The organism is Variovorax sp. PDC80 (assembly GCF_900115375.1).
Taxonomy (GTDB): Bacteria; Pseudomonadota; Gammaproteobacteria; order Burkholderiales; family Burkholderiaceae_C; genus Variovorax.
The window spans coordinates 220870-276387 of sequence record NZ_FOWG01000012.1 but is presented as its reverse complement, the minus strand read 5'-3'; the positions used below and the strand labels follow the sequence as shown (position 1 = coordinate 276387).

Below are 55518 nucleotides of genomic sequence, written 5' to 3'. Positions count from 1 at the left end.
GGTGCCGAGCGCCGCCGCCACGCCGATGGCGACGAACACCGCGCCGATGCCTTCGGGGCCGATGCCCACCGTGCGCGAGAGGAACAGTGCGATGTAGGTGTAGAAGCTGAAGCCACCCGTGGTCCAGAGCACGCTGACGCCGAGCCCGGCCAGCACGCCCGGCGCGCGCAGCACGGCGAAGGCCGCGCCGCCCGATGCGGCGGGCGCCGCCGCCGCGAGCCGGCGTGGTAGCCCGGCCGCCAGTCCCACGGTCGCGACCAGGCCCAGCGCGGCGATCAGCAGGTAGGCCGTGCGCCAGCCGCCCCAGCCCGCGATCCAGGCGCCCAGCGGCACGCCGAGCGCCACCGCCAGCGTGCCGCCGCCGGTCACGATCGCCAGTGCTCGGCCGCGCAGCGCGGGCGACACCAGCGAGGCCGCCACCGCGCTCGCGGTCGGCACGAACACGCCCGCCACCAGGCCCAGCGCCAGCCGCGCCAGCGCGAGCTGGCCGAAGCCCTGCGCCATCGACGCCAGCAGCGTGAGGCCGCTGAAGGCCGCGAGGCTCGCGACCAGCAGCGGCCGACGGCCGAAGCGCGCGCAGGCCGCGGCCATCAGCGGCGAGCCGATCGCATAGCTGAGCGCGAACAGCAGCACGAGCTGGCCCGCGTGCGTGGGGCTGATTTGCAGGTCGGCTGCGAGCACGGGCAGCAGGCCGGCGACGATGAAGCTCTCGGTGCCGATCGCGAAGGCGCCGAGCGCGAGCCAGGCCAGGCTCAGCGGCAGGCGCTCGGGCGCGGTGGAAGAAGAGGGGGCGGGGTGCATGGCGTTTCTCCGTCGAGCATTCGATGGGGTCCAGCGTAGGCTTGCGATTGGTTCCTCAAAAGAACCACAATCGGCCAATTCCATGGAGCCACTTTTCGAGCTGTCCCTGCAGCTGCCCGCGGCCGGCTCGCGCGAACTGCTGCGCGAGCTGCACCGGCAGCTGCACGCCGCCATCCTCGACGGCCGGCTGCGGCCGGGCGCCCGCCTGCCCGCCACGCGTGCGCTCGCGCAGCGCCTGGGCGTGTCGCGCAACACCATGCTGGCCGCCTACGACCTGCTGCTCAGCGAGGGCTACCTGGTCGCCCGCCCCGGGGCCGGGACCTACGTGGCCGACACCTTGCCGGCGTCGCGCCGCGGCCGGGCGCCGCGCGCCGAGGCCGGCACGCCGCGCCGCGATCCCCGCCTGGCCCCGCCGCGCGTGCCCGGCGCCGACCTGCCGCCCACGCTGCAGCAGCGCTCGGCGCGCGACGATTTCCGCATCGGCCTGCCCGATGCGAGCGCGCTGCCCTTCGACATCTGGCGCCGGTTGTCCGACCGCGCGCTGCGCCGCATCGCGCGCGGCGGCGGCGAAGCGGCGCAGTACGCCGACCCGCGCGGCCAGCCGGCGCTGCGCGAGGCGATCGCGCGCCACGTGTCCTTCACGCGCGCGGTCGGTTGCAGTGTCGACGACATCGTCGTCACCGCCGGCGCGCAGCAGGCCTTCGGGCTGCTCGCGCGCATCCTCGTCGTGCCGGGGCGCACGGTGGTGGCGGTCGAGCAGCTGTCCTATCCCTCGCTGCGCGAGGCCCTGGCGGCCGCCGGCGCGAAGGTGGTGCCCGTGCCCACCGACGCCGAGGGCCTGTGCGTCGACCGGCTGCCGGTCGAGGCGCGCGTGGTCTGCGTGACGCCCTCGCACCAGTTTCCCACCGGCGTCGCCATGTCGACGCCGCGGCGCGCCGCGCTGCTGGCCTTCGCGCGCGAGCGCCATGCGGTGGTGATCGAGGACGACTACGACAGCGAATTCCGCTTCGCCGGCCGCCCGCTCGACGCGCTGCAGACGCTGGACCGCGCCGACTCGGTTTGCTACGTGGGCACCTTCTCGAAGAGCCTCTTTCCCGCGCTGCGCCTGGGCTTCGTAGTGGCGCCGCCATGGGCGCGCGCGGCGCTGGTGCGCATGCGCGAGCTGGCCGACTGGCACAGCCCGGTGCTGGGCCAGGACGCGCTGGCCGACTTCATCGCCGAGGGCCACCTGGCGCGCCACATCCGCAAGATGCGCAAGGTCTACGGCGAGCGCCGCCGCGCGCTGCTCGAGGCGCTGGTGCGCCACGGCCCGGACCTGTTCGAGGCCATTCCCTCGCAGGCCGGCCTGCATCTGTCGGCCCGGCTGCATGCGCCGCTGCGCGCCGACCTGCTCGCCCGGCGCGCGGCCGAGGCCGGCATCACGCTGGCGCCGCTGTCGCGCTATGCGCTCGATCCGCATGCGGCCGACGTGCCCGAAGGCCTGGCCTTCGGCTACGGGCTGATCGAGGCCGCGCGCATCGACGACGCGATCCGGCGCGTGGCGCAGCTCGCGCGCGCCGGCTGACGCGGCCTCCCGTGCAGGCGGTCGAGCGCAGCCACGGGAGCCGACGGCCTACACCGCGCGCCGGGGGCGCCACGCTCAATGGCCCGACCCAGGATGCCAAAGGAGCCTCGACCATGAACGACACCGCCACGCATGCCCGCACTCCGGTGCGCTTCGATCCCTCCGTGGAGACCGAGCGCGAGGACGAGGCCCAGACCCAGATCGAGCTGGTGGCCACCTTGCGCGAGATGGCGCAGACCATGGCCGAGCACACCGGCCACGCCATGCGCGCCGTGCACGCCAAGAGCCACGGCCTGCTGCATGCCGAACTCGTCGTGCCCGAAGGCCTGCCGCCTGAGTACGCGCAGGGCCTGTTCGCCAGGCCGGGGCGCCATCGCGCGGCGATGCGGCTGTCGACGCCGCCGGCCGAGGTGCTCGACGACCGCATCTCGCTGCCGCGCGGCATGGCGCTCAAAGTGTTCGATGTCGAGGGCGAGCGCGTCGAGGGCTCCGAGGGCCACACCACGCAGGACTTCCTGTTCGTCGACGGCCCGGTGTTCGTCGCGCCCGACGCGCGCGGCTTCCTGCGCAGTCTCAAGCTGCTCGCGGCCACCACCGATCGCGCGCCGACCGGCAAGCTGCTGCTGTCGGGCGTGCTGCAGAGCATCGAGAAGCTGATCGAGGTCGCGGGCGGCTCGAGCGCGAAGCTGGTCGCGCTGGGCGCGCATCCGCTGACCCATCCGCTGGGGGCCACCTTCTTCACCCAGGTGCCGATCCGCTTCGGCGATCACATCGCCAAGCTGCAGCTCGCGCCGGTGTCCGAGGCGCTCGTCGCGCTCGAGAAGGCCGAGCTGCATCTGGACGGCAAGCCCGACGGCACGCGCGAGGCGGTGATGGACTTCCTGCGCACGCACGGCGGCGAGTGGGAGCTGCGGGCTCAGCTCTGCGTCGACCTCGAGCGCATGCCGGTCGAGGACGCCTCGGTCGAATGGCCGCAGGAACTCAGTCCCTTCGTGACGGTCGCGCGCGTGCTGGCGGCGCCGCAGCCGGGCTGGAGCGAGGAGCTGTCGCGCGAGATGGACGACGGCATGGCCTTCAGCCCCTGGCAGGCGCTCGCGGCGCACCGGCCGCTGGGCGGCGTGATGCGCGCGCGCAAGGCGGCCTATGCGGCCTCGTCGGAATTTCGCAGCGAGCGCAACGGCTGCCCACTGCACCGCTGAGCGACTGCGTCAGTCGAGTCCGAGCACGCGCCGGTTGGCCGCCACGTCGACACCGCCGGCCGCGAAGTCGTCGAAGGCCCGGTCGGCCACGCGGATGATGTGGTCGGCGATGAACTTCGCGCCCTCGCGCGCGCCGTCCTCCGGGTGCTTGATGCAGCACTCCCACTCGAGCACCGCCCAGCCCGGGAAGTCGTACTGCGCCATCTTCGAGAAGATGGCCTTGAAGTCGACCTGCCCGTCGCCCAGCGAGCGGAAGCGCCCGGCGCGGTCGATCCACTTCTGGAAGCCGCCGTACACGCCCTGCTTGCCGGTCGGGTTGAACTCGGCGTCCTTCACGTGAAAGATCTTGATGCGCTCGTGGAAGTGGTCGATGTAGGCCAGGTAGTCGAGCTGCTGCAGCACAAAGTGGCTCGGGTCGTAGAGCAGGCAGGCGCGCGGATGGTTGTTCACGCGCTCGAGGAACATCTCGTAGCTCACGCCGTCGTGCAGGTCCTCGCCCGGATGGATCTCGTAGCCCACGTCCACGCCCACCGCGTCGAAGGCATCGAGGATCGGGCGCCAGCGGCGCGCGAGCTCGTCGAAGGCCTCCTCGATCAGTCCCGGCGGGCGCGGCGGCCACGAGTACAGGTAGGGCCAGGCCAGCGCGCCCGAGAAGGTCGCGTGCGCCGTGAGGCCGAGGTTCGCCGAGGCCTTCGCCGCGTAGTGCAGCTGCTGCACCGCCCATTGCTGGCGCGCCGCCGGATTGCCGCGCACCTCGGGCGCCGCGAAGCCGTCGAAGCCCGCGTCGTAGGCCGGGTGCACCGCGACCAGCTGGCCCTGCAGATGGGTCGAGAGCTCGGTGATCGAGAGGCCGTGCGCGGCGAGCGTGCCCTGGATCTCCTGGCAGTAGGTCCTGCTCTCGGCGGCCTTCTTCAGGTCGATCAGCCGCGCGTCCCAGCTCGGGATCTGCACGCCCTTGTAGCCCAGGCCCGCGGCCCAGCCGGCGATCGCGTCGAGCGAGTGGAAGGGCGCGGTGTCGCCCGCGAACTGGGCCAGGAAGATGGCGGGCCCCTTGATCGTCTGCATGCGGTGTCTCCTTGTGGGCTCGACAGGATACTTCGCGGGTTCGGCTGACACACGACCGAAGTTCGGTGGGCGCAGAATGAATTTCGCTCACAGGGAACCCAACGAGATGCCCCAGCCCGTCTCCGCCCGACTCAAGATCGGTTTGTCCGCCTGCTTCTCGCACGCCGATCCGGCGCGCTCGCTGTTCACCAACAAGACCCTGCAGTACGTCGAGCAGTCGATCGCCCACTGGCTGATGTCGGCCGGCGCGATGGTGGTGATGGTGCCCTGCCCCACGGGCGAGACCGCGCGCGGCGACACCAAGCTGTCGCACTACGCCGAGTGGCTCGACGGCGTGGTGATGCACGGCGGGGCCGACGTCTGGCCCGGCAGCTATGGCGAGGTGCCGCTCAAGGACGCCTGGATCGGCGACCGCATCCGCGACCTCTACGACCTCGCGCTGGTCGAGGCCTTCGAGCAGGCCGGCAAGCCGATCTTCGGCGTGTGCCGCGGGCTGCAGCTCATCAACGTGGCCTTCGGCGGCACGCTCTACCAGGACATCGAGGAGCAGCACGGCCATCCCGAGACGCTGCGCCACCGCGACCCGGTGACCTACGACCAGAACTTCCACCAGATCGGGATCGTGCCGGGCACGCGGCTCGCGAAGCTCTATCCCGAGGTGCAGACCGCGCGCGTCAACAGCATCCACCACCAGGGCGTGAAGGACCTCGCGCCCGGTTTCGAGGTCGAGGCCTGGAGCCTGCCCGACCGGGTGGCCGAGGCGATCCGCCGCCGGCCCGAGCGCGGCCGCAGCTACATCGCTGCCACGCAGTGGCACCCCGAATTCCACAAGTACGGCAGCACCGAGACCGTGGACGACACGCCGATCCTGCACGACTTTCTGTGGGCTTGCGCCACCGCCAAGGTGGCGCCGAAGACCACGCTGCGCGGCGCGCCCGGCAAAATCCGCGACCGCGCGGCGCGCGTGCTGCAGCAGGCGCTGCTGCGGCGCCGCCGCTGAGCGCCGCGCCGGTTCAGCGGCGCTCGGACTTGGTCGAGTAGCCGCTGACGCCGGCGTCGACGGTGCCGAACACCGTCACGCCGCTGCCCGAGGAGGCGGTGCTGCCGGCATCGGCGGTGCGCGAGGACGAGGCACAGCCCGCGAGCGAGAAGCCCATGGCAAGGGCGAAGGCGGTGGCAATCAATGACTTCATGGAATCTATCCCCAGGGGTGGATCGAACGACTATAGGCCGCGCGTCATGGCGCGCATGTAACAAGACCCCGCGCGCGGGGTCTTGTCGTTGGTGCCGCCGCGGCACGCCGGGTTCCCGCCGCGCGCGATCTTGAAGAAAAACTGCAAGCCGCTTCGTTCGCCGGGCGGCTTATCAAAGGCGGAAGCCGGGCGCACATTCAGGGCACACAACACCCAGAGGACACCGCCATGACATCCGCTCCTTCTTCACCCCAGCGCACCTGGTTCATCACCGGCGTGAGCACCGGCTTCGGCCGCGCGCTCGCGCAGGAGGCGCTGGCCGCCGGCCACCGCGTGGTCGGCACCCTGCGCGACGAGGCCGCGTGCGCCGCCTTCGACGCGCTGCAGCCCGGCCGCTCCTTCGGCCGCCTGCTCGACGTGACGCGCCACGACGAGGTCGAGCGCGTGGTGGCCGAGGTCGAGGCCGGCGTCGGCGCCATCGACGTGCTGGTCAACAACGCCGGCTACGGCCACGAAGGCACGCTCGAGGAATCCTCGCTCGACGAGGTGCGCCGGCAGTTCGAGGTCAACGTGTTCGGCGCGGTCGCCGTCGCCAAGGCCGTGCTGCCCTTCATGCGTGCGCGCCGCCGCGGCCACATCCTCAACATCACCTCGATGGGCGGCATCGTCACCTTCCCGGGGCTCGGCATCTACCACGGCAGCAAGTTCGCGCTCGAGGGCCTGTCGGAGGCGCTCGGCAAGGAGGTGGCGAGCTTCGGCATCCGCGTCACGGCCGTGGAGCCGGGCGGCTTTCGCACCGACTGGGCCGGTCGCTCGATGGTGCGCGCACCGCAGACCATCGCCGACTACGCACCGGTGCTGGGCCCGGTGCGCGAGGCGCGGCTGGCGCGCAGCGGCAAGCAGGCGGGCGATCCGGTGAAGGCGGCGCGCGCCATGCTGCGCATCGTCGAAGCGCCGACGCCGCCCGCGCACCTGCTGCTGGGCAGCGACGCGGTGAAGGCGGTACGCGAGAAGCTGGCCGCGCTGCAGGAAGAACTGAGCGCGTGGGAATCGCTGTCGCTGTCGACCGACTTCACGCCGGCCTGACGCAACGGGCTATTCGGGCTTCGCGCCCGAGGCCTTGACGGCCGCGCCCCAGAGCCCGATCTCGCTCGCGACGAAGCGGTCGAACTCGGGCCCGGTCGTGGGCGCCGGCTCCGAGCCGCGCTCGCGGATGAAGCGCGCCATCTGCTCGCTCTTGAGGATCTCGGTCACCTCGCGGTTCAGGCGCGCCAGCACCTCGGGCGGCGTGCCGCGCGGCGCCATCAGGCCGAGCCAGCCCACGGCCTCGAAGTCGCGCGTGCCGGCCACGCCGCTCTCGCGCACGGTGGGCACCTCGGGCAGCTGCGAGGAGCGCGTGGCCGAGGTCACGGCCAGCGGGATCGCCTTGCCGGCCTTGATGTGCGGCAGCGCGGCGGTCACCGAATCGATCATCAGCGGCACCTGGTTGCCGAGGAAGTCGGCCTGCGCGGGCCCGCTGCCCCGGTACGGAATGTGCGTGACGAACACATGCGCCGCCGACTTGTACATCTCTCCCGACAGATGCTGCGTGCCGCCGATGCCGGCGCTCGCGTAGCTGAGCCGGCCGGGCTCGGCCTTGGCGCGCGCTGTGAGCTCGCCCAGCGTGCGGATGCCGCTCTCGGGCGTGGCGAGGAACACCAGCGGCACCTTGGCGATCAGCGAGATGCCCACGAGATCCTTGCGCGGGTCGAAGCCGGGCTTGGCGTAGAGCGTCTGGTTGACCGCCATCGCGCTGCCGGCCACCACCAGCGTGTAGCCGTCGGGCGCCGAACGCACCACGAACTCGGTGCCGATGTTGCTGCCGGCCCCGGCCTTGTTGTCGACGATCACCGGCTGGCCCAGCCGCCGGCCGAGCTGTTCGGCGAGCGCGCGCGCGAAGATGTCGGTGGCCTGCCCGGGCGGGAAGGGCACCACCAGCTTGACGGGCTTGTCGGGCCAGTCGGCGGCCTGGGCCGGGGCCCAGGCGGAAAGCAGCGCCAGCGCGAGGCCGGCGGCCGTGCCTGCGAAGCTTCTGCGCCGCATGGCTCAGAGCGCCGTGAGGTGCTTGCCCACGATGCCCGCGAGCTCGAACATCGTCACCTGGTCCTTGCCGAACACCGGCTTGAGCTTGGCGTCGGCATTGATCGAGCGCTTGTCCTTCGCGTCCTGCAGGCCATTGGCCTTGATGTAGTCCCAGAGCTTCTTGACCACCTCGGTGCGCGCCACCGGCTCGTTGCCGATCACCGCGGCGAGCGCGTCGCTGGGCTTGAGGCCGGCGCCGGTCTTGCGCGGCGCCTTCTTCTCGGCCGGTGCCTTCTTGGCCGCGGGCGCCTTCTTCGCCGCCACCTTCTTGGCGGCGGCGGTCTTGCCGGCCGGCGCGGCCTTGCCGAAGGTCTTGCGCGGCGGGAATTTGCTGCCGCCCTCGCGCGGCGCGAACTCGAAGGTCACCTTGCCTTCTTCCGCGTTCCAGGTCAGGAAGGCCTTGAAGGCGCGGCGCGTGCGCATCGAGACGAACTTGTCGAGCAGGTCGGTCTTGCCGGTGGCCAGCAGCTTCTCCATCTGCGCGCGCTCCACCGGCTGCTGCAGGATGATCTTGCCGGTCTTGAAGGTGCAGCTCGGCGTGGGCTGGGCGTTGGTGGGCACCGACTTCTCGCAGATGTAGTTGCTGCCGTGCTCGAACACGGGCGCGCCGCAGATCGGGCACGGGCCTACCGTGTCCTGCTCGCTGAAGTCGACGATCTCGCCGCTGTCCTCGTTCTTGTCGTCGCCGAAGTCGAACTCCAGCTTCCAGTTCTTCGCCTCCTCGTCGTACTTGAGCACGATCTCGGAGGTGAAGGGCCAGCCGGCCTTGGAGCGGAAGCCCTCGAGCGGGCCGATGTGCTTGTCGCGCAAGAGCGCCTCGGCCTCGGCGACCTCGAAGGTGCGCCCGGCCGGCGACTTGCCGAACGAGAAGCCGCAGGCGTCCTCGCCCGTGCCGCTCTTGCCGGTGCAGCCGTAGCGGCGGTAGTTCTCCTTCACCACGCCGCCGCAGTTGGGGCAGGGCGTGGCCAGCGTCGTGTAGTCGCCGGGCACGGTGTCGCGGTCGTACTCCTTGGCCTTCTTGACGATGTGCTCGGTCATCGCCGCGATCTCGCGCATGAAGGCGTCGCGGCTCAGCGAGCCCTTCTCCATCTGCGCGAGCTTGTATTCCCACTCGCCGGTGAGCTCGGCCTTGGAGAGTTCCTCCACGCCGAGGCCGCGCAGCAGCGTCATGAGCTGGAACGCCTTGGCGGTCGGGATCAACTCGCGGCCCTCGCGCAGCATGTACTTCTCGGCGATCAGGCCTTCGATGGTGGCCGCGCGCGTGGCTGGCGTGCCCAGGCCCTTCTCCTGCATGGCCTCGCGCAGTTCCTCGTCGTCGATGGTCTTGCCCGCGCCTTCCATGGCGCCGAGCAGCGTGGCTTCGGAGTAGCGCGCCGGCGGGCGCGTCTTCAGGCCCTTGGTGTCGACGGTCTCGGCCAGCACCATCTCGCCGGGCTTCACCGGCACCAGGTTCTTGCCGTCCTTCTCGTCGTCGTCGCTGACGGCTTCCTTGCCGTAGATCGCGAGCCAGCCCGGCTTGACCAGCACCTTGCCGTCGGAGCGGAAGGCGTAGTTCCTGCCGGCCTGCGCCACCGTGCTGATGCGGGTCGTGACCTGGTATTCGGCGCTCGGGAAGAACACCGACAGGAAGCGGCGCACCACGAAGTCGTAGAGGCGCTGCTCGGCTTCCGACAGGCCGCTGGGCGCCTGCAGGGTCGGGATGATCGCGAAGTGATCCGACACCTTCGCGTTGTCGAAGATGCGCTTGCTCGGCTTCACGTAGTTCTGGTCGATCGCCTGCTGCGCGAACGGCGCGAGGTGGCGCATGCCGCTGGTGGCGAGCATGCCCATGGTCTGCTTGACCACCGGCAGGTAGTCCTCGGGCAGGGCGCGCGAGTCGGTCCGCGGGTAGGTCAGCGCCTTGTGGCGTTCGTACAGGCTCTGGGCCAGCGCCAGCGTGGTCTTGGCCGAGAAGCCGAAGCGGCTGTTGGCCTCGCGCTGCAGCGAGGTCAGGTCGAACAGCTGCGGCGAGGCCTGGGTGGTGGGCTTGCTCTCCTCGGTGACGCTGGCGGGCTTGCCGCGCGCGGCCTGCGCGATGGCGAGCGCGTCGCGCTCGTTCCAGATCCGGTCGGCGCGCTGCTCGGGGTCGGGCTCGCCGCTGGGCAGCAGCGGGGCGCTGGCCTTCTTCCAGGCCGGGTCGAACCACTTGCCCGGATAGTGGCCGGCTTCGGCGAGAAAGCTGGCGTGCACTTCCCAGTAGTCGCGCGAGACGAACTTGCGGATCTGCTCCTCGCGCTCGACCACCACCGACAGCGTGGGCGTCTGCACCCGGCCCACGGTGGTGAGGAAGAAGCCGCCGTCGCGCGAGTTGAAGGCCGTCATCGCGCGCGTGCCGTTGATGCCCACCAGCCAGTCGGCCTCGGAGCGCGAGCGCGCGGCGTCGGCCAGGCCCTGCATCTGCTTCTCGGTGCGCAGCGAGTCGAAGCCGTCGCGGATCGCCTGCGGCGTCATCGACTGCAGCCACAGCCGCCGCACCGGCTTGTTCAGGCCCGTCTTGCCGCCGGCGTACTGCTCGATCAGGCGGAAGATCAGTTCGCCCTCGCGGCCCGCGTCGCAGGCGTTCACGAGCTGGGTCACGTCCTTGCGCTTGGCCTGCTTGACCACCGCGTTGAGGCGGGTCTTGGTCTTGTCCACCGGCTTGAGGTCGAAGTGCGGCGGGATCACCGGCAGGTTGGCGAAGCTCCACTTGCCGCGCTTGACGTCGAACTCCTCGGGCGCCTGGATTTCCACCAGGTGGCCGACGGCGCTGGTCACGACGTACTGGTCGTTCTCGAAGTGCTCGTCGTGTTTGTCGAACTTGCCGGCCACCGGCGTGAGCGCACGCACGATGTCCTGCGCCACCGACGGTTTTTCTGCAATAACCAATGTCTTCGTCATCTGTGCTCTCTCAACTGTTTCGCCAAGCCGGCTCGCGGGCCATGCGCGCAGTGCCATGGGCTCTCTCTATACTCGGCGGCTTCTCGCGTGCGCACACGCGCACGCGCATGTGTGCATATTCAAACTAACAGACTTCGGCGATGCCTTCCAAATCCCCACTTTCCAACGCCCGCCGAATTCAGACGCGGCGTTCCTCCGTCCATGGCAACGGCGTGTTCGCGGTGCAGGACCTGGCCGAAGGCGAGCGGATCATCGAGTACAAGGGCGAGATCATCACGTGGAAGGAGGCACTGCGCCGCCATCCGCACGATCCGGCCCAGCCGAATCACACTTTCTACTTCCATATCGATGACGGGCGCGTGATCGACGGCAACGTCGACGGCAATGCGGCCCGCTGGATCAACCACTCGTGCGAGCCCAACTGCGAGGCCGACGAGGTCGATGGGCGCGTCTATATCAAGGCGCTGCGCAACATCGCGGCCGGCGAGGAACTCAACTACGACTACGGCCTGATCATCGACGAGCCGTACACCGAGAAGCTGCTGTCCGAGTTCCCGTGCTACTGCGGCTCCGAGCAATGCCGCGGCACGCTGCTCACGCCGAAGGACGACGAGGAAGAGGACAAGAAGAAAAAGAAGAAGGCGAAGAAGAAGGAAGCGAAAAAGGCCGAGAAGGAGAAGGCCGAGAAGAAGGCTGACAAGAAGGCCGAGAAAAAGTCCGAAAAGAAGGCCGAGAAGAAGTCGGAAAAGAAGGACGGCAAGAAGAAGGACAAGGCGCCGAAAGCCGACAAGCCGGCCAAGGCGAAGAAGGCCGAGACGGTCGCCGAGGCGGCCCCGGCCGCGGCCGACAACGGCGGGCTCTGAACATGGCCGCCGGCGGCAGCGCCCTGCAGTGGCATGAGGAGCGGATCGCCGCGGCGCTCGCCCCCCTGCTGCCGGGCTTCGCGGCCGAGGTGGTCGGCGAGATCGATTCCACCAACACCGAACTCATGCGGCGCGCGCGCGCCGGGCGGACCGAGCCCGTGCTGCTGGTCGCCGAGCGCCAGACCGCGGGCCGCGGCCGGCTCGGCCGGCCCTGGCAGAGCGCGCAGCAGCCCGGCGACGATGTCGCGCCGTCGCTGACCTTCTCGCTGGGCCTGCCGCTCGCGCCGGCCGACTGGTCGGGTCTCTCGCTCGCGGTCGGGGTCAGCCTGGCCGAGAACCTCGATCCCACGGGCGCGGCGAAGCTCGGGCTCAAGTGGCCCAACGACCTCTGGGTCGACGAGCGCAAGCTCGTGGGCATCCTGATCGAGACCGCGCTGCCGCATGCCGGCGGTGCATCGTCGCCGCGCTACGTGGTCATCGGCATCGGCGTGAACATCGGCGCGCGCGATGCCGAGGGCATGCGCACGCCGCCCGCCTGGATGCGCCAATGGCGTCCCGACGCCACTTCGCCCGCGGTGCTGGCCGAACTGATCCCGCCGCTGGTGCGCGACGTGCTCGCATTCGGCGCGCGCGGCTTCGCGCCGTTCGCCGAGCGATTCGCGGCGCGCGACGTGCTGCGCGGGCGCGAGGTGGTGCTCAGCGACGGCCGCACGGGCCTGTGCGAGGGCGTCTCGTGGACCGGCGAGCTGCAGGTGCGCACGGCCGAGGGCCTGCAGGCCATCGTCAGCGACGAGGTCAGCGTGCGGCCGCGCGGCATGGCCCTCTGAGACCGGACGCCGCGATGCCGCTGCGCCTGGTCGTGATCGCCCTGCTGGTCCTCAACGGCGGCTACTGGCTGTGGTCGCGCGGCGACCTCGCGGGCTTCGGGCTCGCGCCGGCGGGGCTCGACGAGCGCGATCCGCAGCGCCTCGCGCGGCAGATCCATCCCGAGTACCTGCAGATCCGCGCCGAGCCGCCGAAGGCCGGTGCCTCGGGCCCCGGCGCCCGATGAGCCGGCCGCTCAGGCCGGCGCGCTCTCGAAACGCACCGTGAAGCGCGCGCCCGGCGGCTGCCGCTCGGGATGCGCGTCCTCGAGCGTCACCTGCGCATGGTGCTGGTTCGCGATCTCGCGCACGATCGGCAGCCCCAGGCCCGAGCCGTCGGCCTCGTTGCCCAGCACGCGGTAGAAGGGCTCGAACACGAGCTCGCGGTCGGCCTCCGAAATGCCCGGCCCGTTGTCCTCCACCTGCAGCAGCAGCACCCGGCCGAAGGGATCGGCCAGCACCCGCGCGGTGATCACGCCGGTGCGTTCGGGCCGCGAGGGCGTGTAGTTGATGGCGTTGTCGACCAGGTTGCGCACCAGCTCCTTGAGCAGGGTCGGGTTGCCCTCGAGCACCACGCCGCGCGAGCCGGGATCGAGGCCGTCGTAGCCGAGGTCGATGCGCTTCTCGATCGCGCGCGGCACCGCCTCGCGCACCACCTCGATCGTGAGCCGCGCCAGGTCGCAGGGCTGGCGATGGGCGCCGGCGCTGTTGCCCTCGGCGCGCGCCAGCGACAGCAGCTGGTTCACCGTGTGGGTGGCGCGCACGCTGGCGCGGCCGATCTGCTTGAGCGACTGCTTGAGCTCGTCGGCATTGGCGTTCTCGCGCTGCGCCAGGTCGGCCTGCATGCGCAGGCCCGCGAGCGGCGTCTTGAGCTGGTGCGCCGCGTCGGCCAGGAAGCGCTTCTGCGTGTCGATGGAATCGTTGAGCTTGTCGAGCAGCTCGTTGACCGAGGACACCAGCGGCACCACCTCGAGCGGCACCGAGGACTCGTCGAGCGGGCTCAGGTCGCCGGGGCGGCGCTCGCGGATGCGCGCCTCCACCACCGACAGCGGCTTGATGCCGCGCACCAGCGCCAGCCAGATCAGCAGCACCGCGAGCGGCAGGATCGCGAACTGCGGCAGCAGCACGCCCTTGATGATGTCGGCCGCCAGCAGCGACTGCTTCTGGCGCGTCTCGGCCACCTGCAGCAGCGCGGGCGGCGCATCGGGCGCGTCGCCGGCCAGCCAGATCCAGGCCACGCGCACCGACTTGCCGTTCATCTCGCCGTCGCGCAGCTGGACCTGGCCGATGGCCGGCGGCTCGTCGAGGCTGGGGTGCGGCACGTCGTGCTCGCCGCTGAGCAGCGTGCCGTGGCTGTCGAGCACCTGGTAGTAAACGCGGTCGGTGTCGTCGCCGCGCAGGATCTCGCGCGTCGGCTGCGGCAGCACGAAGCGCGGGCTGTCCTTCTGCAGCGAGACCGTGCGCGCCAGCGTCTCGATGTTGTGCGTGAGCACGCGGTCGAAGGAGGCGCTCGCGATGCCCTGCGCCACCAGCCAGGTCACGCCGATGCTGACCGGCACCAGCAGCAGCAGCGGCGTGAGCATCCAGTCGAGGATCTCGCCGAACAGGGAGCGCTGCGCGCGCTGGAAGAGTTTCATCGGACCGGACCCGCCGCGCCCGGCGGCCGCACGCGCGTCACTGGATCTTTTCGAGGCAGTAGCCGAGCCCGCGCACGGTGGCGATGCGCACCGGGCCCTTCTCGATCTTCTTGCGCAGGCGGTGGATGTAGACCTCGATCGCGTTGAGGCTCACTTCCTCGCCCCATTCGCACAGGCGCTCCACCAGCTGGTCCTTGCTGACCAGCCGGCCGGCGCGCTGCAGCAGCACCTCGAGCAGGCCCAGCTCGCGCGCCGACAGCTCGACCATCTTGCCGTCGAGCGTGGCGACGCGGCCGGCCTGGTCGTAGATCAGCGGGCCGTGCTTGATCGCGTTGCTGGTGGTGCCCATGCCGCGGCGCGTGAGGGCGCGCACCCGCGCCTCGAGCTCCTGCAGGCTGAAGGGCTTGGCCATGTAGTCGTCGGCGCCGTTGTCCAGCCCCTTGACGCGCTCCTCCACGCTGTCGGCCGCGGTGAGCACCAGCACCGGCAGCTGCGAGCCGCGCGCGCGCAGCCGCTTGAGGATCTCGATGCCGTGCAGGCTGGGCAGGCCGAGGTCGAGGATCAGCAGGTCGAACTCGCTGTGCGTCATGAGCGCGGTGTCGGCCTCGGAGCCGTTGGCCACGTGATCGACGGCGGCGCCCGAGGTGCGCAGGCTGCGCAGCAGTGCATCGGCCAGCACCTTGTCGTCTTCGGCAATCAGTATCCGCATAGCCACCTCCAGCCCGGTTCGCGCCGTGGGCGGCGCCGTTGCACGTTGTCTCCGCTCGGGGGGAGTCTAGCCCGCCGTATAGGCTTCCAGACCGATGGTTACCACGGTGGCGACATCGTCGCCCACGCTGGCGCGGAACTCGCGCTCGGCCTGCGTCACCGCCTGGCGGAAGGCCTCGAGCCAGGCCAGGCCGTCGGCCGTGAACAGCACGCGCCGCGCGCGCGCATCGAGCGGATCGGGCCCGCGCGTGACCAGCCCCCAGGCCTCGCACTGGTCGACCAGCGCGCCCATGGCCTGCTTGGTCATGCCGGCGCGCTCGGCGAGTTCGGTCAGGCGCGAGCCCTCGCGCGCGAGGTGGCGCGTGATGTGCACGTGGGCCGCGCTCACCTGCGCGCGCGCCGCGAGGTTCGACAGCGCCAGCGGCACGTCGACGTCGTGCGCCATCAGCGCGAGCACGCGCTCGTCGAAGCGCCGCATCGCATGGCCGAGCAGCCGGCCCAGGTGGGTCTGGCGCCAGGCATCGGGATCGAGGGGGAAGGGGGTGTCGCTCACGGCGCCAAATGGTAAAGCAAACTGACCAAAAAACGGGTTTACTCAAATCCATCCGCCCCTACACTACTGTTCAAGCATCCAGGCTGTAGTTAAAAGCAGATGGATCCGACCGTACACAACCCGTTGATCTTCAAGGAGTTTTTCACATGGACGCAGTCGTCAAGGGCTCGAGCATCGCAGGCGCCAACACCGAAAAGGCCAAGGCCCTCCAGGCCGCGCTGGCCCAGATCGAAAAGCAGTTCGGCAAGGGCACGATCATGCGGCTCGGCGAAGGCGAGGCGCTCGAGGACATCCAGGTGGTCTCCACCGGCTCGCTGGGCCTCGACATCGCCCTGGGCGTCGGCGGCCTGCCGCGCGGCCGGGTGGTCGAGATCTACGGCCCTGAATCCTCGGGCAAGACCACGCTCACGCTGCAGGTCATCGCCGCCATGCAGAAGCAGGCCGGCACCTGCGCTTTCGTCGACGCCGAGCACGCGCTCGACGTGCAGTACGCCCAGAAGCTCGGCGTGAACCTGTCCGACCTGCTGATCAGCCAGCCCGACACTGGCGAGCAGGCGCTCGAGATCGTCGACTCGCTGGTGCGCTCGGGCGCCGTCGACCTGATCGTCATCGACTCGGTCGCCGCGCTCACGCCCAAGGCCGAAATCGAAGGCGAGATGGGCGACTCGCTGCCCGGCCTGCAGGCCCGCCTGATGAGCCAGGCGCTGCGCAAGCTCACGGCCACGATCAAGAAGACCAACTGCATGGTCATCTTCATCAACCAGATCCGCATGAAGATCGGCGTGATGTTTGGTTCGCCCGAAACCACCACCGGCGGCAACGCGCTGAAGTTCTACGCCTCGGTGCGCCTGGACATCCGTCGCATCGGCACCATCAAGAAGGGCGACGAGGCCATCGGCAACGAAACCAAGGTCAAGGTGGTGAAGAACAAGGTCTCGCCCCCGTTCAAGACGGCCGAGTTCGACATCCTGTTCGGCGAGGGCATCAGCCGCGAGGGCGAGATCATCGACATGGGCGTGACCGCCAAGATCATCGACAAGTCGGGCGCCTGGTACGCCTACAACGGCGAGAAGATCGGCCAGGGCCGCGACAACGCGCGCGAGTTCCTGCGCGAGAACCCCGAGCTGTCGCGCGAGATCGAGAACAAGGTGCGCGAATCGCTGGGCATCCCGCTGCTGGCGGCGGACGCGGCCGGCGCGGCCGAATAACCGGCCGATGCATGCGAGCGGGGCGCCTGCGGTCGCCCCGCTTTCTTTTTCCGCCCCCGCATTTCCGATGGCATTCGATGCTCCTTCCCTGAAAGGCCGCGCGCTGCGCCTGCTGAGCCAGCGCGAGCATTCCCGCAGCGAACTCGAGCGCAAGCTGGCGCGCTACGAGGAAGAGCCGGGCACGCTCAAGGCCGCGCTCGACGAGCTCGCGGCCAAGGACTTCATCAGCGAGGAGCGCGTGGTCGCCTCGGTGCTGCACCAGCGCGCGGGCCGGCTTGGCGCGGCGCGCGTGCGGCAGGAACTGCAGGCCAAGGGCATCGGCGCCGAGGCCATCTCGCAGGCGGTGGCCGGGCTGCAGGGCAGCGAGCTCGAACGCGCGGCCGCGCTCTGGCGCCGTCGCTTCGACGCCCCGCCCGCCGATCCCAAGGAGCGCGCCCGGCAGGCCCGCTTCCTGATGGCGCGGGGCTTTTCGGCCGCGGTGGCGGCCAAGGTGCTGAGGAGCGATATCGATGAGCTCGAATGAACTGTCTCGCGTGATCACGCAGCGCGTGGCCTGCGACTGGCGCGCGGCCTATGCACTGGCGGCCGATCCCGCGCGCCTGCCCGATTGGGCCAGCGGCCTGGCCGACGGCGCGCTGACGCGCGAGGGCGATCGCTGGCTGGCGACCACGCCCGGTGGCCGCGCGGTGCTGCGCTTCGCACCGGCCAACGAGCTCGGCGTGCTCGACCACTGGGTGTCGCCCGAGGGCGTGCCCGAGGTCTACGTGCCGTTCCGCGTCATCGGCGTGGCGCCCGGCGCCTGCGAGCTGCAGTTCACGCTGCTGCGCCAGCCGCACATGGACGACGCGGCCTTCGCGCACGACGCCGAGTGGATCGCGCGCGACCTGCGCGCGCTGCAGGCGCTGCTCGAGGCGCCGGCCGGCTGAGCGGCCAAGCGGCCAAGCCCGCGACGGGCCGATGGCATGATCCGCGGCTTCATACCAACAAGGAGGAGCGCGCCATGTCTTCGAAACCCATCGGTTCCGCTGAATCTCCCTCGCTGGTGCGCACAGGCGCCCGCGCCGGCGCCGCCTTCGTCGGTTCGGTCGCGAAGGGCGTCTTCTTCGGCGTGGTGCTCGGTGGCGGCGCCTTCGTCTATTACCTGAGCCGGTTGAGCGGCCCCGGCATTCCCGGCGCACGCGCGGGCGGCGCCGGCGCGGTGCTGGCGCTGCTGGCCTCGCCGCCGCTGCTGGTGGGCCTGCTGCTGGGGCTCTTCATCGGCGTCTACGTGCTGCTCGGCGTGTCGCAGGGCCGCACGCGCGCGATGCAGCACCTGGTGGCCGCGCGCGGCGAGGCCGTGTCGCAGCGCCTGGGCGATGCCATCGCCGGGCGCATCGAATCGATGCCGCGCACCCACGGGGCGCTGCAGCGCGTGAGCGACTGGCTCTCGGTCGATGCACTGAGCGCGCAGCTCGCGCCGGTGCTTGGCGAAGGCAAGGCGGTGCGGGCGGTGATCGCCTTCGTGGTCAACCGGCTGCCGCTCAACGAGCTGCTGGCCGAATGGCAGCAGGGCCGCGCCGCGCAAGGCGAGCCGGCACCGCTGCCCACGGTGCAGGGCGGGCCCGTCGCGACGCAGGACCCGGCCTTGCGCGCGCTGATCACGCGGCGCATCCACGAGACGCTGCAGGAGATGTCGACGCCCTCGCGCAAGCCGTTCTACATCGTGCTCGCGCTGCATGCAGCGCTGCTCGGCACCGGGCTCTGGCTGGTGGGCTGAAACGAAAAAGGCGCCGGGGAGCCGGCGCCTTTCGAGTGGTGGAGGCCGCGCCTCAGAGCGACAACATCAGCTTGAGGTTCTGCACCGCGGCGCCGCTCGCGCCCTTGCCGAGGTTGTCCAGGCGCGCGATCACCACGGCATGGCGATGGTCCTCGTTCGGGAACACGCGGATCTCGAGTTGGTTGGTGTCGTTGAGCGCCAGCGCGTCGAGCTTGCCGTCCGCGGTGGGCGGCAGCACCTTCACGAACTGCTCGGGCGTGTTGCTCTTCGCGTAGTGCGCGGCCAGTGCCTCGTGCAGGTCGCCGGCCTTCGGCTTGCCGGGCAGCAGGTCGAGGTGCAGCGGCAGCTGGACCAGCATGCCCTGCTTGAAATTGCCGACCGAGGGGATGAACACCGGGCGCTGCGTGAGGCCGGTGTATTTCATGATCTCGGGGATGTGCTTGTGCGTGAGGCCCAGTGCGTAGGTTTCGAACAGCGGCGCCTCGCCCTTCTCGTAGGCCTCGATCATGGTCCGGCCGCCGCCCGAGTAGCCGCTGACCGAGGGCAGCGCGATCGGGAAGTCGGCGGGCAGCAGGCCCGCGTCGACCAGCGGACGCACCATGGCGATCGCGCCGGTGGCGTAGCAGCCGGGGTTGCCCACGCGGTCGGCCTGGGCCACGGCCTGCCAGTGGCCCGCCACCAGTTCGGGAAAGCCGAACACCCAGCCCGGCGCCACGCGGTGCGCGGTCGAGGCGTCGATGATCTTGGGCTTCTTGCCGGGCAACTGGTCGATCAGCGCGACCGATTCGCGTGCCGCGTCGTCGTGCAGGCACAGCACGACGAGGTCGACGCCGGCCATGAGGTCGCGCTTGGCATTGACGTCTTTACGCAGCTCGGGCGCGATGCTCACGAGCTCGACCTGCGGCATGTCTTGCAGCCGCTCGCGGATCTGGAGGCCGGTGGTGCCGGCTTCGCCATCGATGAAAACCTTGGCCATGGTGGGGTTGCCTGATGGAAGGGCTGGAGGAAAGGGGGCGGAAGGAGACGGGCTAGAAGAAAGTACGTATTGACCGCACACGCCCGTCAGTATTGATGCGGCGCACCATGATACAGTCCGCGATTGTCCGCCGCCCCCAGCCGTCAGGCTGCCGTCGCCTGTGGACAACAGAGCCAACACCAGCCTGCCTAGATCTCCCGTTTATTCAACCTCTTCCTTCCGAGAGACATCCCTCATGAAGATTCACGAGTACCAAGGCAAGGAAATCCTTGCCAAGTTCGGCGTGCCGGTGCCGCGCGGCATTCCGGCCTACACGGTCCAGGAGGCGGTCGAAGCCGCCCAGAAGCTGGGCGGCCCGGTCTGGGTGGTCAAGGCCCAGATCCACGCGGGTGGCCGCGGCAAGGGCGGCGGCGTGAAGGTCGCCAAGACCATCGAGGACGTGAAGAAGCTGGCTGGCGAGATCCTCGGCATGCAGCTCAAGACGCACCAGACCGGCCCCGAAGGCCAGAAGGTCCGCCGCCTCTACATCGAAGACGGCGCCGACATCCAGAAGGAATACTACGTTTCGGCCGTGACCGACCGCGCCACCCAGAAGGTGGCCTTCATCGCTTCGAGCGAAGGCGGCATGGACATCGAGGAAGTGGCCCACTCCTCGCCCGAGAAGATCATCACGGTGTTCGCCGACCCGCAAGCCGGTCTGACCGACGAGCAGGCCAAGCAGATCGCCGACGGCATCGGCATCCCGGCCGATTCGACCGCGCAAGCCGTCGACATCTTCAAGAAGCTCTACACCTGCTACATGGAGACGGACGCCTCGCTGGTCGAGATCAACCCGCTCAACCGTGACGGCAAGGGCAACATCATCGCCCTGGACGCCAAGTTCAACTTCGACAGCAACGCGCTGTTCCGCCATCCCGAGATCGTCGCGCTGCGCGACCTCGACGAGGAAGACCCGGCCGAAGTCGAAGCCTCGAAGTTCGACCTCGCCTACATCTCGCTCGACGGCAACATCGGCTGCCTGGTGAACGGCGCCGGCCTCGCGATGGCCACGATGGACACCATCAAGCTGTTCGGCGGCGAGCCGGCCAACTTCCTCGACGTGGGCGGCGGCGCCACCCCCGAGAAGGTCACCGAAGCCTTCAAGATCATGCTGAAGAACAAGAATGTCGAGGCCATCCTCGTCAACATCTTCGGCGGCATCATGAAGTGCGACACCATCGCCACCGGCGTGATCGCGGCCTGCAAGGCCGTGAACCTGCAAGTGCCGCTGGTCGTGCGCATGAAGGGCACCAACGAAGCCGAAGGCAAGAAGCTGCTGGCCGACTCGGGCCTGCCGATCATCAGCGCCGACACCATGGCGGACGCGGCCCAGAAGGTCGTGGCAGCAGTCAAGAAGGCCTAAGGAACAGAGTCATGTCGATCTACATCAACAAAGACACCAAAGTCATCACCCAAGGCATCACCGGCAAGACGGGCCAGTTCCACACCGAGAAGTGCCAGGAATACGCGAACGGCAAGAACGCCTTCGTGGCCGGTGTGAACCCGAAGAAGGCCGGCGAGTCGATCTTCAACATCCCGATCTTCGGTTCGGTGAAGGAAGCCGCCACGCAGACCGGCGCCACCGTGTCGGTGATCTATGTGCCGCCGGCAGGCGCCGCGGCCGCGATCTGGGAAGCCGTCGAGGCCGACCTCGACCTCGCGATCTGCATCACCGAGGGCATCCCGGTTCGCGACATGCTCGAAGTGCGCAACAAGATGAAGGCCAAGGAAGCCGCCGGCGGCAAGAAGACGCTGCTGCTCGGCCCGAACTGCCCCGGCCTGATCACGCCCGACGAGATCAAGATCGGCATCATGCCCGGCCACATCCACCGCAAGGGCCGCATCGGCGTCGTGAGCCGCTCGGGCACGCTGACCTATGAAGCCGTGGCGCAACTGACCGAGATCGGCCTGGGCCAATCGTCGGCGGTCGGCATCGGCGGCGACCCGATCAACGGCCTCAAGCACATCGACGTGATGAAGGCCTTCAACGACGACCCCGAAACCGACGCCGTGATCATGATCGGCGAAATCGGCGGTCCCGACGAAGCCGACGCCGCCCGCTGGTGCAAGGACAACATGAAGAAGCCGGTGGTCGGCTTCATCGCCGGCGTGACCGCGCCTCCCGGCAAGCGCATGGGCCATGCCGGCGCGCTGATCTCGGGCGGTGCCGACACGGCCGAAGCCAAGCTCTCCATCATGGAAGAGTGCGGCTTCACCGTGACGCGCAACTTCTCGGAACTGGCCAAGCTGCTCAAGGGCAAGCTGTAAGCCACGGCGTTCGCGCCCAGCAAGGTCCGTAAAGAGACCTCATACGCGCAAGAAAGAACAAGACGCCCGCAATCCGATTGCGGGCGTTTTTTTCACAAAAACAAAGCGGGATCAGAGACATGGAACTTCTTCAAAGCACGGACTTCTGGATCGGCCTGATCAAGATCGTCTGGATCAACATCATCCTGTCGGGCGACAACGCCGTGGTGATCGCCATGGCGGCGCGTTCGCTGCCGCCCGAGCAGCAGAAAAAAGCGGTGCTCTTCGGCTCCGGCGCGGCCGTCGTGTTGCGGATCGTGCTGACGGTGGTGGCGGCCAAGCTGCTGGCGCTGCCGTACCTGCAGATCGTCGGCGGCCTGCTGCTGCTGTGGATCGGCCTGCAACTGCTCGGCGAGGAAGACGAGGGCGACGGCGACTCCAAGGAGTACGGCAGCATGATGGCGGCCGTGCGCACCATCCTTTTGGCCGACCTCGTGATGAGCCTGGACAACGTGATCGCCGTGGCGGCTGCCGCGCAGGGCAGCATGGTGCTGCTGGTGCTGGGCCTGGCGATCAGCATCCCGCTCGTGATCTTCGGCAGCACGCTGATGATCAAGTTGATGGAGCGCTTCCCCATCATCGTGATGCTGGGCGCGGCGCTGATCGGCTGGGTCGGCGGCGAGACCATCGTGAGCGACGTGTCGCTGCGCGAGGTGCTGGCGGCCAACCCCTGGCTGCACTACGCCGCCGCCGCGGCCGGTGCGCTGTTCGTGGTGGCGGTGGGCAAGCTGCTCCAGCGGCGTGCCCACGCGGCCGCGGCGCAGCACTGACAGCGGAAGCCACCACCGGGCTGCCGCTTCGCCGACACTTGCGACCATGGTAGGTGTCGGCACTTCCCTCTTCTCGACCCGTCCCCCGCTCTCGTGGGAGTTCGCGGCGCTGACCGACGTCGGCCGCGTGCGCGCCCACAACGAGGACGCGGTCCATGTCGATCCCGTGCTCGGGCTGGCGGTGCTGGCCGACGGCATGGGCGGCTACAAGGGCGGCGAGGTCGCCAGCGCGATGGCGGTGTCGCTGGTGCATGCGAACTTCCGGCGCTGGTACGTGCAGGCCGGTCCGCAGGCGCCGGCCCGCGTCGTGCGACGCGCGCTGCAGGCCGCGACCGACGAGGCCAATGCCGCCATCTTGGACGGCAGCCTGACCAATCCCAACCTGCAGGGCATGGGGACCACGCTGGTCCTGGCCGCCTTCGGGCCGCATCGCGTGATGGTGGGCCACATCGGCGACTCGCGCTGCTACCGGCTGCGCAACGACAAGCTCGAGCAGCTCACGCGCGACCATTCGCTGCGCCAGCAGCAGCTCGATGCCGGCGCCATCACGGCCGAGGAAGCGCTGTCCTCGCCCAACCGCAACCTCGTGACCCGCGCCGTCGGCGTCGAGGCCCAAGTCTTGCTGGAAATGCATGAACACACGGCCAGGCCCGACGACCTCTATATGCTGTGCTCCGACGGGCTCAGCGAAATGGTCCCAGACGCCCAGCTTTTCACGCTTCTGACGAGACAAGACGGTGGTATTGAGTCCAAGGTATCACTTTTGGCAAACATCGCCAACGAAAATGGCGGACGGGATAACATTTCTGTCATCCTGGCCCGGGCCAGCCTGCCACGCGCGGCGGCCTGACGCAGGCGATGGGGCGGCGGATGCATCCGCCGCGTCGTCGTCGGCCCCGCGACAATTGCAATCAGGGAGTCGGCAGTGCCGAGAATGAGTATCTCGATCGATGGTGTCGTCATTCGGGAAGTGACGCTCGCGAAGGACCGTACCACCCTCGGGCGGCGCGCCTACAACGACATCGTGGTCGACAATCTCGCGGTGAGCGGCGAGCATGCCGTTCTGACCCTGCGCGGTGGCGATGTCCAAATTGAAGACCTCAACAGCACCAACGGCACCTACGTCAATGCAGTCGCCGTGCAGAAGCGGACGCTCAAGGACAACGATGTCATCGAGGTCGGCGGCTGCCGCATCCACTACCGCGCGCGCAGCGTCGCGCCCGCGGCCGGCACGCCGGTCCAGGTCGTCGTCGGCACCGAGTCTTCCGCTCCCATCCCCCTGTCCGCCGCGCCCACCGAATCGGGCGCGCTGGTCGAGCTCGGTGTGCCGGTGCTGCGCGTGCTGGCCGGCGAGAACGCCGGGCACGACCTGCCGCTGCAGAAGGTCGTCACCACCGTCGGCAAGCCCGGTGTTGCCGTCGCGGTCGTCACGCGCCGCCGCCAGGGCTACGTGGCGGCGAGCGTCATGGGCGCCGTCCTGCTCAACGGCGAGCCGCTGGGTGTCGAGGCCGTCGCGCTGCACGAGCGCGACCTGCTCGAGCTCGGCACCCTGCGCCTGCAGTTCGCACGGGTCTGAGCCGCGGGTCTTCCGTCGGCGAACCGGCCCCGATTCCGACCCCGGTTCCGGTCGATCATGAGTGCATTGCGGCGCCATTGGGCGCGCATCGCCGTCACCCTGCTGCCCGTGCTGCTGGCGCTGGCGCATGCCACCGGGCTCTGGCACGCCGGCATGCTCGAGCGCCTCGACCACCTGATCTACGACGTGCGCCTGCGCGCCACCATGCCGGGCACCTTCGATCCGCGCATCGTGATCGTCGACGTCGACGATGCGAGCCTCGCGCGCCAGGGGCAATGGCCGTGGCCGCGCGACAAGGTGGCGCGGCTCGCGACCGAACTGCTGTCGCACCAGCAGGCCAAGGTCGTGGGCTTCGACGTCATGTTCGTCGAGCCCGACCGCAGCTCGGGCATCGACCGGCTGCGCGAGCTGGCGGACGGCCCGCTGCGCGGCATCCCGGGGCTCGCCGGCGAGGTCGAGAAACTCGCGCCCTCGCTCGACAACGATGCCGTGCTGGCGCGCACGCTCGCCGGTAGGCCCGTGGCGCTCGGCTACTACTTCACGCAGGCTGAAACGCCGCGCGCCCGCGGCGCCTTGCCCGCCACGCCGCTGTGGCCCGCCGACGCACTGCCCGCGAAGGAGGGCTACACCACGCACTGGAACGGCTTCGGCGCCAGCCTGCCGGTGCTCGCGCAGGCCGCGCCCAGCGGGGGATTCCTCAACACCCTGGTCGGCGAGAGCGATGACGGCGTGATCCGCAGCGTGCCGCTGATCGCACGCTACGACGGCGACCAGGCCCGGCCCGGCTACTACGAGTCGCTCGCGCTGGCCGTCTACCGGCTCGCCAACGGTTCGCCGCCGGTGGTGCCCGCACTGGTGCCCGACAGTCCGGTCGCGCAGCTCGAGTCGTTGCGCATCGGCGAGCTGCGCGTGCCAGTCGATCGCAACGCCAGCGTGCAGGTGCCGTTCCGCGGCCCGGGCGGAAGCCGCGGCGGCTCGTTCCGCTACGTGGCGGCCGCCGACGTGCTCGAAGGCCGGCTCGCGCCCGAGGAGCTGAAGGACAAGATCGTGCTCGTCGGCGCCACCGCGCCGGGCCTGCAGGATCTGCGCGCCACGCCCGCGGCACCTTCCTTCGCCGGCGTCGAGGTGCATGCCAACATCGTCTCGGCGCTGCTCGACGACCGCCTGCTCGCCGTGCCCGACTACGCGCCGGGATACGAGGTGCTGACCGTGTTCATCGCCGGCATCGCGCTGGCCATCGGCCTGTCGCTGCTGCCCGCGCTGCGCGCCGTGGCCTTCATGCTGGCCGTGGCCGCGCTGCTGGTCGGGCTCAACACCTGGCTCTACGTCGCCCACGGCCTGGTGCTGCCGCTGGCCTCGACGCTGGCCATGGTCGCGCTCGCCTTCCTGCTCAACATGAGCTGGGGCTACCTGGTCGAATCGCGCGCGCGCCGCGGCCTCGTGCAGCTCTTCGGCACCTACGTGCCGCCGCAACTCGTCGACGAGATGCTGGAGCGCCCCGGTCACTACAGCATGCGCGCCGAGAGCAAGACCATGACCGTCATGTTCTGCGACATGCGCGACTTCACGCGCTTCTCGGAGCAGATGTCGCCGGCCGAGCTGCAGGCCTTCCTCAACACCGTGTTCAGCCGCCTCACCGACGTCATCACCGCGCACCGCGGCACCGTCGACAAGTACATGGGCGATTGCGTCATGGCCTTCTGGGGCGCGCCGCTCGAGACGCCCGACCACGCCAGCCTCGCCGTCAATGCGGCGCTCGACATGGCCGAGGCCGTGCAGGACCTCAACCGCATCCACCGCTCCCTCGGCCGGCCCGAGATCAGCATCGGCATCGGCCTCAACAGCGGCGTCATGAGCGTGGGCGACATGGGATCGGCCGCGCGGCGCAGCTACACCGTGGTCGGCGACGCTGTCAACCTGGCCTCGCGCCTCGAGGGCCTCAGTGGCCACTACGGCGTCGAGATCGTCGCCAGCGGTGGCACGCGCGAGTTCGCGCCGGCCTATGTCTGGCAGGAGCTCGATAGTGTGTTCGTCAAGGGCCGGGCCCAGGCCGTCGCCGTGTTCACGCCGCTGGCCGTCGCCCTGGACGAAGCCGACGTCGTCGCCGTGCGCGAGGCGCACCGGCTCGAGCGCTGGGCCGAGGTGCTGGCCGCCTACCGGCGCCAGGACTGGGCCTTGGGCCGAAACTTGCTGGACCCCCTCCTCGTGGCCGATGCCAAAAAAGTCCTTTACCAGCTCTACGCGCAGAGATTAGCCTCGATGGCGTTGCGTCCCCACGACCCGTCGTGGGACGGTGCGACCCGGTTCGAAACCAAATGACAGACACAGACAAGGGGTCTCTCACAATGCAGGTTCGTGTGCTGGGTTGCTCGGGCGCCATCGCCAAAGACTGCCGCACCACCTCCTTCCTGGTCGATACCGACCTGCTCGTCGATGCCGGCACCGGCGTCGGCGATCTCACCCTCGAAGAAATGGCCGGCGTCGACGACATGGTGCTCACGCACTGCCATCTCGACCACATCGCCGCCCTGCCCCTGATGCTCGACGCCGTCGGCGGCCGCCGCACCAGGCCGCTGCGCGTGCATGCGCTGCGCGCCACCATCGAGGCGCTGCGCGCCCATGTGTTCAACAACATCATCTGGCCCGACTTCGAGAGCATCCCGAGTCCCGAGGCGCCCTTCGTCACCTTCCACGACATCGCTGTCGGCCAGACCCTGCTGCTCGGCAGCGCCACGCCCAAGCGCATCGAGGTGCTGCCGGCCGTGCACACCGTGCCCGCCTGCGGCTTCGCCGTGAGCCGTGCCGACGGCGGTGCCCACTGGGTCTTCAGCGGTGACACCGAGCGCAATGCGCCGTTCTGGGACCGCGTCAACGCGCTCGAGGTCGCGATGCTCGTCATCGAGACCGCGTTCAGCAACCGCGAACAGGCCCTGGCCGAACGCAGCCTGCACCTGTCCCCCACCATGCTGGCCGACGAGCTGGCTCACATCGAGCCCGGCAAGGACTACCCGATCTACATCACCCACACCAAGCCGGCCGAAACCGAGGAGATCATGAGCCAGATCGAATCGCTGGCCGGCCGGCAGGTGCCGGGGTTGGCGCAGCGGGACATCCGCTGGCTCAAGGCGGACGGCATCCTGACCTTCTGAGCCCGCCGCGGCGGCACGGATGGCATGACAAATTTGTCACCATGTGTCGCATCTTGATACATCTTCTGTCACATGCAGTAACGCCAATGTGGTCAGGGGTGACGCGTTAGGTCGCTGACGGGACGTCAAAACGGGTGGCACGGATGCTGCGGAAGGTTCTTCGCTCCGGGGGGAGGACTCCCGGGAGTGACAACCAACCCAACCAACCTGGAGTTAGTGAAATGAACCGTCGTTCCATCGCACGCAATGTGCAGAAGGGTTTCACCCTTATTGAATTGATGATCGTTGTGGCGATCATTGGTATCTTGGCGGCTGTGGCGTTGCCGGCTTACAAGGACTACACCGTCAAGGCTCGCATGTCTGAAGTGGTGCTAGCTGCATCGCAGTGCCGCACGACCATCAGCGAAACGGTTCAAAGCATGGATCCAGCCAAGACGTTTGGCGCGACTGATTCAAACGTCTACGGATGCGACGCAACGGCCCCGACCAAGATGGTCGCCTCGATCACTACGGATGCTGTGACTGGCACGATCACCGTCGTTCCGCATGCGACCAATTTGGGACAGGCAACAGCCTTTGTTGCCGCAGACGACAAGATTATCCTTACGCCCTACCGCAACACGGGCACGGCTGGCACCCCCGTTTCGTCCGTTTATGCTCTGGGAACGGCGACCACTGGTGGTCAAGGCACGCAAGTGTATGAGTGGAAATGCACCTCGACAAACAACGCCGCAAAGTACGCTCCGGGTTCGTGCCGCTAAATCCAGCGTAGCTTCGAAAATCTCACCGCAAAGGGCCGCCTTCGGGCCAATGCCAGTCAGTTAGAACTGACTGGCATTTTTTTCGTCGGGAATTTGTGGGCCCGTTCTTGACGACCCTGGGGAAGTAGCGCCCGGTGCGCCGAGGCGGCAGCACGAAGTAGCGCGACTGCGCCAGCAAGGCCTCCAACTGCTTGGGCAACGTTCCCGCAGAGTCAAGACTGGGGATGGCCAGTAAATTCACGATGGCATAGCTGGCCGTGTGGAAGCTGATGCGCTGGGGTTCGACCTTCACATGCTCGGCCATCTTGCCCATCCAGCGGCGCAGCAGCGTGTAGGCGATCAGCACGCCCCACAACTCCTGGCGCACCAACTCGGGCTGCTCGCTGCGCAGCACCGGTTCTGCGTCCTGCAAGGACTGCTTGATCTCCCTGAACCCCAGCTCGATCTCCCAACGCTGGCGGTACAGATCGGCCCATGGGCGCGCAGGATGCGCCCGAGCGTCCTGCACGAGGTGATGAAGCGCCGACGTCGCCCGCCCACGCTGACCTCGATCAGCCGGGCCTGCCAGTGGCTGGGCAACTGTGGGCGCAGTTGGCGCGCGCGCTGCGATTCGGGCATGCGGATCAACGAATCGCCCTCGGCGAGTCGCTCGACGACTCGTGGCGCAAGTTGTCCTTGGCCCGCATCAGCCAGTGGCGCTGTTCGCCCGCGGCCTGCCAGTCCAGCAGGAACGCGGCCGAGAAGTACCCTCGATCGAACAGGGTCACGGCGTGATCCACGCCCTTCAATTGCGCCGCCAAGCTCAGCTCGCCGCAGTCCATGCCGCCGATCCTGGCGTCCAGCAGTTCGTGGCTGTGAGTGTCCATCAGGCAGGTGGCGCGGATCTGCGGCCAGGGCAAAGGTCCATGCCGCGTGCTGCAGCTGCCCAATTGCTGGCGGTTGTCGGGCGTGTCCGGGGCTGACCACACCACGCCGTCCACGGCCAGCACCCGCAGCGCCTGCTCGCGCTGTGGCGAACGGCCCCAGGCCTGGGTCCGCAGCTCAAACAGCCGCTGCAGCGGTTCTTCGCCCAGGCGCTGACGGGCTTGCACGCTCACGCTGGGCGCGGGCAGCACCTGCCCAGCCAGGCTCAACTCCAATTGTTGGACCCCCTGCCATAGCGGTCGCTTGCGAAACAGCGCCAGTCCAGTCACCAGCCACACCGCATGCTCGGCGGGCAACTTGCGCTTGCGGATGGAGGTCTTGCCGCTGGCCTTGAGCGCTGGTCTATCCAGGCTGAATCTATCAGTGCACTGAGTTCATCAACCCGATCGAGCACTCGCGGTAGCGTCTCGCGCAGGGCGCTCTATAGCAGGCTCATCAAGAAAAAAGGGGAACGTGTTCAACACGCTCCCCTTGTACTGGATCAGCTCGTCCCCGGGCTTAACTAACTGGTATTGGGGCTCTGGGCCGCAAGTTCCCCACGGTGGTGGCTGCTTGGCGTCGGGCCTGGGGTCGGGTGATCCCGTTCTTCGCGTTCGCACCGCCCATTCGCCGGGTGATCTACACGACCAACGCCATCGAGAGCATCAACGCGCGGCTGCGCAAGATCATCAAGACGCGGGGTCACTTCCCCGGCGACGACGCGGCTGCCAAGCTGATCTGGTCGGCGCTGTTCAACATCACGGCCGACTGAGAGCGTGCCGCCAAGGAGTGGCGAGAGGCGATGAATCAGTTTGCCATCGCCTATGGCGATCGGTTCATTTGAAGCGCCGCCCTGTAGCATGAGAGCGACTTGCACACAAAAATTCGGACAAGCCCCAGGACACCTGCCCTCTACTCGATATGGTCGACTCAACATATGCTCCTCCGATCACTCAATCTGTAGATCGATCGCGTTAGTCCACTGTTGGTACCTCACGCCAATTCAGCAGACGAAGGCCAAGCACGCCAGGCAATTTGATTGGGTTGTTTTTCATCTCACCTCTTACATCGCCGCTCACCAACCGTGTAGTTCCATCAACGCTCAAGAATCGCAAATCAGTCACAGCCGCTCCCACCGCATTAAATGCAACTATGTTTCCCGAACCATCAACAAGCGTTGATTTTCCAGTGCCGAAGTCGATCGCATAAACACGACTGTTACCCGAAGGCGAGCACGCGTCGCCTGTAGTCTGAAGCGTGGAGAAGGCCACCGCTCCGCTGTTGGATGTCGATGCATTGATCACACGCCAGCCCACGTTGCTGGTCACCCCGAGATCCGTGTACCACCCGCGACTGGTCGCAGACAGCGCGATGCCCTCGGTCAAGTTCGTTACCGCTTGCAGGTCATTTCGAACGATCGAGAAAGTCCCAGAGCTGAACGCGCTGGCCGTGCCATCGATCACGGCGTAGTAGCTCTGCTGTTGAGATGATTGAATATCGCTCGAATCCAACAATCGTCCCGTGCCGACCAGAACAAAGCGCTTCTTGCTCAACGGCTGAATCTCTATCAAAGGCTGTGTGGTGACCGGCTGGGCCCGATCGGAGCCATCTGTAAACTTGGCGATCAAGGTGGGAGCTGGATAGTTCGCAGTACTTCCTTTCGCAAGCGTGAGATCGAACCGCCACATCTGGCCGTTGAGATCGCCCGCATAGACGGCGTCCGCCGTGCCATCGGTGAAATCCTGGACATATGCGGCCGCCTGCGCCATGCCTTCCGACTCTGAAGGAGTCGCGATCTTCTGGAGAAGCTGACCATTGGTCGGATTCACGATGTAAAGATAGCTACTCGTTCCGCCACCGTTGTAGCCGCTCGTGAGGATCGCAACCCAGCCATATTTGCGGGTCTTCACTACGACCGGCGCGCCATAGCTATACCCCATGTCCGAATCGGTGAACTCCCAAAGTACCTTGGCTGCAGCTTTTGCCTCTGTATTCATACTTGCAGGATTTGTCACATCCAGGGCATAAAACCCTTTCCCGCCCTTGCCGAGGCCGCCGATCAAGACGGTGCGCCAGTCCGAAGTCGCGGCGGATGTGGTCGTGAACGTACCCCCTGCAGATTTGAAGTCGATATCGAAGGTATATGGTGTCGCATCGACGTAAAAACGATGCTGATAATAGGGATTGCCGAGCTTGGCCAGCAACCCGTCGTTGCCCGCAGAATTGCTTCCCCCAAACAGCAAGCTTGGAATGTAGGCAAACTGTTCATTGCCCGCATCCGTTCCAGTGAGCGCGCCATTGAACGCATGCACCATTCCGTCGTTCGCGCCGGTGTAAACCATCACCGGCCGATCCTTCCAAGTGGTCTTGAAGGCGGCATAGCCAGGATTGACCGAATCCGAGAAGTTGAGTGAGGGCGGGCCTGCGGGCGTAACCTTGGCATTGACTATGTCACCGAGCAGCAGATCGCGTTGACGGTAGGACTTGCTCGAGTCGCTGGACGTACGCTCGTTGGTTCTGTCTCCACGCAGCCAATTCAGATACTTCTGGCTATCGTTGCCGACGAAGGCCGTATTGAGAGATCCCTTTTGAGCCGCCGTCAGACTGTTGTATCGAAAAGGAATTCCAGCGCTCGCACTCCGTGTTATGACGCGCCGCGCGGTATCCCATCCGGTGCCGGAAAGCTGAGCTTCCAGCTTTGTCTTTGTGTCCCACTTCAGAGTACTTGCTGGATTTCCGCTGGCGTCGAAGGTGATCTGATTCGCGCTCAAAAGGCCAGTCCAACTCTTCGAGTCGTATTGCGCGGCGTAGGAGGCGACACCTGTCGAAGATACCTGTGCGCTCGAAAGTGAAAAAGATGTCGTGTATGCGGAAATCTCGTTGGAGATTCGCTCGAAGGCTTGTTTGAGGCCCGCGACCATCGTGTCGGGACGACCCGCGGCAAAATAATTGTCTGGACGATTCCAAGTCGAGTTGTTTCTGGCGTCCTTGAGGGTCTCTCCATTGGTCGACCACCAATCCAATGGAATGGTGCCGTCGAAGGTATAGGGATCGAAACCAGCGGGAATCTTCTTTTGATTGAGTCCGCCGAACTTTGCGGCCATGTAGAACTTGTTGTTTCGCGAGAAAGACTGCTCCAGAACGTCGACCCAATAGGTCTGCACTGTTTGCTTTCCCGTCAGGTCCGGACGGATATCCTTGGTGTTGGCCTCGAGTGCAAGACCCGCCATGTAATCTGTCGAACTCGATGCTCCCGTGAGAACCGTGGCTTGATTCGGTCCCATTCCTTGCAGCGACTTCACGTTGTTGGTGCTGCGGATGGCATCGAACATGGTGTCCGCCGAAACCTCCGTTGGCAATGAGGGCTCTCTGTCCGTCACAGTATTGCCAGGCACATTCTTGTCGCCGTGCGTGTAGATGTCGCCAATACCGAGCACGAAATTGCGCTGGCAGGTGTACTGGATCGGATCCGTCCAGTTTGTGATCACAGGAAAGCCATCCGCCCAAGTGGTCTTGGTAGGAGCATCCGCGCCATCCATGGCGCTCCATGTTGGCACGTTACCCAGATTTCGGTAGTACCGCAGCGCCGCATAAAACAATTCGTTCACCGGGTCATTGCTTTTGTAGCTTCCTGGAACGAGTTGCCCGAACTTGTTGAGATAATTCATTACCCCGCTGTCCGAGATGGTTACGCTGGTATTGGAGGTAGTAGCAGTGGCGTCGGTCGGGTCGGGATTGCGAATAAAGATACCGGTGGTCGAGTCCCATTCTCTGTTGTCATTGGTCGTGGGGCCCTGGCCTGGCACGGGGTAGGTCGGACCGACGAATTTCTGACGAGCGCGAAGCACGCCGCCATCCCGGGTATAGGTACTGTCGTTCAGATATCCAAATGCGCTGAACCGCATCTTGTCGGCATATTGCTGAATCAGCCCCTCGGGTTTGTAGTTGCTACCGTATGCCTTGCAGTTGGTCTCCAGGCCGCCCGCTGCCGTGGACGCATCGCACACCTTGACGCGCACGGTGAAGTCGTAACTTCGAGTGCCATCGCTGAAGCCCACGAAGTCAGAGGCTGAAGGTGTTTTCCAGAGCAGTTGAAGTTGCGCGCCGCCTGAGCCTTCGTAGTAATCCAGTCGCACTTTGAAGGATTGCCCCTTCGTCATGCTTATCGTTGTCGTGGTATCCGTAGTGGGACCGTGATCTGTCCAGTTATTAATGACGCAGTTGCCACTCAAGCCGGTGGTGCCGGAGCAGGTACTGAAGCTGTTATTGACATTAGTTGCAACCCAAAGCCTTACGCCATCGTCTGAAATGGTCCGAAATGTGTAGTTCCCTGCTTCCGGGGCAGTAAACGTGCCATCGTAGCGAGCAGAAAAATTGTCTTCATTAACGCCCGACGCCGGCGAGCCGGAGCCCCAATCGTGATAAGCGTTGTCATTGCTGACGGTTGCGGCGGCATTGCCGCTGACGGTCTTGTTGTTGTAGTACTTGACCGAAAACCCGCGCGACAATCCATCGTTCATCCCGAGTCGCATCTTGAACCCAAGGCCGTTGATGCTGATGCGAAGCGTACTTGCGGTGTAGGGCGTTGCGCCTGTGATCTCCGTCGCTGGGAGGTTGCGGTCATCGAAAAGCCCTTGTCCCGAATGCCATCCTTTTTCCAGAATGGTTTCGGTGGTCGTGTCGACGACGCGGCGTCCCCCGGTCATTGCCCATCGGAATGGATCGATGGTGGCCGTGGTGGCCCAGTTCAGAAAGTTGCCACTCCATTTTCCGGTGCAGGTGCGATTCGTTGCCTTGCCTTGGGGGTAAAAATAACTCAGATCGCCCTTGTCGGTCGAGCTCACGCCATTCGATGCGGTGTTCGCCTGATAGACATAGCATTTATCCGGATCGAAGTAGCCCAGAAACGTCGCGCCACTCGAATAGGTGTCCGTATGGGCCATGCGCGAGGCTGTCGGCCATTCAACCGACAAAGCCAATGCCAAATTACCGGGGACTTCGGAGGTCGAGAAGATCGGCTGATCGGCAAGTGTCGTTGCCAGCGAAACCGGCGAATGGGTTGCCAGTAGCGCAAATGCCAGCACACTGCACGTGAAAGCGCGGAGCCGGGGATATCTGAAGGAGTGATTCATGGCAATGCTTCTCGTGAGCTTCTTACTGTTCAGGCCGCGCAAAGGAGGCTTGCAAAAACACTTGCGTGTCTCGCGGACCCGTGACTCGCATGCTCAAGCGGTACGTGGTCGAAGGCGGAGGAGGCAGGCGAGTGCTCATCTCCTGGCTGCTACCGCCCCGCACGTCATTGACCGATGGCGGAAAAACGCAGCCGCTGGCGCCCAACGTGCCAGGTGAAGCCGCGGTATTGCAGAGTCGGTCGATGACATAGCGGATCGTGACTTTCGCAGTGTCGTCCTTGATGTCGTTGGCATCGGTGCCGACCGCATTGAATGCCGTGTTGCTGAGCAGCGCCGTTGGCACGCCGCGATCATTGGTCGCAAGCGCCGTGGCACTGTAGTTCGCCGATTTGAGGTTGCTGTTGCGTGCTGCGGGCGTGACAAGGGCACCGCTTCCGCTGAACTTGACCAGCACGGCATCGATGGCCTGCTCGCCTTGATTGATCAGATCCCGCTTGAAGGCGAGGTTGCCTGCACTGGCGAGCGAGGTGTTCATCGAGCGCACGACCGCGACCCCGCCTGCGAGCAGGATGACGAGGACAATGAGCGCGAACAGCAAGACGACTCCCTGCTGACGGGAGCGCGGCGAGAAAGAGCGAGATTTCATGATGTCGGCAACAAGAGCATGTTGCGAAGGGGAACGGTGAACTCCACCACGCGATGCCGGAAGTGGCGGTCGTCGCTGGAGATGGCATAGCTCTCTTGCAAAGCCGTGCCCAGATCGCTGAACAAGGCGAGGCTGCTTGGGGCCACGACATCCTTCTCGTAGTTTGCGCTCCTCACGACCATTGCGACTCGGACCGCCATGACGCGACGCACCTTTGCAGGAGTACTCATCATGGTGGTGATGTCGTACCCGTCCGCGTCGGGGGCCTCCCATGAATCTCCTGCCGAGGCGTTGAAGTTCCCATCTTCGTTCTTGTCGATGGCGTAAAGAGCGCGCAATTCGATCACTCCATCCGCAATGCCCTGCTGCGCTCGCTCGTCGAGTTCGGTTGCACTGGCTCCGCCAGCCATTTGCATGAAGTCATAGCTGACCAGCGTGCGGTTGGCATTGACGCCGAACATCTGCAATTGCAGATTGGATGCCTTGAAGTTGCCGATCGGCGTGAAGAAGGCGTTTCCACCAGAAACAAGCGTGCTCAAACTTGTGTCCGTGCCACTCGCGGCGTAGTAGGTGCTCCCGAGAGGGAGGTTGTCGTTGCCGGCGGTGTCCGCGAAGTCGGGGCTTGCATGGACTTGCTCGAGCAGGCAGTCGTCGGTTCCGCTTCGGCTCACGAGGCCGATATCGCCCTGCCGCAGTCCAATGGTGTTGTCGAGCCGTAGTGCGCCGGTGCCAGTGCCAGCAGATCGCACCGGCCGCGCGATGTCGCCCGCCGAAGAATTGCCACTCATCACCATCAACACGTCGGAGCCCGAGGCGGGGCGATAGATGAGCACCGGGGCAACGCGTACTTGCTGCGGAAATCCATTGAAGGGCGCGGGGAAGTCGGTCGTCCTCGGCAAGGTCGCAGTGCCTGCGCGCGTGATGTTCAGGCGACAACCGAAGATGCCCAGATCCCATGCTTGGGTGAAGCCGGAGCCCGCACTGCGCAGCGCACGATCGAGCACGTAGGCGGCGTAGCTGCCGGATTGATTGGCGTCATTGACGGCCGTGGTGCTGCGTTTCTGGCCTTCGCCGACGATGATCACGCTGGTGACTGCGAGCGTCACCACGAGGCCGATGACGATGGCAATCAGCAGTTCGACGAGCGTCACCCCGCTGTTGGGGTTGATCCGACGGGTCATCGTCTTCATGGCAGCACCACCCGGGTCGTCAGCTTGCTTTGAGCGGCGGCGCCGGGCGACTGCCAGGTGATCGTGACATCGGCCTGTCGGCCGGTCACTTGGTAGTTGCCATCGCCGTTGGGCAGCCCTCCTTTGTTGGGTCCCATGTCCGCCACCTTTGCCCGCCAGGCTGTTTTAAATTCGGCCGGCAGAGAAGGCGTGCGCCGCAGCCACATCTCGCTGATCAATTCATTGGCAAGCAAGGCTGCTCGGTTCCGGTCTTCGGCGTCTCCGGAGAGTTGGATCGCGCGCGACTGCAGCCCGATCAGGCCGAGGATTCCGACGGAAAAAATGAGGATCGACACGAGAACCTCGATGAGGGCCATGCCTTTCTGCGGTCGCGAGCGGAGAGCGGAAGTCATGCGGGGCATCCATCGGGGTGGGAGTCCGACATCGTCTTCTTCGGGTCGCACAGGCGCACTTGGCCACCCAGATTGACAAGAACACGCAATGAGCGATCTGCCCCAGGGAGAGTGATGTCATAGGCAGGCGGAGATGTGATATCCGCGCTGCAGGTCGCGCTTCCGGTTAAGCTGGTCAGCGCTGTGCTTGAGTTGGCAATCAGGCGCCCAACCGAGTTGAAGCAGATCGCGGCGGGGCCGGTGATCTTCACGCCTGCGCCGATGTCGGACAGGATGCCCGATGAGATGAACACACTGCTTTCTTCGCTGCTCGAACTCATCGATGGCAAAGAGCGGACTGTCCAATAGTTGCCATCGGCTTTGGCAGTAAACGTCGGACTGCTGGAAGTCGGTTTGCTGTCTGTCAGGGCGAAGACGACCTGGCGGCTGCGCCGCAAGGATTCGCTCCGTGCTTCGCGCAAGCCGTTTTGTAACGCCTCCGCGACGGCACGAACCTTGCCATTGCGTACCCAGTCCATCATCGACGGAGCGGCGAGCATCATCAGGATGGCCAAAAGGGTGATGGTGACCATGAGTTCCACCAGGGTGAATCCCGAAAGACGTTCGACCGACGGTCTCTCATGGCATGCTTTCAGCACGACTGGCCTTTCTTCAAGACCCAGGCGCTCGTACATGTGCCCCAACCCGAAGAACCGGTGCCTGTGGTCGACCGGTCGCCGGCCTCATTGATCGTGTAGACGAAGTCGGTGGTCGGCCCGCTTCCCGTCGCCAACAACACGTACGTCGTGTCCGTTGGGGTGCCTGCCTTGCAGCTCAAAGTGAAGTTGCCGACCTTTCGCTTCGATTCATCCACCGCACAAGGGGTGGTGAAGTCCCCCGAGGTCTTGTAGGTGCGGTTATCCTGGAAATGCCGCTCCATGTTGGCGCGCATGGCCGCCAGCCCATTCGTTGCGTCGACCACCTGCCCGCGGAGGATGTAGTCGCGGTAGCTTGGCAATGCGATGGCTGCGAGGATCCCGATGATCGCGACGGTGATCATCACTTCGATGAGCGTGAAGCCGCGTAAGTGGCGCCGGGGAAGTGATAGGGATTGCAAGGCCGGACCTTTCGTAGAGACGAGACAGTCAATCTCGGCGATGAGCTGACGGTTGGAAACAATGAGTGACAGATTGTCTCCATTGGTGTGCGGAGGGAGGTTCCGCCTGTCCTGGAAAATTTGCCGCTTGTCGGTGCAGAGAGGTAGATCGTCCAGGACCTCCTGCGCGAGCGGCGCAACAATCCCTCCGAATGACCTTTTCGGCCGCTTCGGGCTCAACGCCTTTTCTTGCCCCAAACCTCGGGCGATTTCGCTCGTGCTTGATCGCCGGGCCATTTCTCTGCCCGCTCGTGGCGGGCCCCTCCGCCAACGCGTGGCAACTGCTCGCCTCCGGGCTGTGCGCGGCCCTGCTGTTGCTGTCGGCGCGTGGCGGTGCCGTCGATCGGCGCTTGGCCGCTTGGCTGGCTTGTTGCGTCGCGGCGCTTGCGCTTTCGTTCTCAGGCTTCGCGGACCTGCGCTTCATGGCCTGCGCGGCGTTGGCGGGCATCGGGTTGTCGGCGCTCGCCGGAGCCGGCAAAGAGGACCGGGTCGTGTCTATCCCGGCGGCGTTGGCCTGGGGCGTCCTGGCGGCCGGCGTCATCAACGCACTTGTCGGGCTGCTCCAGTACGGCAACCTGGCTGGAGATCTCCTTCCCTGGATTACCTCCCCCACCGCCGGCCGCGCCTGGGGCCTGCTGCGCCAGCGCAACCAGTTCGGCACGTTGATCAGCCTGGCCCTGGTCGCCGCCCTGTGGTTCTACGCGAAGCGGGATTCGCGCCGCATGCGGGCCGGCCTCGTCGCAGCCGCGGTGATGCTCATCGCGGCCACTGCCGCATCGGGTTCCCGCACCGGCGCGCTCCAACTCGCACTGATCGCGGTCGCCGCGGGAGTCGTGGCCTGGAAGGAGCGCCGCTCTACTTCCGATCCAATCCCGGCTCGCCGCCTGCCGCCACCCCTGGCATTGCTGGCCATCCTTCCCCTCTACTTCGCCCTGAATTGGCTGCTACCCCAACTCGCAGCCATCGGCACGAGCAGCAAGGCCCTCACTTCCGCCGGCGCCCTCGTCCAACGTCTCCAACCCACGGCCCTCGGCAACGAAAGCCGCCTCACCCTCTGGCACAACGTTCTCTCCCTCATCGCCGAGCGCCCGCTCACTGGCTGGGGCTGGGGCGAACTCAGCTACGCCCACTTCATGGCCGTCTACCCGGGCCCGCGTTTCCCGGTGCTCCTCGACAACGCCCACAACCTCCCCCTGCATCTCGCGGTCGAACTCGGCATCCCCGCCGCCGTGCTGATCTGCGGCGGCTTTCTCTGGCTGGTGATCTCCGCGCGCCCGTGGCGCGAGTGCGACCCGAACCGGCTCATGGCCTGGGGGCTGGTGGGCGTGATCCTCGTGCACAGCCTGCTCGAGTACCCGCTGTGGTACGGCCCCTTCCAGCTGGTCTTCGGCCTGTGTCTGGGGATGCTGTGGCCCGCGCGCGCCAGCAGCGATCGAGCGTCGCCGCCATCGAAAAAGACAAAGGCATGGCTCCCCGACGGCCGAAAGCTTTCGGCCCTGGCAAGCATCGCCCTGCTCTCGTTCGTCGTCTACGCCGCCTGGGACTACACCCGCATCAGCCAGATCTACCTCCCGCGCGACGAACGCCTACCGCCCTGGCAGGACGACACGCTCGCCAAGGTCCGGGATTCCTGGTTGTTCGCGCGCCAGGTCGATTTCGCCGAACTGACGTTGACGCCGGTCACGCACGAGAACGCGGCGCGGATGCATGCGCTCGCCGAGCGGACGCTGCATTTCTCGCCGGAGCCGCGCGTGATCGTCAAGCTGATCGAGAGCGCCGAACTCTCGGGCCGCGAGGACGAAGCGCGCCTGATCGCCGAACGTTTCAGGGTGGCATATCCGGGCGCCTACGCCCACTGGCTCAGGCACAACCCGGGTGACAGGGCCCCGGCTCCCTAGGCTGCAGGAGCCGTCCAGCTCCCCGACTTCCCGCCACGCTTCTCCACCACATGCACCCCGGTGACCGTCATCCCGCGGTCCACCGCCTTGCACATGTCGTACACGGTCAGGAGCGCGATCTGCACGGCGGTCAGCGCCTCCATCTCGACGCCGGTCGGCCCGACGGTCTCGACCGTGGCGGTGCATTGCACATGCGGCGTCGCGTCACCGGCGTCCGACAGCGCGAGGTCGACCGCCACCCGGGTGAGGGCCAGCGGATGGCACAGCGGGATCAGGTCGCTGGTCTTCTTCGCGGCCTGGATGCCGGCGATGCGCGCGATGCCGAGCACGTCGCCCTTCTTCGCGCTGCCCGAGGCGATCAGCGCCAGGGTCTCGGGCCGCATCTCGATGCGGCCGGTGGCCACGGCCACGCGATGGGTGGCGGGCTTGGCGGCGACGTCGACCATGTGGGCCTGGCCCTGGGCGTCGAAATGGGTGAGTGAGCTCATGGTGAACGTTCAAGAGGGAGGTGCATCATACGAGCCCGAGTTCTGGACAAGCCATGCCACGCTGGACCCCACCCCCTCGCAAGAAACGACCCTTTGTCCCCGCCCTGCGGACGGTTTGCGCTAGCGTTTTAATAGCGTCCCAGGTGCTGATGCCGCCGCTGGCGCGCGCGCAATTGCTGCCGGGGCTCGGCGACGGCGGCGAGATGACGGCGACCGCCGAGCGCCACCTGGGCGACCAGATCGCGCGCGAGCTCTACCGCGACACCGACTACATCGACGACCCGGTGATCGCCGACTACGTGCAGGAGATCTGGCAGCGCCTGCTGGCCGCGGCGCGGGTGCGCGGCGAACTCACGCCCGAACTCGACGAGCGCTATGCCTGGGTGGTGATGCTGGGGCGCGATCGCAACATCAACGCCTTCGCGCTGCCGGGCGGCTACCTCGGGCTCAACCTCGGGCTGGTGGCGGCGGTGGGCAGCCGCGACGAACTCGCGACGGTGCTCGGGCACGAGCTGTCGCACGTCACGCAGCGGCACATCGCCCGCATGATGGACAAGCAGAACAAGCAGTTCCCGCTGATGCTCGCAGGCCTGATCCTCGGCATGATCGCCGCGGGCAAGAGCCGCAGCGGCGGCGACGCGGGCCAGGCGATGGTCCTGGGCAGCCAGGCAGCGTTCATGCAGAACCAGCTGAACTTCTCTCGCGACATGGAGCGCGAGGCCGACCGCGTGGGCTTCGGCGTGATGACGCAGGCCGGCTTCGCGCCGCAGGGCGCGGCCACGATGTTCGAGAAGCTGCAGTACGCCTCGCGGCTCAACGACAACGGCTCCTTTCCCTACCTGCGCAGCCACCCGCTGACGACCGAGCGCATCTCCGACATGCAGGGCCGCTTCCAGTTCCGCATGGACACGGTACCGCCGCCGGTGCTGCTGATGGACCATGCGATGGTCTCCTCGCGCGCGCGCGTGCTGACGCGCCCCGGCGTCGACGTGCTGCGGCAGTGGGTCGATGCGGCCTCGACCGGCGAGTTCGCCAAGAGCACGCCGGCCCAGCAGGCGGGCACGCTCTACGCGGCGGCGCTGTCTGCCAAGGAGTTGCGCGATTACAAGGCCGCGCGCGCGCTGGCGCAGCGGCTGGTCGAGCGCACGGCGGAAGACGTTCCGGCCGCGCGCCAGGCGCGCTGGCTGCAGGCCGAGATCGAACTGGCGGCCGGCGGCGCGGGCGTGGCCAAGGCGGCCTCGCTGCTCGACGGCAAGGCCAAGTCGCGACCCGAGATGCTGCTGGCGGCCGATGTCGCGGTGGCGAGCCGCCAGCCGGCGCCGATGATCCCGGTGCTGCGCGATTGGGTGGCGGTGAACCCGCGCGATGCCACGGCTTGGCGCACGCTGGCCAATCTCTACGGCGCGCAGAACGACACGCTGCATGCGGTGCGCGCGGACGCCGAGTCGAACGTGGCGATCCTCGACTATCCGGCGGCGCGCGACCGTTTCAAGGCGGCGCAGGAACTGATCCGCCAGAGCCAGAGCGGCCGTCCGGGCGCGGTGCCGATCGACCACTTCGAGGCGTCGATCGTCGACACCCGCGCGCGCGAGATCGAGGTGCTGGTGAAGCGGCAGGCCGAGGAGCCGGCGCTGCGTTGAGCCAGGGGGAGGTGGATCAGGTGGATCAGCGGCGCGTCAGCAGCCCGCCGAGCGCGCTCTCGATCAGCAGGCTGAGCACCGAGTAGAGCAGCGAACCCACGAGCGCGGCGAGGAAGCCGTTGACGTGGAAGCCCGCCAGCAGGCCGGACGCGGCCCAGAACATCAGCGCATTGATCACGAACAGGAACAGCCCGAGCGTGACGATGGTGACCGGCAGCGTGAGCACCACCAGCACCGGGCGCACGATCATGTTGAGCAGGCCGATGACCACGGCCGCGATCAGCGCCGAGCCGAAACTGCTGACCTGGACGCCGCTGTAGAGGTAGGCCACCGCAAGCAGCGCCACCGCGCTGAGCAGCCATTTGAGGAGGATGCGCATGCGGCCCAGGATACCGCAGCACCGGGGCGGCGGCGAGACGGACATGCCCGCGAACCCGCGTGGGACGGGGCGTCGGCCTCGCGATGCCCATCGGCATGGGCACAAAAAAACGGCTCCCGAAGGAGCCGTCGTCTGGGCGGGAAGGCGCGGCGCTGACGCCGCGGTCCTCTTATTCCGCCAGTTCGTTCGCCAACACCAGCAGCGCGCCCATGCCCATCACGGCACCGGGAAAGGCCCAGCCTTGCTGGCCGGCCGGCTTCTGCTCGGGCGTGACCGGCTCGAGGTCCACGCCGACCTTCGGACGGCGGGCGTCGACCACGTGGACGGCCATGTGCTCGCGCTTGAGCTGCTGCGTGAGCTCGGTCAGCGGACCCTTGGCCAGCACGGCCGTGACCTGTCCACCGTTGCGCTCCAGCAGCGGCAGCAGCTGCGCCTGCAGCTTGCTGAACCACTTCGCGCGCCAGTTCTCGCGCGCGCTGTGGCTCACCCACTTGCTGATGCGATGCGTCATGCGCGGCGCGCAAGCCACGAGCACCCAGTGACGCGCCACGACGGTGTCGGCGTCCGGCGCCAGTTCGGCGAACTGTTCGCAGGCGTAGACGACGTCGTCGACGTAAAGAATGATCTTTTCCATAGGGTGCTCCTTCAGGTAGTTAGAGTGGCAGAGACGGGTCGAAATGGATAGGGGACTTTCGTGGGGCGGGCAACGGGCTCAGCTCGCGGTGGCCGGCGTCGACGCCTTGGCGCGGGCCTGGCGCGAAGCCACCCACTTGCCGATGGCCAGCACCAGCAGGGCACCAGCGATGCCGGCGGCGTACTTCACGACATCGGTCTGCGGCACCTTCGGCACCCAGGTCCAGGCGGCGGCGTTGGCGAGCGCGGGGTCGGACACGGCCATGGTGCCGGCGATCCAGCCCAGCAGCATGCCGCCGAGCGTGATGATCATCGGGAAGCGGTCCATCAGCTTGATCACGAGCTGGCTGCCCCAGACGATGATCGGGATGCTCACGAGCAGGCCGAAGATCACGAGCGGCATCTGGTGGCCTTCGCCGGCGCCTTGGGCGGCACCCGCGATGGCGATCACGTTGTCGACGCTCATCACGAGGTCGGCAATGATCACGGTCTTGACCGCACCCCAGAGCCTGTCGCTGCCGGCGATGTTGCCGTGTGCGTCGTCATGCTCGGGCGCCAGCAGCTTGATGCCGATCCACAGCAGCAGGATCGCGCCCACGAGCTTCAGGAACGGAATGGCCAGCAGGGTCAGCGCGAAGAAGATCAGGATCACGCGCAGCAGGATGGCGCCGGCGGTGCCCCACAGGATGCCCTGCGTGCGCTGGGCCGGCGGCAGCTTGCGGCAGGCCAGCGCGATCACGACGGCGTTGTCGCCGCCAAGAAGGATGTCGATCATGATGATCTGACCGACGGCGACCCAGAATTCCGGGGTCATGAACTGTTCCATAGTTTCCTCTGTGTCTTGTGACCGTCCCGCCCCACCGTTGCGTGGTGGCCGCGGGCATGGCACATGCGATGCGTTTCGATTCATCCCGGGCGGGCTGATCGAAGCGAGGAAATGAAACCGGGTGACACCGGGGGATCCAACGACGCTTCGACCAAACCTGCACAGGTTCAAATCGAAGGTCTGGCTCGGCACGCGCACGGCCGTTCGCCGACATGCGCAATGCCCGACAGGCCGGAAGTGTTGTGCTTCGTATTGACGACCTGGCGATGTCCGTCGTGGGTGCGACGGCCGGGAGCTACTCCCCTTCGTGGGCGCGATTAGAGCATCGGCGCTCGCGCGCTGGCAACCGAAAGTTTCAAGCCTTCAAACCGAAGGCGCTCAAAACCTGCATCGCAGCAAGGTCTATTGCTACAAGTTTGGTAGCACCTATAACCTTCGAGGGTCTCGGGACATTGGCGGACTATGATCGCCCGCCCTGCCGATCTTTCTGCGTTCATGGCCGCCATCCACATCACCGACATCGAGGCCGCCATCAATCACTGGCGCGAGAAGAGCCCCTCGCCCGATGGCGTCACGCTCGCGCCCGAGCTGCGCGCGCTGGCCGAGGTCTATGCGCTCATGGTCTATCACCACGAGGACGAGGTCGACGAGGTCGGCTTCCCGGCCAAGGCCTGGGCCGCCTGGCTGGACTGGTACCAGAGCACGCCCGACACCCCCTGCATCGCGATCTGTTCCACCAGCCAGGGCGACGACCAGTGCAAGGGCTGCGGGCGCAGCTTCGACGAGGTGCAGCACTGGCCCGCGATGACGCCGGCCGAGAAGCGCGTCACCTGGCGCCGCATCACCATGGAGGATTCGGCTTGGCGCTTCAACCGCTATGCCGAGCGCGCGCGCGAGGCCGAGCCGCCGAAGTGGCCCGACGAGCCGGACGATCCCGCCGTGCCCACCGGGCCCGAAGACGCGAACTGAGCGGCCGGACCGATGCGTCGCCTCGCGCAAGCGCCCAACCTCGCCATCGCGACGCTGTGGGTGCACGCTCTGCGCGAGGACGGCGTGGCCGCGACGGTGCAGCGCGAATACCTGGGCGCGGCGGCCGGCCAGCTGCCGCCCGACCAGTGCCTGCCCGAGATCTGGATCGACGACGAAAGCCAGTTCGAGCTCGCGCAGCGGCTGCTGCATGCGCTGCAGCACCGGCCGCAGCGCAGCTGGCAGTGCGTCTGCGGCGAGCAGATCGAGGGCGGCTTCGAGCAGTGCTGGCAGTGCGGCGAGATGATGCCGCTCTGAGATTCCAGGCTACTTCCAGCGCAGCAGCTCGATGTCGACGCTGTTCGCGCCGTCGCCGAGCGTCAGCGTGTTCTCCTGGATCGTCGCCTGCAGCTGCATCGAGCGCTGTGCCAGTGCCGCGAGCGCCTGCGAGGCGGCGGTGGGCACGCGGTAGACGCTCAGGTTCTGCGGCCGCGAGAGCTTGTTCTCGATGCCGCGCCACCAGATCTCGGCCGCATGGTTGAAGCAGTAGACGATCACCTGGTCGGCCTTGCCGCAGGCCTTGATGACGGGCTTGTCCTCGGGCTGGCCGACCTCGATCCACAGCCGGGTCTGGCCCGTGAAGTCGCGCAGCCAGACATCGGGCTCGTCCACGTTCGACAGGCCGGCGCCGAAGGCCAGCGTGCCGTCGCCGTTGCAGATGTCCTGCAGCTGGTGCGCGTTGAGCGCCAGCGCGACCAGCCGGATCATCATCCGCTCGTCGGTCTCGCTCGGATGGCGCGCCAGCGTGAGCGCGTGGTCGGCGTAGTAGCCGTGGTCGATGTCGGCCACCGCGAGGCTGGCCTTGAAGATGGTGGATTTGAGCGCCATGGGTGCGCGAGTGTATGCGCGCGCTCCCGGGCCGGCGCCGGCCCGGGAGATGCCCGCCGCCCGATCAGTAGGCGACCGAGGCCTGCAGGTACACCGTGCGCGGCTGGCCCACGTACTTGCCGCCGTTGTTGTCCACCGAGCGGTTGAAGTAGCGGCGGTCGAACAGGTTCTTCACGCCCACGGCCAGCTTGAGGTTGCGCATCGTCGGGCCGAAGTCGTAGCCGGCGCGCACGTTCATCACCGCGTAGCCGGGGATGTTGCCCAGGCGGCCGGTGCTGTCCTCGAGCGTGACGTAGCGCGCATTGGTGTCGGGCGAGCCCGGCGAGCGCTGCTTCGACTGCGCGTAGACGTCGGCGTTGAAGGTCCACGGGCCGCGCTCGTAGCGCGCACCCAGCGTGGCCACCTGGCGCGAGTAGAACGGCAGGTCGCGGCCCGCGAAGGCGCCGGCCTTCTGAATCGCCTGCGTGTAGGTGTAGGTCGCCGACACCGACAGCCCCTTGAGGGCCGGGCTCAGGTCGCCGAGCTCGTAGCGCAGCGCCGATTCCAGGCCGCGGTGGCGCGTGGCGCCCAGGTCGGTCCACTGGCCGACGTCGCCCGTGATCGAGCGCGCGAGCTGCAGCTCCTTGTCGAAGTTGATGTTGAACAGCGTGAGCTCCGAGCTCCAGGCCTCGCCCTTGTAGTGCGTGCCGATCTCATAGGTCTTCGCCTTCTCGGGATGCAGGCCGTCGGTGGACTGCGCGAGCTGCGCGTACTGCTGCGGCCCGAAGGACACGCCGGCGTTCGCGAACAGCGACCAGCGCTCGTTCATGCGGTACATCACCGACACGGTCGGCAGCCATTCGTTGGAATCGATCTTCGGCGCGATCACGCTGGTGATGCGGCCGTTGGTCAGGCCCACCACGTCGTTGTGCGAGCGGATCGCCTCGTAGCGCACGCCCGGCGTCACGGTCCAGTTGCCGAAGTCGATGCGGTCGTCGATGTAGAAGGCGTTGGCGGTGGTGCCGCCGGCGCTGGTCTGGTAGGCCGGCTGGGCCAGCGTGCTGGCGTCGAAGCCCAGGCGCGGGCGGTAGTAGCTGCTGCGCGTGGCCACCTCGGAGCTGGCCTCCTTGAGGTAGCGGTAGCCCACGCTGACTTCCTGCACCACGCTGCCCGAGTCGATCAGGCGCGAGTAGCGCGGCTCGATCGCGAAGGTGTGGTACTCGCGGGGCGCGGCGGTCAGGCGGCGCTGGTTCGCGCTGCTGCCCGTGCCTTCCTGCTCGAGGTGGCTGCCGCGGAACGAGTCGGTGTAGTAGGTCAGCAGCTCGAACTTGTTGATGCCGTCGTTGTGCGTGTAGCGCAGCGAGCCGTCGGTGCGCCGTCCGGTGAACTCGTCGAAGGGACGGTCCGACTGGAACGGGTTCAGCGCGTACTGCGCCGTCGTCAGGCCGCCGGGCATGCGGCCCTGGCCTTCGAAGTGGTGCAGCGCCACCGCGATGTCGTCGGTCTTCGAGAAACGGTAGCTGCCCTTGAGCATCACGTCGTCGATGTTCGTCTTGTCGTTGCTCTGGCGGAAGCCCTCGCCGTGCGTGCCCGAATACAGCAGCGCCAGGCCCAGGCCCTTGTCGTTGGTGCCGCCGACGAACACGCTGGGCGTCGACTTGGTGCCGCCGCCATGGCCCGCGCTCTCCACGCCGATGCTGGCCTCGGCGGCAAATTTCTCGGGGATCGAGCGCGTCACGAAGTTGATGATGCCGCCCACGTTCTGCGGTCCGAAGCGCACCGAGCCGGCGCCGCGCACCACGTCCACGGTCTCGATGTTGCCCAGCGACAGCGGCGCCAGCGACAGCTGCGGCTGGCCGTAGGGCGCGTAGGCCAGCGGCACGCCGTCCATCAGGATGGTGGAGCGCGGCGACAGGCGCGAGGTCAGGCCGCGCACGCCGACGTTCAGCGAGATGTCGCTGCCGCCGGTGCCGTTGCTCTCCTGCACCTGCACGCCGGGGATCTGGCGCAGCACGTCGCGCACGCTGGACGAGCCGCTCTCGCGGATCTGGCGCTGTTCGACGATGGTCCGCGCGCCGGGGTGCTCGACGACCTTCTTCTCGGTCGGGCTGCCGAGCCAGTCACCGGTGACGGTGATGGCCTCGAGCGCCTTGCCGTCGGCGCCCGCGGGCGCATCGCCCTCGGCGGCGAAGCCGGGCAGGCTCAGGGGAAGCAGGGCCATCGCGATGGCGGTGCGTTGGAAGGGGGACACGGGAACTCCTCGGGTTTTTTAAATTGAAAAAGGAACGGGCGGGCGTGGGGCGCGTCGTTCGGGCAGGCCGGCGTCGTCGCGCCGTCGTCGTCGAATCGCTTGGCGTGGGGCTCAGGACGAGGGGCGCGCGACCGCGACGCTGCGCCGGGCCGCCTCGGCGGCCGTGCGGCGGCGCCGCCACCAGAGCCAGATGCCGCTGAAGCCCAGGCCACCGAGCGCGAGGCCCAGCAGCGCGGTCACGATCTCGTGGACCACGCCGCCGAGCTCGCCGGTGTGCAGCGGAAAGATCACCGCCACCGAGCCGTTGCCGGCATCGAGCTCCTGCCACTTGCGCGCGGCCAGCACCTCGCCGGTGATCGGGTGGAGCCAGGCCGAGCTGATGCCGTTGGGATGCGGGTCGTCGGGCAGCTTGAAGCGAACGCGCACGGGCCGGTCGGCCTTGCCGGGCACCGCCACGTAGCCGATGGGCTGGCCCGGATGGACCTGCTGCGCGCGCGCCACGATCTCGTCCAGCGGCAGGCGCGGGCCGTGCGCCGCGCCCTTGGCGATCGTCGGCGCCTTGACCGGCTTCTGCCCCATGGCGGCGGAGATGAAATCGCCCAGCGGCCGCCAGGCCATGTAGGCGCCCGTGGCGACCGACACCGCGATCAGCAGGCCGAGCACCGCGCCGCCCGTGCGGTGCAGGTCGAACAGCCCGCGCAGCAAGCCGCGGCTCAGCACGATGCGCAGCGAGGGCGGCCAGCGCGTCGGCCACCACAGCACCAGGCCCGTCACCAGCAGCACCAGGTAGGACAGCGCGACGAAGGCCAGGATGCCCTTGCCGGTGCTGTCGAGCAGCAGGCTGTTGTGGATCTTGTAGATCAGGTTGTAGGCACCTTCCTGGGTGCCGCGCCGGCCCTGTTCGGCGCCGGTGAAGGGGTCGAGGTAGACCGTGCCGTCCCAGCTGCCGCGCACCAGCACCCAGTAGCTGTCGCCGGGCTGGCGCGGCGGGCGCAGGGTCAGGTTGGTGTCGGGGCCGAACTCGGCCAGCAACCGCTGGCGCAGCGGTTCCAGCGGCAGCCGCGCCGCGGTGGCGTCGCCGGCCGTGCGCGCGACGAAGAGTTCAGGGTGGGCCTGGCGGTCGAGGGGCTGGCCCACGACCAGTGCCGCGCCGAGCAGGGCGGTGACGGCGAGGATCGGGCCGAGCGTGAGGCCGACCCAGCGGTGGATCTTGAGCCAGAGACGTCGCAGGGAAGCGCGCAGCATGGACAACGGGGACGCCGAGGCGTCCCGCACGGAAGTGTTGCTGGCTGGCGCACGGCCGGCATGCGGCGTGCGTTGGCTAGGAAATTGGAAGGAAACCGGAAAGGGCGATCGAAACGAATCGGCCGCCCTGGACGGCTTCAGGCGGCCTCAGCGAACGAACCAACCGCTTAGAAAAGAGGTTGGTGCATCGATGCACAGGGCGTCAGATTCTACCGGCGAGTTCGGCCGCCTTGCCCACGTAGCTGGCCGGTGTCATGGCCAGCAGGCGGGCTTTTTCCTCTTCGGGAATCGCGAGCGAACGGATCAGGCCATGCAGCGCCTCGGCCGTCACGGTCTGGCCGCGCGTCACTTCCTTGAGTTGCTCGTAGGCGCCCTGCACGCCGAAGCGGCGCATCACGGTCTGGATCGGCTCGGCCAGCACTTCCCACGAGGCGTCGAGGTCGGCCGCGAGCGCGTCGCGGTTGAGCTCGAGCTTGCCCAGGCCGGTGGCCAGGCTGGCATAGGCCAGGGTCGCGTAGCCGAAGGCCACGCCGATGTTGCGCAGCACCGTGCTGTCGGTCAGGTCGCGCTGCCAGCGGCTGATCGGCAGCTTCTCGCTCAGGTGGCGCAGCAACGCATTGGCCAGGCCCAGGTTGCCCTCGGCGTTCTCGAAGTCGATCGGGTTGACCTTGTGCGGCATGGTCGAGGAGCCGATCTCGCCCTTCTTGAGCCGCTGCTTGAAGTAGCCCAGGCTCACGTAGCCCCAGACGTCGCGCGAGAAGTCGACCAGGATGGTGTTGGCGCGCGCCACGGCATCGAACAGCTCGGCCATGTAGTCATGGGGCTCGATCTGGATGCTGTAGGGCTGGAAGCTCAGGCCCAGACCCAGCGGCGCCGGGGTCTCGACGACCTTGCGGCTGAAAGCCTCCCAATCGAAGTCGGGCCAGGCGGCCAGGTGGGCGTTGTAGTTGCCGACCGCGCCGTTCATCTTGCCCAGCAGCTGCACCGAGGCGATCTGCGCGCGCGCCTTCGACAGCCGCACCGCCACGTTGGCGATTTCCTTGCCGACCGTGGTCGGGCTGGCGGTCTGGCCGTGGGTGCGCGAGAGCATCGACACGTCGGCGAACTGGTGCGCCATCTCGCGCAGCTTGGCGATCAGGCCGTCGATCGCGGGCAGCAGTACGGTGTCGCGCGAGGCCTGGATCTGCAGCGCGTGGCTGGTGTTGTTGATGTCCTCGCTGGTGCAGGCGAAGTGCACGAACTCGGCCGCGGCCAGCAGCTCGGGGCGGGCCTCGAACTTGGACTTGATCCAGTATTCGACCGCCTTCACGTCGTGGTTGGTGGTCTTCTCGATCTCCTTGATGGCCAGCGCGTCGGCCTCGGAGAAGTGCGAGACCAGGCCCATCAGGTACTTGCGGGCGCCGCCGGTCAGGGGCTTGAATTCGGCGAAGCCGCAGTCCGACAGCGCGATGAACCACGCCACTTCGACCTGCACGCGCCGGTGCATGTAGCCCTGCTCGCTCATCAGGGGGCGCAGGGCCGCGAGTTTGGCCGCGTAACGGCCGTCCAGGGGGGAAAGGGCGGAGACGGTGGAGAAGCTCATGCCCGAATTTTAGGCGGGCCGCCCGGGGACGAACCCGGTACACCGAAAGCCGGGCTTTGGCGTTCCCCTAAAATGATTATGAACAAACGTTATCAATGTCGAGGGAGAGAGCCTTCATGAAACTGATCGGATCCGCCGCCAGTCCCTATGTGCGCAAGGTGCGCGTGGTGCTGGCCGAGAAGCGGCTCGACTACCAGTTCGTGATCGAGGACGTCTGGTCGCCCGACACGACCATCGCCAATTCGAACCCCCTGGGCAAGGTGCCGTGCCTGATCATGGAAGGCGGCGAGGCGATGTTCGACTCGCGCGTGATCGTCGAATACATCGACACCCTGTCGCCGGTCGGCAAGCTGATTCCCCAGCAAAGCCGCGAGCGCGCCGAGGTCAAGACCTGGGAGGCGCTGGCCGACGGCGTGATGGACGCCGGCGTGCTGTGGCGCCTGGAGCGCACCTGGTCCGGCCGTGCCGACGGCGAGCGCAGCGAGGCCTGGATCGACCGCCAGCGCGCCAAGGTCGAGGCCGGCGTGGCCGCCATGGCCAAGGGCCTGGGCGACAAGCCCTTCTGCAGCGGCATCCACCTGAGCCTGTCGGACATCGCGGTGGGCTGCACCCTGGGCTGGCTGAACCTGCGCTTCCCCGAGATCGAATGGCGCGCCGAGCACGCGAACCTCGCGAAGCTCTACGACAAGCTGATGCAGCGCCCGAGCTTCATCGACACCCAGCCCTGAGCCGCTGAACGGCTTTCGCCCATGAAAAAAGCGCCTTCCGGCGCTTTTTTGCCGTGGGCCCGGCCTCAGGGTTTGCGCAGCGTGTACTGCACCACGTCGATGCTGCGCTCGGCGAAAGCGGCCTCGCAGTAGGCCAGGTAGAACTCCCAGATTCGCATGAAGCGCTCGTCGAAACCGAGCTGCAGCACCTGGGCGCGCTGCGCCAGGAAGCGCTCGCGCCAGCGCCGCAGGGTTTCGGCATAGTCGGCGCCGAAGGCGAATTCGTCGACCACCTCGAGGCCCGCGGCCTCGGCGGCACGCCGGAACTCGCGCGGGCAGGGTAGGCAGCCGCCCGGGAAGATGTACTGCTGGATGAAGTCGGTGGCGTCCACGTAGCGCTCGAACAGCCCGTCGTCGATCACGATGCTCTGGATGCAGGCGCGCCCGCCCGGCTTGAGCAGCCGGCTCACGCTCGCGAAGTAGGTCGGCCAGTATTCGCGGCCCACGGCCTCCACCATCTCGATCGAGCAGATCGCATCGAAGGGCGCGTCGTTGGTACTGCGGCCGATGTCGCGGTAGTCCTGCAGCCGCAGGTCGACCGGCAGGCCCTCGGTGCGCTGGCGCGCGTGGGCGAGTTGCTCGTGCGAGAGCGTCACGCCGGTCACGGCGGCGCCGAATTCGGTCGCGGCCTTCTCGGCCAGCGCGCCCCAGCCGCAGCCGATCTCGAGCACCCGGTCGCCGGGCCGCACGCCCGCCATGGCGAGCGCGCGCCGCACCTTGGCGTGCTGCGCCTCGGGCATCGGCCGCGTCAGGTCGCCCTCGAACCAGGCCGACGAGTAGTTCATCGTCTCGTCGAGCCAGAGTTCGTAGAAGGCATTGCCCAGGTCGTAGTGCGCCTGGATGTTGCGCGCGCTGCCGGTCCTGCTGTTGCGGTTCAGCAGCAGGTGGCGCAGGCGGTAGAGCAGGCGGCCGGTCCAACTGCCGTAGAACACGTTCTCGATCGCGCGCCGGTTCGCCACGAACACGCGCAGCAGCTCGACCAGGTTCGGCGTGGTCCAGTCGCCCGCGATGTAGCTCTCGGCGAAACCGATGTCGCCCGACTTCAGCGCGGCGCTGCACACCGTCCAGTTGCGCAGCGTGAGCGAGGCGGTCGGGCCCTCGCCCGGCGCGGCGCCGAAGTGGCGCACCGAATCGTCGGGCAGCCGCACGGTCAGCGAGCCGTGCGCCAGGCGTTGCAGCAGGCGCAGCACGCTGCGGGCCGCGCGCGGCGCGTCCTGCGGCAGGTGGAAGCCCGAGGCGGGCGAGTCGGCAGTGGTCGTCGTCGGGGTCATGGATTCGCCTGCGGCTGGCGCGGCTCGCCGCGCGACACGGAATGAAGCGGCGGGGCCGGCTTGTGGACGAAGGGCACGCGCTTGAGCCACAGCCGCGCGGCCTGCCAGTGGATGCGCGCGATCAGGCCCAGCGTCATCGCGGGGTAGCGCCAGAGCGCGCGCCGGAGGCTGGCCGCGTCGAGCGCCTGGAGTTCGCCGCCGACGCTGGTCTGCAGCAGCGGGCCGTCGGCGTCGTCGTGGTCGATGCGCACCAGCGTGCGCGTGCGTTCGTCGTTGGTGAAGAAGCGGAAGCGGTAGCTGCCGTCGATGCGGCAGAACGGCGAGACGTGGAAGGCCTTGGTCGCGCGCAGCTCGGGGCCGAAGGCCGGCCGGTCGAGCAGGTAGCAGTGGCGCTCGCCGAAGGTGTTGTTGACCTCGACCACGATCGCGCGCAGCGCGCCCGCGCGGTCGTGGCAGTACCAGAAGCTGACAGGCTTGAAGGTGTAGCCGAACACCCGTGGGTAGCAGTGCAGCCAGGCCTCGCCGTCGGCGTCGTCGATGCCGTGCGACGCCAGCAGTTCGTCGAGCCACGCCAGCGCGCCGCCGGCATCGGGCGCGCGGCCGTCGCCATGGTCGACATCGTGGAAGGACAGTGCGCCGCGGCGGTTGAACGCGAGCGCCGGGCTGCCGTCGCGGCGCAGGGCGCGCATCGGCAGCAGCAGGAAGAAGGTGGGGTAGGCGAAGGCGTTGCGGGCCGGGCGCAGCCGCGCATGCCGGACCTCGCCGAAGCCGATCAGCGGCAACGGCCCCGCCGTGGTCATGGGGCGGCTTTCCCGGTCGCCAGCTGCGCCTGCAGGCCGCGGGCCGCGGCCAGGCCGGCCTTCAGGCCGTCCTCGTGGAAGCCGTAGCCCATCCAGGCGCCCGCGAACCAGGTGCGGCGCTGTCCCTGCAGCGCGGGCACCCGCGACTGGGCATCGATCGCTGCTAGATCGAGCACCGGGTGGGCGTAGTCGTATTCGGCCATGACCTCACTACGCGCGATCTCGCGAACCGGATTCAGCGAAACGATCACCGGTTGCGACCAAGGCAGCGGCTGCAGCTTGTTGAGCAGGTAGTGCAGGCAGACGCCGCCCGATTCCCGCGCGCCGTCCGCGCGCTGGTAGTTCCAGGCCGCCCAGGCGGAGGGCCGCTCGGGCAGCACCGAGGCGTCGGTGTGCAGCACCGCGTGGTTCGGCTGGTAGCGGATGGCACCGAGCACCGCGGCTTCGGCGGCGCTGGGCTCGGCCAGCAGCGCCAGGGCCTGGTCGGAATGGGTGGCGAGCACCAGGTGGTCGAAGGCCTCGGTGCCGGCATCGGTGGCGACGCGCACGCCGTCGGCGTCGCGCTCGATGCGCCGCACCGGCGTGTTCAGCCGCGCATCGGACAGGCCCGCGACGATCTTCTCGACGTAGCGTTGCGAGCCGCCGCGCACGGTGCGCCACTGCGGCCGGTTGGCGATCTGGATCAGGCCGTGGTTGTGGCAGAAGCGAATCATGGTCGCGACCGGAAAGGCCAGCATCTGCGCGGTCGGGCAGCTCCAGATGCAGGCCATCATCGGCAGGAAATACCAGTCGCGGAAGGCCGGGCCGAAGCGGTGGGCATCGAGGAACTCGCCGAGCGGCTGGGAGAGCTCGCCCTCGGTGCCGGCGAGCGCGATGCGGGTCGTCAGCCGATTGAAGCGCATCAGGTCGGCCAGCATGCCCAGGAAGCGCGGATCGACGAGGTTGCGGCGCTGCGCGAACACGGTCGCCAGGCTGCTGCCGCTCCACTCGAGCCGGCCGCCGCCGGGCCGCGTGGCCTGGACCGAGAACGACATGTCCGAGTCGGCGGTCGCCACGCCCAGGTCGGCGAACAGGCGGATCAGCTCGGGGTAGGTGCGGTCGTTGTAGACCAGGAAACCCGTGTCGACGCCGTGCGCGACGCGTTTGCCCGAACCGGGCGAAACCGGCAGCGAGACCGTGGCCGTGTGGGCGTGGCCACCGAAGTAGTCACTGGCTTCGAAGAGGGTGATGCGGGCCGAATCGCGCAGCGCGTGGGCTGCGGCCAGTCCCGAGATGCCAGCGCCGATGATGGCGACCCGGGTCGGCGGCCTCATGGCACCGCCCCGGGTTGGCTGGAAGACAAAAATGCTGCGAGGCGCCCCGACGCGAAGGAGGGAGGGAGGGAGGAGGAGAAGAATCGCCTCGGGATTTCGACCAGACGGCAAGCGCCCGGAAGACCTCGCAACATGAAAACCGTGGGGCATTCACTGCCCACGCGAGTTATGAGCGAGGACTTTGCCGCACGGTTCCCACCGCAGTGGTAAGCATTTGTGACGATCCGTTCACAATCTAATTGACGCATCGGTAAATAATATTACCGATACGTCTTCGTGTGAACTGATCAGTTTCGAATTCGATCGCTGGTGCGAACCTGCCGGCATCAGCCCGGATTGGCCGCCAACTGCTTCTCGATGATCGCGATGAAGGCGTTCTCGTCGGGTGCGGTCATGCTCGACCAGGCCTGCACCACCTTGCCGTCGCGGCCGATCAGGTACTTGTAGAAGTTCCATTTCGGCGTCGTGCCCGAGGCCTGGGCCAGCTGCTTGAACAGCGGATTGGCGTCCGAGCCGCGCACGGAGGACTTGCCGAACATCGGGAATTTCACGCCGAAAGTGCTTTCGCAGAAGTCGGCGATCTCCTTGTTCGAGGCCGATTCCTGGGCGAAATCGTTCGACGGGAAGCCGAGCACCACCAAGCCGCGCGCGCGGTACTTGCTGTCGAGCGCCTCCAGTCCCTTGTACTGCGGCGTGAAGCCGCAGAAGCTGGCGGTGTTGACCACCAGCACCACCTTGCCCGAGTACTGGCACAGGGACTGTGGTTTTTCGTCCTGCAGCCGTGGGAAGGTGTGCTGCAGTATGGCGGGACAGCCTGCCGCCGCCTGGGGCGCGGCAGCCGGTGCGGGGGCCGCGGGTTGCTGGGCGAAGGCCGGTGCTGTTGCGGTCAACAGGCCGGCCATCAGGGCCATTGCCGACGTACGGAGCATCGGGACCGACAATGGGGTGGGGGTTCGCATGGCGGGCTCCTGGTTCACAAAAAGGGGGGCGCATCCGTGCCGCGACGGCGCACGTATTCGCATCATCGCGCGCCTGTCATGGATGCGCCAAACGTGCCGTTTAAAATCGGCGGCCTTAGAAAGATATAGATGCTCTATCCGGAACTCTTCAGACAGCTCGAATCCGTCCGCTGGGACATGGACAAGGACATCCCGTGGCAGTCGTTCGAC

At 67.3% G+C, this 55518-nt stretch carries 54 protein-coding genes and 1 pseudogene (2 of these 55 cut by a window edge); 26 read left to right on the top strand and 29 right to left on the bottom strand.

Going from position 1 to position 55518, the window contains the following annotated elements:
- Nucleotides 1–801, bottom strand: the 5' portion of a protein-coding gene (locus BM109_RS30875; RefSeq protein ID WP_093351555.1) for an MFS transporter. 438 nt of this gene lie to the left of the window's left edge; only the first 801 of its 1239 coding nucleotides appear in the window; it begins with the start codon at nt 799–801; the stop codon falls past the left edge of the window.
- Between the two features lie 82 nt (nt 802–883).
- Between BM109_RS30875 and BM109_RS30870 the strand changes: the two genes are divergently transcribed.
- Nucleotides 884–2365 (top strand): MocR-like pyridoxine biosynthesis transcription factor PdxR, encoded by a 1482-nt coding sequence (locus tag BM109_RS30870; RefSeq protein ID WP_093351552.1) that lies wholly within the window; start codon nt 884–886, stop codon nt 2363–2365.
- A 113-nt stretch (nt 2366–2478) separates the two neighbouring features.
- A complete protein-coding gene (locus BM109_RS30865; RefSeq protein WP_093351549.1) occupies nt 2479–3564 on the top strand; it encodes a catalase family protein in 1086 nt (361 codons plus the stop codon).
- Nucleotides 3565–3573: 9 nt separating this feature from the next.
- On the opposite strand, the gene BM109_RS30860 is transcribed toward BM109_RS30865, so the two are convergent.
- Nucleotides 3574–4629 (bottom strand): sugar phosphate isomerase/epimerase family protein, encoded by a 1056-nt coding sequence (locus BM109_RS30860; RefSeq protein ID WP_093351546.1) that lies wholly within the window; start codon nt 4627–4629, stop codon nt 3574–3576.
- A 106-nt stretch (nt 4630–4735) separates the two neighbouring features.
- Here BM109_RS30860 and BM109_RS30855 point away from each other — a divergent pair, with 106 nt between their 5' ends.
- Nucleotides 4736–5629: a gamma-glutamyl-gamma-aminobutyrate hydrolase family protein gene (locus BM109_RS30855; RefSeq protein ID WP_093351544.1), complete on the top strand. Its 894-nt coding sequence runs from the start codon at nt 4736–4738 to the stop codon at nt 5627–5629.
- Between the two features lie 13 nt (nt 5630–5642).
- Here the strand turns inward: BM109_RS30855 and BM109_RS30850 are convergent, their stop codons facing one another.
- Nucleotides 5643–5822: a hypothetical protein gene (locus BM109_RS30850; protein WP_093351542.1), complete on the bottom strand. Its 180-nt coding sequence runs from the start codon at nt 5820–5822 to the stop codon at nt 5643–5645.
- A gap of 228 nt (nt 5823–6050) precedes the next feature.
- On the opposite strand from BM109_RS30850, the gene BM109_RS30845 reads away from it, so the two are divergent.
- Nucleotides 6051–6908: an oxidoreductase gene (locus BM109_RS30845; protein WP_093351540.1), complete on the top strand. Its 858-nt coding sequence runs from the start codon at nt 6051–6053 to the stop codon at nt 6906–6908.
- 9 nt (nt 6909–6917) lie between these two features.
- On the opposite strand, the gene BM109_RS30840 is transcribed toward BM109_RS30845, so the two are convergent.
- Entirely contained in the window at nt 6918–7904 is a 987-nt protein-coding gene (locus BM109_RS30840; protein ID WP_256222880.1) for a tripartite tricarboxylate transporter substrate binding protein, read from the bottom strand.
- A 3-nt stretch (nt 7905–7907) separates the two neighbouring features.
- Nucleotides 7908–10859, bottom strand: coding sequence for a DNA topoisomerase III (locus BM109_RS30835; RefSeq protein ID WP_093351537.1), 2952 nt, complete (start codon nt 10857–10859; stop codon nt 7908–7910).
- 140 nt (nt 10860–10999) lie between these two features.
- On the opposite strand from BM109_RS30835, the gene BM109_RS30830 reads away from it, so the two are divergent.
- The 3 genes from BM109_RS30830 to BM109_RS30820 are packed head-to-tail and all read left to right on the top strand — an operon-like array spanning nt 11000 to nt 12773.
- Nucleotides 11000–11722 (top strand): SET domain-containing protein, encoded by a 723-nt coding sequence (locus BM109_RS30830; RefSeq protein ID WP_093351535.1) that lies wholly within the window; start codon nt 11000–11002, stop codon nt 11720–11722.
- 2 nt (nt 11723–11724) lie between these two features.
- Complete coding sequence (locus tag BM109_RS30825) at nt 11725–12549, top strand: biotin--[acetyl-CoA-carboxylase] ligase (protein ID WP_093351531.1); 825 nt, start codon at nt 11725–11727, stop codon at nt 12547–12549.
- Between the two features lie 14 nt (nt 12550–12563).
- A complete protein-coding gene (locus tag BM109_RS30820; RefSeq protein ID WP_093351527.1) occupies nt 12564–12773 on the top strand; it encodes a sporulation protein in 210 nt (69 codons plus the stop codon).
- Between the two features lie 9 nt (nt 12774–12782).
- On the opposite strand, the gene BM109_RS30815 is transcribed toward BM109_RS30820, so the two are convergent.
- From BM109_RS30815 to BM109_RS30805, 3 genes are all read right to left on the bottom strand, one after another.
- Nucleotides 12783–14222 carry a sensor histidine kinase gene (locus tag BM109_RS30815; RefSeq protein WP_093351524.1) on the bottom strand — a complete coding sequence of 480 codons (1440 nt, stop codon included), beginning with the start codon at nt 14220–14222 and terminating at the stop codon, nt 12783–12785.
- 37 nt (nt 14223–14259) lie between these two features.
- A complete protein-coding gene (locus BM109_RS30810; RefSeq protein WP_093351522.1) occupies nt 14260–14931 on the bottom strand; it encodes a response regulator in 672 nt (223 codons plus the stop codon).
- A gap of 66 nt (nt 14932–14997) precedes the next feature.
- A complete protein-coding gene (locus BM109_RS30805; RefSeq protein ID WP_093351519.1) occupies nt 14998–15483 on the bottom strand; it encodes a MarR family winged helix-turn-helix transcriptional regulator in 486 nt (161 codons plus the stop codon).
- A gap of 146 nt (nt 15484–15629) precedes the next feature.
- Between BM109_RS30805 and recA the strand changes: the two genes are divergently transcribed.
- The 4 genes from recA (at nt 15630) to BM109_RS30785 (ending at nt 18447) form a co-directional block, all read left to right on the top strand.
- Nucleotides 15630–16691: a recombinase RecA gene (gene recA / locus BM109_RS30800; protein WP_093351515.1), complete on the top strand. Its 1062-nt coding sequence runs from the start codon at nt 15630–15632 to the stop codon at nt 16689–16691.
- A 67-nt stretch (nt 16692–16758) separates the two neighbouring features.
- Nucleotides 16759–17214 carry a recombination regulator RecX gene (recX, locus tag BM109_RS30795; protein WP_093351512.1) on the top strand — a complete coding sequence of 152 codons (456 nt, stop codon included), beginning with the start codon at nt 16759–16761 and terminating at the stop codon, nt 17212–17214.
- Nucleotides 17201–17617, top strand: a complete 417-nt coding sequence (locus tag BM109_RS30790) for a polyketide cyclase (protein WP_093351509.1) — start codon at nt 17201–17203, stop codon at nt 17615–17617. The genes recX and BM109_RS30790 overlap by 14 nt, the downstream gene beginning before the upstream one ends.
- 74 nt (nt 17618–17691) lie before the next feature.
- Nucleotides 17692–18447, top strand: a complete 756-nt coding sequence (locus BM109_RS30785) for a hypothetical protein (RefSeq protein WP_093351507.1) — start codon at nt 17692–17694, stop codon at nt 18445–18447.
- Between the two features lie 52 nt (nt 18448–18499).
- Here the strand turns inward: BM109_RS30785 and argC are convergent, their stop codons facing one another.
- On the bottom strand, nt 18500–19423 hold the full coding sequence (gene argC / locus BM109_RS30780; protein ID WP_093351504.1) for an N-acetyl-gamma-glutamyl-phosphate reductase: 924 nt from the start codon (nt 19421–19423) through the stop codon (nt 18500–18502).
- A gap of 235 nt (nt 19424–19658) precedes the next feature.
- Here argC and sucC point away from each other — a divergent pair, with 235 nt between their 5' ends.
- The 8 genes from sucC (at nt 19659) to BM109_RS30740 (ending at nt 28025) form a co-directional block, all read left to right on the top strand.
- Nucleotides 19659–20825: an ADP-forming succinate--CoA ligase subunit beta gene (sucC, locus tag BM109_RS30775; protein WP_093351500.1), complete on the top strand. Its 1167-nt coding sequence runs from the start codon at nt 19659–19661 to the stop codon at nt 20823–20825.
- Nucleotides 20826–20836: 11 nt separating this feature from the next.
- On the top strand, nt 20837–21730 hold the full coding sequence (gene sucD / locus BM109_RS30770) for a succinate--CoA ligase subunit alpha (protein WP_093351497.1): 894 nt from the start codon (nt 20837–20839) through the stop codon (nt 21728–21730).
- 119 nt (nt 21731–21849) lie between these two features.
- On the top strand, nt 21850–22539 hold the full coding sequence (locus tag BM109_RS30765; protein WP_093351495.1) for a TerC family protein: 690 nt from the start codon (nt 21850–21852) through the stop codon (nt 22537–22539).
- A 46-nt stretch (nt 22540–22585) separates the two neighbouring features.
- Entirely contained in the window at nt 22586–23389 is an 804-nt protein-coding gene (locus tag BM109_RS30760; RefSeq protein WP_093351492.1) for a Stp1/IreP family PP2C-type Ser/Thr phosphatase, read from the top strand.
- A gap of 75 nt (nt 23390–23464) precedes the next feature.
- Nucleotides 23465–24115 (top strand): FHA domain-containing protein, encoded by a 651-nt coding sequence (locus tag BM109_RS30755; RefSeq protein WP_093351487.1) that lies wholly within the window; start codon nt 23465–23467, stop codon nt 24113–24115.
- A gap of 57 nt (nt 24116–24172) precedes the next feature.
- Complete coding sequence (locus BM109_RS30750; RefSeq protein WP_093351483.1) at nt 24173–26434, top strand: CHASE2 domain-containing protein; 2262 nt, start codon at nt 24173–24175, stop codon at nt 26432–26434.
- 26 nt (nt 26435–26460) lie between these two features.
- Nucleotides 26461–27264 carry a 3',5'-cyclic-nucleotide phosphodiesterase gene (locus BM109_RS30745; protein WP_093351479.1) on the top strand — a complete coding sequence of 268 codons (804 nt, stop codon included), beginning with the start codon at nt 26461–26463 and terminating at the stop codon, nt 27262–27264.
- Nucleotides 27265–27485: 221 nt separating this feature from the next.
- Nucleotides 27486–28025, top strand: a complete 540-nt coding sequence (locus tag BM109_RS30740; RefSeq protein WP_093351476.1) for a pilin — start codon at nt 27486–27488, stop codon at nt 28023–28025.
- Between the two features lie 22 nt (nt 28026–28047).
- On the opposite strand, the gene BM109_RS41525 is transcribed toward BM109_RS30740, so the two are convergent.
- The gene (locus tag BM109_RS41525) at nt 28048–28533 is read right to left on the bottom strand and encodes a transposase (RefSeq protein WP_218159430.1); all 486 of its coding nucleotides are present in this window, start codon (nt 28531–28533) and stop codon (nt 28048–28050) included.
- 115 nt (nt 28534–28648) lie between these two features.
- The gene (locus tag BM109_RS41520; RefSeq protein ID WP_218159429.1) at nt 28649–29245 is read right to left on the bottom strand and encodes a transposase domain-containing protein; all 597 of its coding nucleotides are present in this window, start codon (nt 29243–29245) and stop codon (nt 28649–28651) included.
- A gap of 230 nt (nt 29246–29475) precedes the next feature.
- Between BM109_RS41520 and BM109_RS30730 the strand changes: the two are divergent.
- Nucleotides 29476–29772, top strand: a pseudogene (locus tag BM109_RS30730) (transposase); the annotation flags it as partial.
- A gap of 130 nt (nt 29773–29902) precedes the next feature.
- Here BM109_RS30730 and BM109_RS30725 read toward each other — a convergent pair.
- The 6 genes from BM109_RS30725 to BM109_RS41690 are packed head-to-tail and all read right to left on the bottom strand — an operon-like array spanning nt 29903 to nt 37603.
- The gene (locus BM109_RS30725) at nt 29903–34060 is read right to left on the bottom strand and encodes a PilC/PilY family type IV pilus protein (protein WP_093351473.1); all 4158 of its coding nucleotides are present in this window, start codon (nt 34058–34060) and stop codon (nt 29903–29905) included.
- Between the two features lie 22 nt (nt 34061–34082).
- Nucleotides 34083–34658: a hypothetical protein gene (locus tag BM109_RS30720; protein ID WP_093351471.1), complete on the bottom strand. Its 576-nt coding sequence runs from the start codon at nt 34656–34658 to the stop codon at nt 34083–34085.
- A gap of 44 nt (nt 34659–34702) precedes the next feature.
- Nucleotides 34703–35896: a PilW family protein gene (locus tag BM109_RS30715; RefSeq protein ID WP_093351679.1), complete on the bottom strand. Its 1194-nt coding sequence runs from the start codon at nt 35894–35896 to the stop codon at nt 34703–34705.
- Nucleotides 35893–36288, bottom strand: coding sequence for a type IV pilus modification protein PilV (gene pilV / locus BM109_RS30710; protein WP_256222879.1), 396 nt, complete (start codon nt 36286–36288; stop codon nt 35893–35895). The genes BM109_RS30715 and pilV overlap by 4 nt, the downstream gene beginning before the upstream one ends.
- Complete coding sequence (locus BM109_RS30705; RefSeq protein ID WP_256222878.1) at nt 36285–36926, bottom strand: GspH/FimT family pseudopilin; 642 nt, start codon at nt 36924–36926, stop codon at nt 36285–36287. Before BM109_RS30705 ends, pilV begins: the two co-directional genes overlap by 4 nt.
- On the bottom strand, nt 36920–37603 hold the full coding sequence (locus BM109_RS41690; RefSeq protein ID WP_305728105.1) for a type IV pilin protein: 684 nt from the start codon (nt 37601–37603) through the stop codon (nt 36920–36922). The genes BM109_RS30705 and BM109_RS41690 overlap by 7 nt, the downstream gene beginning before the upstream one ends.
- Between BM109_RS41690 and BM109_RS30695 the strand changes: the two genes are divergently transcribed.
- The gene (locus BM109_RS30695) at nt 37576–39321 is read left to right on the top strand and encodes a PglL family O-oligosaccharyltransferase (protein ID WP_093351461.1); all 1746 of its coding nucleotides are present in this window, start codon (nt 37576–37578) and stop codon (nt 39319–39321) included. The genes BM109_RS41690 and BM109_RS30695 overlap by 28 nt on opposite strands.
- On the opposite strand, the gene moaC is transcribed toward BM109_RS30695, so the two are convergent.
- Nucleotides 39318–39809, bottom strand: coding sequence for a cyclic pyranopterin monophosphate synthase MoaC (gene moaC / locus BM109_RS30690; protein ID WP_093351458.1), 492 nt, complete (start codon nt 39807–39809; stop codon nt 39318–39320). The two genes, BM109_RS30695 and moaC, sit on opposite strands and share 4 nt — an antisense overlap.
- 53 nt (nt 39810–39862) lie before the next feature.
- Between moaC and BM109_RS30685 the strand changes: the two genes are divergently transcribed.
- Nucleotides 39863–41449 carry a M48 family metalloprotease gene (locus BM109_RS30685; RefSeq protein ID WP_093351455.1) on the top strand — a complete coding sequence of 529 codons (1587 nt, stop codon included), beginning with the start codon at nt 39863–39865 and terminating at the stop codon, nt 41447–41449.
- Between the two features lie 25 nt (nt 41450–41474).
- On the opposite strand, the gene BM109_RS30680 is transcribed toward BM109_RS30685, so the two are convergent.
- From BM109_RS30680 to BM109_RS30670, 3 genes are all read right to left on the bottom strand, one after another.
- Nucleotides 41475–41828 carry a phage holin family protein gene (locus BM109_RS30680; protein ID WP_093351452.1) on the bottom strand — a complete coding sequence of 118 codons (354 nt, stop codon included), beginning with the start codon at nt 41826–41828 and terminating at the stop codon, nt 41475–41477.
- 169 nt (nt 41829–41997) lie between these two features.
- The gene (locus BM109_RS30675; RefSeq protein ID WP_093351448.1) at nt 41998–42462 is read right to left on the bottom strand and encodes a hypothetical protein; all 465 of its coding nucleotides are present in this window, start codon (nt 42460–42462) and stop codon (nt 41998–42000) included.
- Nucleotides 42463–42540: 78 nt separating this feature from the next.
- Nucleotides 42541–43287 carry a TerC family protein gene (locus BM109_RS30670; RefSeq protein ID WP_093351445.1) on the bottom strand — a complete coding sequence of 249 codons (747 nt, stop codon included), beginning with the start codon at nt 43285–43287 and terminating at the stop codon, nt 42541–42543.
- A gap of 495 nt (nt 43288–43782) precedes the next feature.
- Here BM109_RS30670 and BM109_RS30665 point away from each other — a divergent pair, with 495 nt between their 5' ends.
- Nucleotides 43783–44256: a DUF3717 domain-containing protein gene (locus BM109_RS30665; RefSeq protein WP_093351442.1), complete on the top strand. Its 474-nt coding sequence runs from the start codon at nt 43783–43785 to the stop codon at nt 44254–44256.
- Nucleotides 44257–44268: 12 nt separating this feature from the next.
- Complete coding sequence (locus tag BM109_RS30660; RefSeq protein ID WP_093351440.1) at nt 44269–44571, top strand: hypothetical protein; 303 nt, start codon at nt 44269–44271, stop codon at nt 44569–44571.
- A gap of 9 nt (nt 44572–44580) precedes the next feature.
- Here BM109_RS30660 and BM109_RS30655 read toward each other — a convergent pair whose 3' ends face one another.
- From BM109_RS30655 to purB, 4 genes are all read right to left on the bottom strand, one after another.
- Nucleotides 44581–45141, bottom strand: coding sequence for a YaeQ family protein (locus BM109_RS30655; RefSeq protein WP_093351438.1), 561 nt, complete (start codon nt 45139–45141; stop codon nt 44581–44583).
- 64 nt (nt 45142–45205) lie between these two features.
- The gene (locus BM109_RS30650) at nt 45206–47341 is read right to left on the bottom strand and encodes a TonB-dependent receptor family protein (protein ID WP_093351436.1); all 2136 of its coding nucleotides are present in this window, start codon (nt 47339–47341) and stop codon (nt 45206–45208) included.
- Nucleotides 47342–47482: 141 nt separating this feature from the next.
- Complete coding sequence (locus tag BM109_RS30645) at nt 47483–48616, bottom strand: PepSY-associated TM helix domain-containing protein (RefSeq protein WP_093351433.1); 1134 nt, start codon at nt 48614–48616, stop codon at nt 47483–47485.
- A 202-nt stretch (nt 48617–48818) separates the two neighbouring features.
- Nucleotides 48819–50198, bottom strand: coding sequence for an adenylosuccinate lyase (purB, locus tag BM109_RS30640; protein WP_057593677.1), 1380 nt, complete (start codon nt 50196–50198; stop codon nt 48819–48821).
- A 116-nt stretch (nt 50199–50314) separates the two neighbouring features.
- Between purB and BM109_RS30635 the strand changes: the two genes are divergently transcribed.
- Complete coding sequence (locus BM109_RS30635; protein WP_093351431.1) at nt 50315–50926, top strand: glutathione S-transferase N-terminal domain-containing protein; 612 nt, start codon at nt 50315–50317, stop codon at nt 50924–50926.
- Between the two features lie 65 nt (nt 50927–50991).
- Here the strand turns inward: BM109_RS30635 and BM109_RS30630 are convergent, their stop codons facing one another.
- The 4 genes from BM109_RS30630 to BM109_RS30615 form a co-directional block, all read right to left on the bottom strand.
- On the bottom strand, nt 50992–52236 hold the full coding sequence (locus tag BM109_RS30630; protein ID WP_093351427.1) for an SAM-dependent methyltransferase: 1245 nt from the start codon (nt 52234–52236) through the stop codon (nt 50992–50994).
- Entirely contained in the window at nt 52233–53036 is an 804-nt protein-coding gene (locus BM109_RS30625) for a DUF1365 domain-containing protein (protein WP_093351424.1), read from the bottom strand. The genes BM109_RS30630 and BM109_RS30625 overlap by 4 nt, the downstream gene beginning before the upstream one ends.
- Entirely contained in the window at nt 53033–54349 is a 1317-nt protein-coding gene (locus tag BM109_RS30620; protein WP_093351421.1) for an NAD(P)/FAD-dependent oxidoreductase, read from the bottom strand. The genes BM109_RS30625 and BM109_RS30620 overlap by 4 nt, the downstream gene beginning before the upstream one ends.
- 326 nt (nt 54350–54675) lie before the next feature.
- A complete protein-coding gene (locus BM109_RS30615; protein WP_093351418.1) occupies nt 54676–55308 on the bottom strand; it encodes a glutathione peroxidase in 633 nt (210 codons plus the stop codon).
- Between the two features lie 129 nt (nt 55309–55437).
- Between BM109_RS30615 and BM109_RS30610 the strand changes: the two genes are divergently transcribed.
- Nucleotides 55438–55518, top strand: partial view of a ferritin family protein gene (locus tag BM109_RS30610; RefSeq protein WP_057597796.1) — the 5' end (the start) only. Its footprint extends 777 nt past the window's final position; the window shows 81 of its 858 coding nt (coding positions 1–81); it begins with the start codon at nt 55438–55440; its stop codon lies off the right edge, out of view.

Coding starts and splice junctions, on each gene's coding strand:
- BM109_RS30870 (WP_093351552.1), top strand. CDS start 884: ATGGAGCCACTTTTCGAGCTGTCCCTGCAGCTGCCCGCGGCCGGCTCG.
- BM109_RS30865 (WP_093351549.1), top strand. CDS start 2,479: ATGAACGACACCGCCACGCATGCCCGCACTCCGGTGCGCTTCGATCCC.
- BM109_RS30860 (WP_093351546.1), bottom strand. CDS start 4,629: ATGCAGACGATCAAGGGGCCCGCCATCTTCCTGGCCCAGTTCGCGGGC.
- BM109_RS30855 (WP_093351544.1), top strand. CDS start 4,736: ATGCCCCAGCCCGTCTCCGCCCGACTCAAGATCGGTTTGTCCGCCTGC.
- BM109_RS30850 (WP_093351542.1), bottom strand. CDS start 5,822: ATGAAGTCATTGATTGCCACCGCCTTCGCCCTTGCCATGGGCTTCTCG.
- BM109_RS30845 (WP_093351540.1), top strand. CDS start 6,051: ATGACATCCGCTCCTTCTTCACCCCAGCGCACCTGGTTCATCACCGGC.
- BM109_RS30840 (WP_256222880.1), bottom strand. CDS start 7,904: ATGCGGCGCAGAAGCTTCGCAGGCACGGCCGCCGGCCTCGCGCTGGCG.
- BM109_RS30835 (WP_093351537.1), bottom strand. CDS start 10,859: ATGACGAAGACATTGGTTATTGCAGAAAAACCGTCGGTGGCGCAGGAC.
- BM109_RS30830 (WP_093351535.1), top strand. CDS start 11,000: ATGCCTTCCAAATCCCCACTTTCCAACGCCCGCCGAATTCAGACGCGG.
- BM109_RS30825 (WP_093351531.1), top strand. CDS start 11,725: ATGGCCGCCGGCGGCAGCGCCCTGCAGTGGCATGAGGAGCGGATCGCC.
- BM109_RS30820 (WP_093351527.1), top strand. CDS start 12,564: ATGCCGCTGCGCCTGGTCGTGATCGCCCTGCTGGTCCTCAACGGCGGC.
- BM109_RS30815 (WP_093351524.1), bottom strand. CDS start 14,222: ATGAAACTCTTCCAGCGCGCGCAGCGCTCCCTGTTCGGCGAGATCCTC.
- BM109_RS30810 (WP_093351522.1), bottom strand. CDS start 14,931: ATGCGGATACTGATTGCCGAAGACGACAAGGTGCTGGCCGATGCACTG.
- recA (WP_093351515.1), top strand. CDS start 15,630: ATGGACGCAGTCGTCAAGGGCTCGAGCATCGCAGGCGCCAACACCGAA.
- recX (WP_093351512.1), top strand. CDS start 16,759: ATGGCATTCGATGCTCCTTCCCTGAAAGGCCGCGCGCTGCGCCTGCTG.
- BM109_RS30790 (WP_093351509.1), top strand. CDS start 17,201: ATGAGCTCGAATGAACTGTCTCGCGTGATCACGCAGCGCGTGGCCTGC.
- BM109_RS30785 (WP_093351507.1), top strand. CDS start 17,692: ATGTCTTCGAAACCCATCGGTTCCGCTGAATCTCCCTCGCTGGTGCGC.
- argC (WP_093351504.1), bottom strand. CDS start 19,423: ATGGCCAAGGTTTTCATCGATGGCGAAGCCGGCACCACCGGCCTCCAG.
- sucC (WP_093351500.1), top strand. CDS start 19,659: ATGAAGATTCACGAGTACCAAGGCAAGGAAATCCTTGCCAAGTTCGGC.
- sucD (WP_093351497.1), top strand. CDS start 20,837: ATGTCGATCTACATCAACAAAGACACCAAAGTCATCACCCAAGGCATC.
- BM109_RS30765 (WP_093351495.1), top strand. CDS start 21,850: ATGGAACTTCTTCAAAGCACGGACTTCTGGATCGGCCTGATCAAGATC.
- BM109_RS30760 (WP_093351492.1), top strand. CDS start 22,586: ATGGTAGGTGTCGGCACTTCCCTCTTCTCGACCCGTCCCCCGCTCTCG.
- BM109_RS30750 (WP_093351483.1), top strand. CDS start 24,173: ATGAGTGCATTGCGGCGCCATTGGGCGCGCATCGCCGTCACCCTGCTG.
- BM109_RS30745 (WP_093351479.1), top strand. CDS start 26,461: ATGCAGGTTCGTGTGCTGGGTTGCTCGGGCGCCATCGCCAAAGACTGC.
- BM109_RS30740 (WP_093351476.1), top strand. CDS start 27,486: ATGAACCGTCGTTCCATCGCACGCAATGTGCAGAAGGGTTTCACCCTT.
- BM109_RS30725 (WP_093351473.1), bottom strand. CDS start 34,060: ATGAATCACTCCTTCAGATATCCCCGGCTCCGCGCTTTCACGTGCAGT.
- BM109_RS30715 (WP_093351679.1), bottom strand. CDS start 35,896: ATGAAGACGATGACCCGTCGGATCAACCCCAACAGCGGGGTGACGCTC.
- pilV (WP_256222879.1), bottom strand. CDS start 36,288: ATGACTTCCGCTCTCCGCTCGCGACCGCAGAAAGGCATGGCCCTCATC.
- BM109_RS30695 (WP_093351461.1), top strand. CDS start 37,576: ATGACCTTTTCGGCCGCTTCGGGCTCAACGCCTTTTCTTGCCCCAAAC.
- moaC (WP_093351458.1), bottom strand. CDS start 39,809: ATGAGCTCACTCACCCATTTCGACGCCCAGGGCCAGGCCCACATGGTC.
- BM109_RS30685 (WP_093351455.1), top strand. CDS start 39,863: ATGCCACGCTGGACCCCACCCCCTCGCAAGAAACGACCCTTTGTCCCC.
- BM109_RS30680 (WP_093351452.1), bottom strand. CDS start 41,828: ATGCGCATCCTCCTCAAATGGCTGCTCAGCGCGGTGGCGCTGCTTGCG.
- BM109_RS30675 (WP_093351448.1), bottom strand. CDS start 42,462: ATGGAAAAGATCATTCTTTACGTCGACGACGTCGTCTACGCCTGCGAA.
- BM109_RS30670 (WP_093351445.1), bottom strand. CDS start 43,287: ATGGAACAGTTCATGACCCCGGAATTCTGGGTCGCCGTCGGTCAGATC.
- BM109_RS30665 (WP_093351442.1), top strand. CDS start 43,783: ATGGCCGCCATCCACATCACCGACATCGAGGCCGCCATCAATCACTGG.
- BM109_RS30660 (WP_093351440.1), top strand. CDS start 44,269: ATGCGTCGCCTCGCGCAAGCGCCCAACCTCGCCATCGCGACGCTGTGG.
- BM109_RS30655 (WP_093351438.1), bottom strand. CDS start 45,141: ATGGCGCTCAAATCCACCATCTTCAAGGCCAGCCTCGCGGTGGCCGAC.
- BM109_RS30650 (WP_093351436.1), bottom strand. CDS start 47,341: ATGGCCCTGCTTCCCCTGAGCCTGCCCGGCTTCGCCGCCGAGGGCGAT.
- BM109_RS30645 (WP_093351433.1), bottom strand. CDS start 48,616: ATGCTGCGCGCTTCCCTGCGACGTCTCTGGCTCAAGATCCACCGCTGG.
- purB (WP_057593677.1), bottom strand. CDS start 50,198: ATGAGCTTCTCCACCGTCTCCGCCCTTTCCCCCCTGGACGGCCGTTAC.
- BM109_RS30635 (WP_093351431.1), top strand. CDS start 50,315: ATGAAACTGATCGGATCCGCCGCCAGTCCCTATGTGCGCAAGGTGCGC.
- BM109_RS30630 (WP_093351427.1), bottom strand. CDS start 52,236: ATGACCCCGACGACGACCACTGCCGACTCGCCCGCCTCGGGCTTCCAC.
- BM109_RS30625 (WP_093351424.1), bottom strand. CDS start 53,036: ATGACCACGGCGGGGCCGTTGCCGCTGATCGGCTTCGGCGAGGTCCGG.
- BM109_RS30620 (WP_093351421.1), bottom strand. CDS start 54,349: ATGAGGCCGCCGACCCGGGTCGCCATCATCGGCGCTGGCATCTCGGGA.
- BM109_RS30615 (WP_093351418.1), bottom strand. CDS start 55,308: ATGCGAACCCCCACCCCATTGTCGGTCCCGATGCTCCGTACGTCGGCA.